Below are 56,288 nucleotides of genomic sequence, written 5' to 3'. Positions count from 1 at the left end.
GCGTCGCGGCGGTGTTCGTCCTGCACCGCGTCGTCCGCAGGTGGGCGGGCGAGACGACCGCGCTCCTGGCCGCGCTCATCCTGGCGTTGTCCCCGGTCACGACGGCGATCAACCGTGACGACATGCCCGACACGCTGCTGATCCTGATGCTGCTCCTGGCCGCCTATTGCGTCACGCGCGCCGCCGAAGAGGGCCGGGCGCGCTGGCTGCTGGCCGCCGGAGCCTTCGTGGGACTGGGTTTCCTCGCCAAGATGATCGTCGCGTGGGCCGTGCTTCCCGCACTGGCACTGGCCTATCTGCCCGCGCCGGTGCACCGCTGGCGCAAGCTCGGGCACCTCGCGCTCGGCGGTGTCACGACGCTCGCCGTCTCGCTGTGGTGGCCGCTGCTGGTGAGCCTGTGGCCGGGGGAGAAACCGTTCGTAGGCAGCACGACCGGCGGCTCGATCTGGCAACTCATCTTCGGCTACAACGGTTTCGGCCGGCTCGTCGGTGCCGACACCGGCCCGCAGAGCGCGTTCGGCGCGGCGATCGGCACCAACCTGGGTGGCCCGCCGGGGCCGTTGCGGTTGTTCGATCCGGTCGTCGGCGGCCAGATCGCGTGGTTCCTGCCGCTCGCGATCGGTTCCGCGATCTTCGCCGCGGTCCGCTATCGGCGCGGCATGCCAGGACAACGTAGCGGCTGGCTGTTGTGGGGCGGCTGGCTCGCCGTCTACGCGCTCGTCTTCTCTTTCACCGGCGGGATTTTCCACGCCTACTACACGGCGGCACTCGCACCCGCGGTCGCGGCGCTTTCCGCCGCCGGACTCGTCGCCGCCTGGCGGGAGCACCGCGCCTGGCTGCTCGGGGCGATCGCGGGCACCACCGCGCTTTCGTTCGTCCTGCTCGACCGCACCCCACAATGGTTGCCCTGGCTCAAGTTCGCGGTACTCGCACTCGGCGCGGTCGCGATGATCGCCGCTGTGCCACGCCGCCGTACCGTCGCGTTCGCCGGGTTCGCCGCGATCCTCGCCGGCCCCGCGGCCTACTCGATCTTCGCCGCGGCCACACCTTCCGACGTGCTCCTCGCCGCCGACCCGGTCGCCGGTCCCTCCACTTCGGACGGTTCAGCGGTCGCGAAGACGGTGCTGGGCGGTGCCGGAACCGCCTACGTCGCGTTCATGGACGCTGCCGGCCGGCTCACCGCCGGCCAGCGCGAAACCCTCAGCTACGCCGTCGCCCACGACGCCACGGCCCCGATCCAGCTCGCGATCGAGGGCGGCAGCTACGGCGCCGACCCGTTTCTGGTGCACACCGATGCCCGGGTCGCGCCGCTGGGCGGCTACCTCGGGCTCGATCCGGCGCCGACCGCGGCCCAGTTCGCGGGCTGGGTCCGCGACGGCCGCGTCCGGTTCGTCCTGCTGCCCGCGGTGTTCCTGCGCATGGGCGGCGGCGGCCGGTCGGGGATGATCGGGCAGGGGCCGCAACCGGCCATCGTCGAGCGGCTGGCGTGGATCACCCGCCACTGCTCGCACGTCCCGGCGGCGTGGATCGGCGCCGCCGCGGCGAGCGCGGGGGTGCTGTTCGACTGCCGGTGAAAAACGCCCCCACCGGTTCGGGGACTTTCGACCCTCTCCGCGGCTACCCGCTCTCCGGCAAAAATTGTGCGATGTCCCGCGGCACGAGAGGGGCAAGACCGTGACCGTGCAGAACGCCACACCGGCTCTGCTGGACCACTTCACTCCACATGTCGACTTCGGGCTCCGCGAGCAACTGCTGACGGGCACCAGACCCGGCGGCATCGGCGCGAAGCTGGACGAACTGCCCGCGGCGTTCCGCGCGCCGCTCGAAGTGCCCTCGCCGCTGCGCCCGCGCGAGTTCGCGCCGGGGTTCGACGAGATCCTCGCGCACGCGCCGTGGACCGTACTGGGCCGCCGGCCCGGCCGGGAGCTGGTGCTCGGCGCGGCGGGCCGGTTCTGGACCGCCTTCTCCGCCTGGGAGTCGATCGCCGCGCGGGAGTTCCCGGCGTTCTCGCGACCGCGGCGCGGTACGATCGCGATCGCTTTCGTCCACCAGCCCTACGACGAGGAGCAGGCCCTGCTGACCTTCGAGGCACGCGCGACCACGACCGACCCGGTCGGCTACCGCTGGGCCGGCTGGTACTGGCAGGCCGTCGAACCCACCGCGCGATCCGTGATCCGCCGGCTGCTGCGCTGGGTGGCGAGCTGATCCAGCAGGAGACCCGGCCGCGCCCCGCACCGCCGGGGGCCCGGCGCCGCCCGGGTGGCAGGTGGGCTGCGGAACTCGTCCTCGGCGCCTGCTTCGCGGCCGTGTTCAGCCTGCTGCTGCAGGTCGTGGCGGCGCGGCTGCACGTCACACCCGGCACTTTCGTCCCATTGGCGTTGATGGCGTTCGCGAGCACGGTGATCGTGGTCGTCGTGTTCGCGGTGCTGGCCTTCCGGCGCGGCGCGCGGTGGCCGTCGTGGCTCAAGATCGTCGGCGCGTGGACAGCGCTGTCGGGGCTCGCGACACTGATGATCGCGCTCCCGCTGCAGGGCACGCGCTACTACCTCTACGGCGCGTCCGTCGACAACCCGTTCCGCCTGCAGTTCATGGAGCGCATGACCGCGAGCCCGGGGCTGACGGACATGAACTATCACGGCCTGCCGAGCTACTACCCCGCGGGCTGGTTCTGGCTCGGCGGGCATTTCGCGAACGCGGTCCACCTCGAAGGCTGGGCCGCGTACAAGCAGTACTCGATCATGTGGCTCGCGATCGCCGCCGTGGTGGCGTTCACGCTCTGGAGCCTCGTGACGCGCCGGCGGCTGGCGCTGCTGGCGACCATCGCGACGATCTTCGCCGGGTTCATCTCGCAAGGTGTCGAGGAACCGTACTCGTGGGTTTCGGCGGCCTGGCTGCCGCCGATCGCCGTGTTCACCTGGACGATCCTGCGCCGTCGCGAGCCGGTCCGGTTCTGGCCGCTCGCGCTCGTCGGCGGTTACCTCGGCTTCGCCGCGATGACGTACACGCTGTACTTCTTCTTCGGTGTGCTCGTGGTCGTGGCGCTCGCGGTGGTGGTAGGCGTGCTCGACCGCACGTTCGCCGCGCTGGTGCGGCGGATCGCGGTGATCGCCGTCGTGTCGCTGCCGCTCATGCTGGTCACCTGGGGTCCGTTCCTGCTCGCGGGCGGCCTCGGCAAGCCCACTACCGCTGCCCACCACCTGCCGGCGAACTCGTCCTCGTTCCCGACGCCGTTCGTCCCGGGCAGCGTGTTCGGGCTGCTGTGCCTCGCCGGTCTGGTGTGGATCCTCGTGCGTTCGCGGCGGGACGCGATGGCGGCCGCGCTGGTCGTGCTCACCGCGGTGGTCTACGTCTGGTTCGCGCTGTCCACGCTCGCGCTCGCGGTGCATTCGACACTGCTCGCGTTCCGGGTGATCATTCCGCTGGACGTCACGCTCGCGACGGCCGGGGTGTTCGCCGCGGTCGAACTGGTGCGGTGGCTGCCCCGCAAGGTGCCGGCGGTGGCGCTGGTCGTCGCCTGCGCGACGGCTGTCGCGCTCGCGCAGATCAGCGTGACCGACGGAGTGAAGGACGGGCTCCGGCAAGCCGAGGCCGATGCCTACCCGACCGGGGTGAACGCGCGCGGCCAGCACGATCCGGACGACGACCGGGGCTGGGCCGATCAGCTGATCGCCACGATCAACCAACTGTCTGGACGGCGGCCGGCCGACGACATCGTCCTGTCCGCCAACGGTTATCTGCTTTCGTACCAGCCTTACTGGGGTTTCCAGCACACCAGCGCGCAGTACGCGAACCCGCTGGCCGACTACCGCGAGCGCAACGCCGAGATCCGCCACTGGGCGGCTTCTTCGAGCCCCCAGGAACTGCTCGCGCGGCTCGACGCGAACCCGCATACGCCGCCGAACGTGTTCGTCCTCCGCAATCACGACTCGACGCTGGTCATGGGCGTGGTGAGCGACGTCTTCCCCCGTACGCCCGACATCCGCGTCGACGACGTCACGTTCGACCCGAAGCTGTTCGGCTCGCCGGAGTTCACCCAGCGCGTCGTCGGGCCCTTCACGGTCATCGTGCGGCGATGAGGTACGACGTCGCCGTCGTCGGTCTGGGGCGTTCGGGTCCTGCTCGCTGTGGCGGCTGGCCTCTCGCGGGCTGAGCGTGATCGGTCTGGATCAGTTTCCGGCCGGGCAGCCGGTGACCACAGTGGACATCGACGAGCTGCGGTCGCGGTTTCCCCAGCACGCCGGCGTTCCCGACCACTACACCGGCTTGTGGGACCCGGGCGCCGGGGTGATCCGGCCCGAGGCCTCGGTGCTCGCCGCGCTCGACGCGGCCCGGCGCGCGGGCGCGGTCGTGGCGGACGGGGCGCGGGTCACGGCCGTCGAGGAGGGTTCCGCCGGAGTGCTGATCCACACGCTCGACCGAGGGTGGCGGCCGAAGACTGGGCAACTGCCGCCGCGCTGCCGGAGCAGGTGATACCCGGTCTGCGCCCGGAGCCGGTGAAGGCGCAGCCGTGCATGGTCACCGACACTCCGGATCACCAGTTCGTGCTGGGCCGCCGCCACCGCACCGTCGTGGCGGGCGGCTGTTCCGGGCACGGATTCAAGCACGCGAGCGCGATCGGGGAAGCCGTCGCCCGGACAGTCACGGGGGAGGGCTCGTTCGCGGAACTGGATTTCCTGGCCGCGGACCGGTTCACCGGCTGAGACCGCGTTGCATCACTAAGTGAACACCGTCGATCTCCTGGTGTGACAAGGGCAACGCGGCTTCACCGGCCTGAGCCGGGTCTTGTCAGCATCGTGAGCTGGTGGCTAATCTCAATTTGGAACGATCAAATTCACGAGAGGTGGCGCTGCTGTCTTGGACACCACGGTCGAGATCTTCGACGGCCCCGTCCCGCTGACGGAGAACCGGCCGCCCTTTCTCCACGACGCGGTCGTCACGCTGTGCGCGCCGAGCTTCGTGCTCTCGCGCGCGGGCGGGCAACTCGACGGTGGCGCGGACGGCTTCTATCACGGTGACAGCAGGGCGTTGTCCCGGCTGTCCGCGGTCGTGGAAGGCGCCGAACTGGCGCCCCTCGGCGCGGAGGTGATGGGCGCGGACCGGGCCGAGTTCCGGGCTGCCCTCCGCGGTCTCGGCGAGGTGACAACGGACACCGCGGTCGCCCTGCGACGCCGCCGCACGGTCTCGTCGGGGCGGCTGGAAGAGACGTTCGAGATCAGCAACGCGGGCACCCGGCACGTCCGTTTCCGGTTCTCGGTGGACGCGGGCACCGACCTGGCCTCGATGGAGCGGGTGAGAACCGGGCACGGCGAGGACGAGATGCCGGCGGAAGCCGCGGCGGGCGGGACGGCCTGGTCCCGCAACGGGTTCGCGGTACGCCTGGTCAGCGAGCCCGCGGCGGAAACCGTGGACGCGGCAGCCGGGCGGTTCTCGTACCAGGTCCGGTTGGCCCCCGGTCAGTCCTGGAGCGTCCTTCTGGTGTGCACGGCCGCACACGACGACGGCGATCAGTTCCCGGCCGCGCCCGCGGACCAGAAACCCTGGCGTACTCCCGTACTGCGTAGCGCGGACCGCCGGTTCGACTGCTGGCTGGCGCAGTCGGTCGCCGACCTCGACCGGCTGCGCCTGACGGACCCGCGCTCCGACGACCGGGGTCGCGCCGACCAGTTCCTGGCGGCCGGTGTCCCCTGGTACCTCACGCTCTTCGGCCGCGACGCGATCTGGGCAGCCCGCATGCTGTTGCCGCTGGGCACGGAACTGGCGGCCGGCACGCTGCGCACGCTCGCCCGGCGCCAAGGCGAAGTGGTCGATTCGACCGCCGAGGAGCAGCCGGGCAAGATCCTGCACGAAGTGCGGCGCGGCGCGCGGGAATACACCAGCACCCTCGCACTGCCGGCCGTGTACTACGGCACGGTGGACGCCACGCCCCTATGGATCACGCTGCTGCACGACGCGTGGCGCTGGGGTATGGCCGCCGACCAGGTCGAACAACTGCTGCCGCACGCGAACTCGGCGCTCGCCTGGATGCGCGACCACGGCGACACGGGCGACGGCTTCCTCCGTTACGTCGACCGGACCGGCCGCGGCCTCGCCAATCAGGGCTGGAAGGACTCCGTGGACGCCATCCGCCACCGGGACGGCCGCCTCGCCGACCCGCCGATCGCGCTGTGCGAGGTCCAGGCGTACGCGTACGAAGCGGCGCGGGGCGGGGCGGCTTTGCTGCGGGCATTCGGCCGGCCGGGAGCCGACGAGTGGGAGGAATGGGCCGACCGGCTGCGCACCAGCTTCCGGGCGCGGTTCTGGGTCGAGGACTCGTCGGGCGCGTACCCGGCGGTGGCACTGGACCGCGACGGCCGGCCCGTGGACTCGGTGACCTCGGGTTTCGGCCATCTGCTCGGCACGGGTCTGCTCGATCAGGAGGAGAGCGCCTTGCTGGCGGCCCGGCTGTCCGCGCCGGATCTCGACTCGGGCCACGGTCTGCGGACGCTGAGCAGCGATACCGCGGGCTTCAATCCCTACGGCTACCACATCGGTTCGATCTGGCCGCACGACACGGCGATCGCCGTGCACGGGCTCGTCCGCGCCGGGTTCCCCGATGCGGCAGCGGGCCTGGCGGCGGGCCTGCTCGACACTTCCGAGGCCTTCGACGCCCGGCTGCCCGAACTGTTCGCGGGCCACGGCACCACGGCGGGCAGGCGGCCCCCGCCCTACCCCACGTCCTGCCGGCCACAGGCGTGGGCGGCGACGGCGTCGATCCTGGTGCTCCAGGCGGCGCTGGGCCTCGAAGCGGACGTGCCCGGGGGCAAGGTGACGCTCGCGCCCACCTTCGCGCGCGAGTACGGCCCACTGACCGTAAGCGGGCTCCAGGTCGCCGGCGAAGAGCTGACGGTCACCATCGGGGCGGACGGCGTCACGAGCGCGGTCGCACCGGACGGCATAACCGTGATCGGCGCGGCCTCGCCGCGGACGAGTAGGCTCGACCAGCACGAATAGGGTCGAGCAGGAGCGCTGGGAGGAGCGGCCGTGACGAGGCCGGACCGCCGAATCACGCTGATCGACGTCGCGCGCGCGGCCGGGGTGTCCCGCCAGACGGTGTCCAATGCCATCAACGCGCCGGATCTGCTGCGTCCCGACACGCTGACCCATGTGCGTGCGGTGATCAGCCGGCTCGGTTACCAGCCCGACCGCGGCGCGAGGTCGTTGCGCACCAGGCAGTCCAGGCTGATCGGCTACTGCGTGCCGCCGCCGGACCCGGACCGGCTCGGCTGGGTGCTGGACGAGTTCCTGCACTCGGTGGCCGACGCGGCCCGGGGCGCGGATTACCACCTCGTCGTGTTCACCCCGGAAAGCGCGAGCGGGGAACTGGACACCTACGCCACGATGCTCCAGACAGGGTGCGCGGACGGCTTTCTGCTCACCGACATCGCCCGCCACGACCGACGTCCCGGCTGGCTGCAACGGCGCGGCGTGCCGTTCGTCTCGTACGGCAGGCTGTCGCCACGGGTCGGCAAGGCGTGGGTGGACGTGGACGGCGCCTCGGGTGTGGCGAAGGCCGTGGACCATCTGACCGGGCTGGGGCACCGGCGGATCGCGTTCCTCGGCTGGCCGGAGGGGCACCGGCTCGGCGACGACCGGGCCGGCGGCTGGCGCTCGGCGATGGCCGCGCACGGACTCGACGCCGGCGACCGCGAGTACACAGAGGACACGATCAGCGCGGCCGCCCGTGCCGCGGACCGGCTGCTGGATCTGCCGGACCGGCCCACCGCGGTGATCGCCGCGAGCGACAGCATGGCCGTCGGCACCTATCACGCGGCGCGGAACCGTGGCCTGGCCCCGGGCCGTGACCTGTCGGTCGTCGGTTTCGACGACACACCGAGCGCGGCGCTGGTGACCCCGGCGCTGACCACCGTGTCCCAGCCGTTGCGGGACGCGGCCCGGCTCCTCGTGGAGATGCTGGTGGCCCGCCTCGCCGGGGAGCCGCTGAAGCGGCGCGCGGTGCTGCTGGACCCCGTCCTGGTGGTCCGGGACAGCACCGTTTCCCCGCCCGGGTAAGGGGAACGGCCTATTTGACTCCGCCGGCGGTCAGGCCTGCGATGATGCGGCGCTGGAACAGCAGCACCATGACGACGAGCGGCACGGTCACGATGACGCCCGCGGCCATCTGCGTGCCGAACGGCTGGTCGAATCCGTACGCGCCGGTGAACCGGGAAATCGCGACCGTGGCGGTCTGCATGCTCCGGTCGTTCACCATGGACAGCGCGATGATGAACTCGTTCCAGGCCGCGATGAACGCGATGATCGCGGTAGTGAAGATACCGGGCGCGGCCAGCGGGACGATGACCTTCCAGAAGGCCTGTCCCCTGGTGCAGCCGTCGACCATGGCCGCCTGTTCCAGTTCCTTCGGCATCTGCCGGAAGAACGTGCTCAGGTTCCACACCGCCAGTGGCAGCACGAAGGAGAGGCTGGGCAGGATCATCGCCTGATACGTGTTGATCCAGCCGATGTTCGTGAACAGCTTGAGCAGCGGCACGATCAGCGAGATCCCGGGGAACATCGACGTCGCGATGATCACCGCGGCGGCCGCGGTCTTGAACCGGAACTCCAGCCTCGCCAGCGTGTAGGCGGCGAGGGTGCCGACCAGCAGGGTCAGCCCGGTCGTGGTCCCCGCGACCACGATGCTGTTCAGCAGCGACCGTCCAAAACCGACGTCCGGTTTGAACACCGCGGTGAAGTTGGCCACCGACCACGGATGCGGCAGCGGGGACAGGGAGAACTGATCGGTGGGACGGCGGAACGCGGACACCGCCATCCAGTAGAACGGTGCCAGGCAATAGACGACGATGACGGCCACACCGACATAGCGCAGCCGCCCGGCCCGCCGGACGGCGCTCATGCCGGCACCGCCTTTCCTCGCGCGGGCACGACCTTCCTCTTTTCCCGAGCCCGGACGGCGCGGGCCTCGCCGATCACGTCCGCGCCGAGCAGTTTGACGAACACGAACGCGACCACCACGACGTAAAGGAACAGCAGCGTCGCGTAGGCCGCGGCCGGTCCGAAGTGGAGGTTCGTGGCCTCGTCCCAAGCAAGCATGGACAGTGTCTCCGTGGAGTGCATCTGGTCGCCGATGAGCACGAAGGGCAGGTCGAACATGCGCAGCACGTCGAGGATGCGGAACAGGACGGCGACCAGCAACGCGGGTTTCACCAGCGGCAGCGTGATCCGCCAGAACTGCCGCCACGCTCCGGCGCCGTCCACCCGGGCCGCCTCGTACAGTTCGGTGGGGATGATCTGCAGCCCGGCCAGCACCAGCAGCCCGACGAACGGCGCGGTCTTCCAGGTGTCCGCGATGATCACCGCGAACTTGGCCTGCCAGCCTTCGGTGTCCCACAGCACCTGCTTGCCGACGATGGCGTTCACGACGCCGTCGCCCTGGAACATCCAGCGCCACAAGAGGGCCGACACCGCGGTGGGCACGGCCCAGGGCACCAGCACGCTGGCCCGGACCAGCCCGCGGCCACGCAGCGTGTGGTGCATGACCAGGGCCATCGCCATCCCGATGACCACCTCGATGGAGACGGTGACCACCGTGAAGAACGTCGTGTTGGCGAACGCGCCCCAGAACCGGTCGGCGTTGGCGCCGGCGAAGATCTCGGTGAAGTTGCGCAGGCCCACGAACTTGTCGCCGGAGATGACGAAGCCGTTCGCATCCAGTCCCTGGCCTTGCTGGTACAGCGAGTCACCCAGGGCGGCGAACAACGGATAGGCGATCACCAGTGCCAGCACGGCGAAGGTGGGGGAAAGCAGTAAAGCAGCGAGCCGGCCGGCTTCGCGCCGGCCGGTACTGCGGGCACGCGTGGGCGGCCGCGCCGGCAGGGCCGCGGTCTTCGTGGTCGTCAACGACTGTCTCCTCGGGGATCAGCGGACCGGCCGGGCACCACGGGGGCGTGCCCGGCCGGGAAACCGCTTACTTCTGCTGGGTGAGCTGCTGGAGTTTCTGCTGCAGCTCGCTCAGCGCCTGATCCGTGGACTTCTGCCCGGTCAAGGCGGCGTACACGGATTCCTGGATCGCCGAGGAAACGTCGCCGTAGCTGACCGCCTGCGGCCGCGGCTTCGCGGTCTCGATCGACTGCTGGAGCGTCGGCAGGTAGGGGAACTTCTTGGTCAGCGTCTGGTCGTTGTACAGCGCGGTCAGGGTCGGCGCCTCGGACGTGGCGAGGAGATTCGACCTCTCCGCATCGGCCGAAGTCAGGTACTTGATGAAATCGAGCGCCGTGGCCTTGTTCTTGGTGAACGCGGAGATCGCGAGGTTGTACCCGCCGAGGGTGGACACACCCTGGCCGGTGATACCGGGCAGCGGCGCGACGTCGAACTTGCCGGCGACCTGCGACGAACCCGCCTTGTTGCCCAGCGCCCAGCCGTACGGCCATTGCCGCTGGAAGACCAGCTTCCCGGCCTCGAACGCGCGGCGGCTGTCCTCCTCCTTGTAGGTGATCGCGTCCTTGGGAATCGAACCGCTCTTGAACGCCTGCACCAGGGTGTTCAGCGCGGTCTTCGCCTGCGGCGTGTCCACTGTGGGGTTGCCGTTGTCGTCGAAGACGCTGCCACCGGCCGAGTCGACGGCCTCGGAGAAGTTGACCGTCAGCCCCTCGTACTTGGCGTACTGCCCGGCGTAGCAGCCCATCCCGGCCGCCTGCGGCAGCGCCATCACCTTCTGGCAGTCGGCGAACATGTCCGCGAAGGTCTTCGGCGGCTGCTGAACACCGGCCTGCTGCAGCAGATCCTTCCGGTAGAAGAGCAGGCCGCCGTTGGACTTGAACGGCATCGCGTACAGGTTGCCCCGGTACTTTCCGGTCGCCACCGCGGACGGCAGGTAGTTCGGCAGGTTGAGCTGGTCCTGCGGTAGCTGGTCGATCCACCGGTGCGCGGCGAATTCCGCCGTCCAGGTCACGTCCATGTCCAGCACGCTGAACGCGTCCGATTTGATCTGCGCGTTCTGCACCATCTGCTGGAGCTGGTCATCGGCCGACTCCGGAAGCTCGACCACGCGCACGTTCTCGGTGGGATGCTGCGTGTTCCAGGTGTTGACGAGCTTGTCCAGGTTGCCCGAGGTGTCCTTGCCGGTGGCGAAGGTGATCGGACCGCGGCCGGTGAGCGCTCCGGTGGTGGCCGTACCGCTGCCGCTGCTCGCACCACCGCCGCATGCGGAGAGGAGGAGCGCGGTTGTCAGGGCGACCGCTCCACACGCCAGAGTTCCGCGACGGATCATCTATGTACTCCCTCCGGCCGCCCGGCTGGGCGGCCTCTTTCCGACTGCCATCTACCGCACTGTTCCCGCGCCGACTGGACCCGCCATGAACGGCCTGGGAGAGGGAGCCATCGAGGCCGCGCATTGTCGCCTGACCAAAGCCCTCCGCCTCCTTGCGAATGGGTGACCCGGGGGTCATGGGCCGAATATGAACGTTCAAAACCGATCAGGGCTATGAACGTTCCAACCGAGCGGGCATAGGTTCCGCCGCGCGATGGTCGTTGTCAAGTCCCCAGCACATCCCCGGCGACCAGAATTCGGATTTATGGCACAGTTACGACGTTTTCCCGACAATCCGATTAGGACTTATACTGGCGTTGATGATTTTTCGTGCGTATCAGTGAAAAGCCGCTATTCGGACGCAGCGGGAGTGCCGGGATCGTGCCGACCGACCCGCGCGTGCCCGATCCGCGGCCGGCGCTCAGTCTCGGCAACGGCGAGATGATCTTCCGGGGCCTGATGGCGACCGACTACGGCCGGTTCACGGCGGCCACCGGGGGCTGCTCCACGCGCGGGCAGGCTTGGTTCACCGGACCCGCTGCTGCAGCCAGGCGATGGCCTGGAACGGCAGGGCCACGAACAGCGCGCCGCCGACGAGATTCCCGACCGTGGTGACACACAGGTTCGCCGCCAGCGCTCCCCAGGTGACGGCGCCCGGATCGGTGTCGTGGAAGACCGACAGCAGGAGCGGCAGCCCGAGGAAACCCACGTTGGCGATCACGTGTTGCGTCCCGGCGATGACGAATCCGAAGGGACCGTAGAAGGCGAAGCCCATGCGCGCGACATCGCTGCGCGCCTTGAAATACAGGCACATCGAGGTCTGCAGGAACCAGGTGCACAGCACCGCGAGCAGCACCGCCGTCCAGAACGGCTGGGTGGCCTTCGCCGCGCCGACAGCGGCGGCGTGTGCGGCGAAGGCGCCGAGGTACGGGCCTCCGGCCGCGGCGCAGACCGCGGTGAACACGAGCGCTCCCACGACGTTGCCGAGGAAACCGAGCACGAGCAGCCTCAGGTAGCTGCCCGCGCTCATCCGGCGTTGCAGTACCGCGAGCGCCCCGGCGGCCATGTCCGCGGTGATCAGCGACATGCCTGAGACGAGGATGAGCACGAAGGACATCCCGAAGGCCAGCCCCATCAGCAGGGCGGCGACGCCAGGTGTACGCACCCCGGTGCTCACGACCAGCGACAGCAGCACACCGAAGGCGACCATCGCGCCGGCCACCAGCGACCGCACGAAGAACGCGCCGGGCTGGGCGGCCTTCTCGATCGCCACGTCGGCGATCCGGCGCACCATGTCGCCGACGCTGAACGGCTCGAACGGATCGGACAGGATCTCCTCCGGCAGGGGCGGAGACAGGACGGACTGGGACATCGTCGAGGTCCTTCCGGGAATGGGATCAGGTGTCGATAGCGGCGGTGGCGGTCGTCCAGTCGTACATCCGCCCGGAGTGGTACAGCAGCGGTTTCCGGTCGCTGCGCCGCACTTCGCGGACCCGGATCAGCAGAATCACGTGATCACCGGCGTCGTAGATGCGGTCCACGGTGCCGCCGGCCCAGGCCGCGGTCCGGTCGAGGACCGGCGCGCCCCCGGCCTCGAACCCGAACGCGACACCGGCGAACCGGTCCTCGTGCCGGCCCGCGAAACGCCGGGCGAGGCCGGCCTGATCGCAGGCGAGCACGTTCACCACGACCGGCCGCCCGATCCGGTAGGCGGGCAGGCACCCGGCGGACCGGGACACGCATTGGAGCAGCAGCGGCGGGTCGATCGACACCGAGGCGAACGAGCTGATGGTCATCCCCACCGGGTGTTCGCCCGCGCAGGTGGTCAACACCGTGACTCCGGACGGGAAAGCGCCCATCACGTGCCGCATCGAAGCGTCGTCGACAGGATCGCCGATGGTGTGTTGCGCGGCCAGGACGGAGATTCCACTCATCGGCCGAGGTCCTTCCTGATGGCGTGGATCGCGGTCAGGACGCTCCGGACGTGCTCGTCGCTGAGCTTCTCCGCGTCGTACGCCTGTCCGAGCAGCACGCGCAGGTCGTGCATCTGCTCCAGATAGACCTGGCACGGCGGGCAGTCCCGCAGGTGACGGCGCACGATCGCGCCCCACTGGTGCGGATCGGAGTCGACGAGGTCGTCGACCATCAGCACGAAATCGGCGCAGTCCAGCGGCGGGGCCGCGGCCAGGTCGTGATCTTGCTCAATCATCGGATGTAGCGCCTCTCCAATTCGGCGCGGAGGTTTCCGCGAGCGCGGTAGAGCAGAGCCCGCTGGGCCTGGCCGGAGATCGCGAGCACCTCGGCGACCTCGTCGGCGGACATGCCGATGAGATCGCGAAGGATCACCAGCCGGCGCTGCCGCGGCGGCAGCGCCTCCAGCGCGGCGTGCAGGTGCTCGGTCAGCTCGCGCGCGATCGTTCCGTCCTCGGGCAGGAACCGTTTGGACGGCGGGTCGCGCCAGTGCCCGGCCTCCGGATGCCCCGCGGGATGGATCCGGCCGGCCAACGGGTCGGTGTCGTCGTCCGGCAGCAGCTCGTGCGCGCGGATCCGGGACTCTCGCTGCCGGTGCCGGGACGCGGTGCGCTTGACGATGCCGAACAGCCAGGTCGCCACCGACGAGCGGCCCTCGAACGAATCGCCGGCCTGCAGGACCTGCACCCACGCTTCCTGCGCCGCCTCCTCGGCCGCGGCCGGGGAGGCGACCAGCGTGCGGGCGAAGCTGACCATCTGCGGGTGGAAGTCGCGTACCAGGTCGGCCAGCGGGACGCCGCCGACCTGATGCGCGGTCTCCGTTCCGGGAGCCGGCCCCGTCCCCGCCCGGCCGCTGGTCACGGGCACGCCGCGAGCTCCCAGCGCAGCTGGGCCTCGGACGGTGACTGGACGGGGATGAACGCCGCCTCCCGGTAGCGGCGGCTGGCCGGGGTGTTGCTGGCGTAGCCCTTGCCGCCCGCCGTCCGGATCTCCAGCGCGGTGCTGGCCGTGGCCAGTTCGGCCGCGGTGAGGCGCAGCGACAGCAGCGTCTTCTTGGTGGGCGGTTCGTTCCCGCCGACCGCCGCCGCCAGGCTCGCCAGTGTCGTCTCGGCGAGCGCGAGTTTCCCGGCCACCACGTCCACCTCGGCGCTGAACACCGAGTTGATCCCGGTGAGCCCGGTGCGGGCCTGCTCGATGCCGGTCCGGGCCAGGCCAAGGCACATCGCCGACTGCAGCACCAGGAACGTGGGGCGGACCGCGGCGAGGAATCCGTCGAAATCCGCGGACAGCACCTGCTCGGCCGGGACACGCACCTCGTCGAGCCGCAGGTACGACGAGGCCGTGCTGCCCATCGCGAGCAGGTCGAAGTGATCGCCCACGGTCACGCCCGGAGCGTTCAGCGGCAACGCGACCACCAGCTTCTCGCCGCCGCCGGTGCGGACGGCGGTGACCATCATCGAATCCGGGTGCAGGTTGCTCGCCCACCGGATCGGCCCGGAAACCACATACCCGCCGCCGGCCTCCGCCGCGGTCAGTTCGAGGCTGCCGCATCCGGCGGCGTCCTTGAACGCGGTGGCCATCGCGGAAACGCCGAGCGATTCGCCGTCCAGCAGGGGCCGCACCGTCTCGGTGGCGAACGGGGTGCCGGCGGTGCGCAGGAACTCCACCACCATCCGATCTGCCCACAGCGAAAACCCGGTGCTCATACAGACTCCGGAGATCTCGCGGACGATCTCCGCCATCTCGGGCAGCCGCCCGTCGGCATTGGCCGGGGCGCCGAGGCCGAGCAGGCCCGCCGCCCCCAGCGCCCGGAAGCCGCGCCGCGAACTCGCGGTGCCGCGGTCGAGGTCGCCGGCGTGGGCGCCGAGGTCGGCCAGCAGGCCGGCGTCGATCCCCGGGGAACTGATGGTCTGTGTCATCTCAGCCCTCCTGCGCCGCGTGCTTCCACGCGTAGTCGAGGAACTTCCCGTCGAAGACGACGACCACGCGGTCGCCGCCGGGGTCGGTGCGCCGCTGCACGCTCACCTGGAAATTGATGGCGCTCATGATTCCGTCGCCGAACTCCTCGTGGATCAATTCCTTGATCGCGGATCCGTAGACCTCGAGCGCTTCGTGGAATCGGTAGATCGTCGGGTCGGAGCGGACGGATTCCCCATTTCCACGATAGGGTTCCATCTGCAGTACGACAACGGCCTCGGCGTCCAGTTCGAGCAGTTCGGCGATAACGGCCACTTCGGATTCCGGCACCGGGTGCTGGCCCAGCAGCGCGGCCACCGTCCACACCGGATCGCGGTGGATCGCCTCGGCCAGCTGCTGCCAGCTGATCCCCTTGCGGGCGCGGGTGAACCGGATCTGCTCGGCGACGTCCTGTTTGGTCAGTGGCTTGTGCATTCCGCGGCTCCCCGGGTCAGCTGCCGACGACCAGCGACGACTCCACCGCGGCCGGCCGCCGGAAGGTGTTGACCACGGGCGACCATTTGATCGCGTTGTCGTGGATCTCCCGAAGCGTCGCGTCGTCGGCGTCGCCCGCGAGAGTCACCGTGCAGCGCACGTCGGTGAAACCCGGCACCTTGTCGTCCGGGACGTCGCCGACACCCCACACCGCGGAGATGTCGATGTCACCCTCCATTTGGACCTCGATCTTGGTGAGCGTGACGCCGCGGTGGGTGGCGTTGGCCAGCATGCCGACCGAGATGCAGGACCCCAGCGCCGCCAGCGCGGTCTCCGACGGGTTCGGCGCGGCGTCGTCGCCCAGCAACGCCGGCGGTTCGCCGACCAGCATCGGCGCCAGGTCACGCACGTAGGTCATGTTGCGGAATCCGGTCTCGCACACCGTCGTGGCCTTGAGAACCTTCTTGCCCGCGCTCGGGTCGTCCTTGGCGGTACAGGAGAGCCTGTCCAGGCCCGCGGCGTCGATTTTCAGCGCGTTCTCGACGGTGGTCATGAACTCCTCGATTCCAGAAGCAGTCGCCGGATAGTGACGTGGCCTTAGTGCACATCGATAGGCGACCGTGACGCCCTTTCGCGAAGAATCTCGCTGGGCCCGCGATGTTTTACCTGCCCGACACATAGCGCCGTGCGAAGTTCGCGGAACGTAACGATTCCCCGGCGCCGGACGAAATCTCCTGCTGTTTGCCAATGCCAGCATCTCAGCCTGGCAGCGCTAGGATCGAAGGATGCGCCTGACGAAGTGGCTTGGCGGTGTTGGGGGTGCGGTGTGGATCGGCTCCTGGTACCTGATGTACCTGGAGATCACACGTTGGCACCACGTCAAGCCGTCACTGGCGTTCAATTCGGACATAGCCCCCGACGCCCATCCTGGGCAGGCGTTGCTCCTGCTGTATGCCGCCTGCGTCGCGGCGCCGTTGGTGGTTCTCGCCACCTCGGTGAACGGCATCGTCCACGTCCGGCGACGTCACCGGTAGGCGCCAGCACTTCGAACCGCCGGGGCGCACCGGGCGCCAAAGGCTTAGGGTCCGCGGTGGATGACCTTGTGGGTGTTGAGGCTGGGGTACCACTGCCAGACCTTGTGATCTGTTGACCGTTGTGATCTCATCCCGAGCCATCGAAGTCGGTGATCTCGGGAGTGAGCATGGATGTGGAACCGCGATCCGGACGGAACCGTGCGCCAACTCGCCGGCCGGCACCCCGCCACGTATCTCGGCATGCCCGGTTTTCGCATTTCGGTTGGCCGCGTTTCACCAGAGCTCGAACATGACGTGCCTGTGCGGTGTCGAGACTGACCGGTATCGGGTGTGGTCAGCTACAGCAATCGTGGCGCGGCTGTGCCGATTCGCTATCAGGGCGTGTTGCCAGTCAGCGCCACGGCTCTTCGGGGATGCCGGTTCTCCGGTTGTGGTGGTCCAGCAGCTTGGACAGCAGCTCGGTGAGGCGCTGTCGTTCCTCGGGTGAGAGCGGCGCCAGCAGTTCGTCCTGGGTTTCGGCCAGCCGCTTCTCCAGTCGCCGTAGCTGCCGCTTGCCTGCGGTGGTCAGCGAGATGATGTTGCGCCGCCGATCGGAGGGGTCCTGGGCGCGCTCGACCAGTTCGCGCTCGGCGAGCTCGTTGATCGCAGCGACCATGTCGCTGAGGTGGATGCCGCTACGGCGGCCCAGCGCGGCCTGGCTGGCCGGTCCGAACTCGTCCAACGTCGCCAGCAGGCGGTAGTGGTAGCCGCGGGCGCCGACGGACGAGAACCCGTCGGTCACCAGGCGGTGCGCGTGGCCTGCGGTCTGGGTGAGCAGCCAGCTGGGCAGGCCCTCCCACCTGGCGGGCGCCTGCGCGGCCGGGTTCTCCATGTGGCAAGCCTAACAAATCGTTGGGTACACTAACGATCGTGCTATCGTTTGTACGATAAACGTTTAGACGCCGAATGAACAACGTTGGAGCCGAGGCCATGATCACGCCGTTCCACATCGACATCCCCCAGGCCGACCTCGACGACCTGGCCGACCGGCTCTCCCGCACCCGGTGGCCCAACGAGGTCGCCGACGCGGGGTGGGACTACGGCTTCCCGCTGGCGCGCCTGGCGGAACTGGCCGAGTACTGGCGCGCCGGCTACGACTGGCGCGCGCACGAGGCCAGGCTCAACGAGTTACCGCACTTCACCACCGAGATCGAGGGCCAGAACATCCACTTCGTCCACGTCCGGTCTGCGAATCCGGACGCGCTCGCGCTGATCCTCACCCACGGCTGGCCCGGCTCGTTCCTGGAGTTCCTCGACATGATCGAGCCGCTGTCGCGCGAGTTCCACCTGGTGATCCCGTCCATCCCGGGGTACGGCTTCTCCGGGCAGACCCACGAGCGCGGTTGGGATGCCGTGCGGATCGCGCGGGCCTGGGCCGAGCTGATGCGCCGCCTCGGGTACGAGCGCTACGGCGCGCAGGGCGGCGACTTCGGCGCGGGCATCTCACTGGCACTCGGCGCGGTGGCTCCCGAGCAGGTCGTCGGGGTGCACGTCAACTACCTGCCGACCCGGCCGGACCCGGACGCCGGCATCGAACTGTCCGAAACGGACGAAGCCCGGCTGGACAAGGTCAGGCAGCTGGTGGCGAATCGTCCGCCATACCAGGCGCTGCAGGCCCTCACCCCGCAGACCATCGGCTACGCGCTGACCGACTCGCCGGTCGGCCAGCTGGTCTGGATCGCCGAACGCTTCGCACAGTGGACCGACCCGCGCACCCAGATCAGCGACGATCGGATGCTCACCGACATCTCGCTGTACTGGCTGACCGCCACCGCGGCCTCCTCGGCGCGGCTGCACCACGACGCTCCCCGCGGGCCGGGCGTGCCATGCCCGGTACCGGTTGGCGTGGCGGTGCTCCCGCACGACATCACACAGCCGGTACGACCACTGGCCGAGCGGATCTACGACATCAGGCACTGGTCGGAGTTCGAACGCGGCGGCCACTTCGCCGCGATGGAGGTACCCGAGCTACTCGCCGAGGACGTCCGAGACTTCTTCCTGACCCACATCAAGCACGGCGACCGGGCCGCCACCAGCTAATTGCGTAACTGCCGTAGCCGGACAACTCGACTTGACCCCACCGCTCCTGAATATGCCGGCGACGCTGGTGCCGCTGTCGGGGTCGTGTTCGCCGCAACTACCGGTCTTCGAGTCCGTCGGCTGCCGGGAGCATCGCGAACGTCTGCACGTGGTCGATGGCTGCGCGCAGGGCGTCTTTCAGCGGGGCGATGTCGCGGGCGATCTGGGCGAGGAGCATGCCGCCCTGGAAGGCGGAGAGCAGGAGATAGGCCAGCCGGGTGGGATCGGCCTCGGCGCTGATGCGGCCGAGCGTCTGCATCCGTTCGAGTCCGTCTCGGAAGATGTCTCTCCACTGCTCGAACGCGGTCGCGAGTTCCGTGCGAACGTCGAGGTCGGTCTTGATGATCTCGCTGGCGAGCGAGCCGAGGCTGCAGCCTTCCTGGTAGGAGTGCTCGTAGGCGATGTAGAAGCCCGCCCATTCCCGCAACGCGTCGAGGCTGTCGAAGTGGCTGAATCGCTCACTGCGATGGAACGTGAGGACACGCTCCGCCTGCCACGCGATGACCGCGAGGACAAGGCTCTCCTTGGTCGGGAAGTAGTGGTTGAGCTGTGAGCCGCTGATGCCTGCTGCGCGACGGAGCTGCTCGTTGTTCGTCGCGTGGACGCCCTTGGTGTAGATGAGCTCCGCGGCGTGCTCGAGGATGCGGGCCCGGGTCGCCTGCCCCTTGCCCGTGAGCTTCTGCGGCACCCGAGCGTCCGTGGTGGCTTCCATGCGCCACACGATACCCCAGATTGGGCTTGACAGCCCACTTCGGTCGGTGTTCACTGTGTTAGTGGGCTAGACAGCCCAAAAAACCTCGCCAGGGCGCGAGCACGAGACATACGGAGGCACCCATGAAGGCAATCGTCGCGACGGATCAGGCAGCGGAAGCAGCCGGGATCACACTCGCGGAGCGACCCGAGCCGACGCCGGCGATCAACGACGTCGTCGTTGATGTCCATGCGTCGGGCTTCGTCCCCGCAGAATGGGAGTGGCCCTCGACGTGGGTCGATCGCTCCGGTCACGATCGAGCCCCGGCGATCATCGGCCACGAGTTCGCCGGAGTGGTCTCCGCCCTCGGCTACGGCACGACGGGACTCTCGCTGGGGCAGCGAGTGTTCGGGATCACGGACTGGCACCGCGATGGAACCCTGGCCGGGTACACGGCCGTGGAGGCCCGCAACCTTGCGCCGCTGCCGGGGAGCGTCGACTTCACGGTGGGTGCGAGCCTGCCGATCTCCGGCCTGACCGCGTGGCAGGGCCTGTTCCAGCACGGCGGGCTTCACGCGGGGCAGAGCGTCCTCGCGCACGGCGCCGCCGGCGCGGTCGGGTCCGTGGTGACGCAGCTCGCCCGGGAGTTCGGCGCCTACGTCATCGGCACCGGGCGAGCGGCGGACCGCCAAGCGGCCCTCGACTTCGGCGCGCACGAGTTCCTCGACCTCGACCACGAGGATCTCGACGACATCGGCAGGGTCGACCTCGTCTTCGACGTCATCGGCGGTGACATCCAACGGCGCTCGGCGAGCATCATCCGGCCTGGCGGAACGCTGGTGTCGGTGGTCGGGCCCGCCGAGGCGCGCCCCACCGACGGCCTCGCGATCGACTTCGTCGTCGAGTCCGTGCCAAGCCAGTTGGCGCAGATCGTCGACCGCGTGCGGGACGGGCGCCTTCGCACACACATCGGAACCATCACCACCCTCGACCACGCCGTCCCCGCGCTCAACCCAACCGAGCGACGCAAAGGCAAGACCGTCGTCCGCGTGCGCCCCTGACCGCACTGAAACAGACCAATAGTGCCGTCATGCCACCGGCTCCCGCTTCCCGGCCAGGTGGAGCGAAGTTGGGCGGGTTCGGCCGCCGACGCGTCCACCCCGAGCCACCGGTGACGAGGAAGCGACGCGCGCGTGGGCGCGGATCCGCACGCCAGGTCCAGCACAACGCCCACGGTGGTGCGCAGCGGCCGCACCAGCCACGCGTACGGCTGCTCTCCGCGCCGATCCAGTGCCTTCCCGAGGACGAGTTCGGTGATCCCGCCCGGGCAGGTAGCCCGCGCTGGCCACGATGAACGGGCTCGCATCCTTCACGCGGCACCCGGGGAGCTAACCGCAGGATCCACCCCGCCACGACAGGACGTGTCAGCCAGCTGAAAAACCCCGCGTCAGGATTCGATACTCCACCGCTTGGTGGGTTCGTCGGCGGCGGCCGCGCGGCGGGGCCGATCCCGCTCCAGCAGCAGGGTGGCCAGCCGCTGGCTGGCCATGAGCAGGTCGGCACGGGCGGCGTCACGGTCTCCCCTGCGGCCGTACGCCAGCGCGCTGCGAATCTCGATGAGCACCGCCGGATCGATACCGGACAGCATCGGCTCAGCGTCCACGGCGGTGTCGGCCAGGCCCGCGAACATGGCGGCGACCTGTGGGTCGTGGCCGTCCACGGTCAACACAGTGACGAGGATGCGCAGCTGGGTCAGCAGACCGGTCAACGGCGCGCGTGGCGGCACGGCATCGCCTGCCATCGGCTGCTCCTCGTCTCGCGTCACAATGACGGGACGCGGCCCCCATCCAGGCGTGACGGCACATCCACGCTCGGCCCGCACAGGGAAAGGGACGCTACCGGGGCCGACGCGTTGCCGACGCATCCGGACGCGAGCGGTACCGAGCCGTCGGCCGCTTCCCCCTTCCCTATCCGGCGACCGCGAGCAGGCTCGTCGCGTCGCGCACGTGAATGGCGGCGTAGCGGACCTCGATCAGGGCCTGCCGCTCGAACTCCTTGAGGATCTTGTTCAGCGACGGGCGCTGCACCCCCAGCATCGCGGCCAGGGTGCGCTGTGGCAGTGGCACATCCCCGTCGACGGCCTCGTCCAGCAGGAGCCGGGCGACCTGCTCGGTCAGCGACCGGCCGAGCAGGCCGATGATGCGCTGCTGGCTGGCCGCCAAGCGCTGCGCGACGCTGGACAGCCAGCGTCGCGCGATCGGCGGGTGCTCGGCCAGCAGCGCCTCGAAGTCCGCCGCACCCAGCATGAGCGCGGTCACCTCGTCCAGGGCGCGGGCGGTGTAGGGCAGCGGCATGCCTAGCAGATGCTGGATATCGGCGTCGACATCGCCGGGCTGCAGCACATGCACCACCGCGCGCCGCCGGCCGGACCCGACCGAAAGTTCCACGCGCCCGCGCTGCACGATCCACACGCCGTCGGCGGTGTCCCCACCGTGGAACAGGACCTCGCCCCGCTGGTACACCCTGCTCCGCAGCGTCGCGGCCAGGGCACGCACGTCGTCGGGGCCCAGCGGGGCGGACTCGCCGCGCCCGACACAGCGGGCCACCCACGCGGCCTGCCGGATCGCCAGCTCTCCGGGCGAGGCCGCGCCCAGCAACCGCATCGTCTGCTCCATCGCCGCCGGCAGCTTCGACGGCAACTTGGGAACTGCCATGCCTCATCTTCTCAGCGGCACGGCGGTTGCGCTTCCGGATCATGACCGACTGTCAGCGAGGTGACAGAGATTGTGATCGTGTCATCGTGCCGACACTTCGCGTGCCCACACGACGCGTCCGTGGTGGCATGGACGGTAAAGAACACGAGGAGGCGCGATGTTGCGTGCGGTGTGGAACGGGATCGTGCTGGCCGAAGCGCCCCGCACGGTCCGGATCGAAGGCAACCACTACTTCCCGCCGGACGCGGTGAACAACAACTACTTCGCCACGAGCCGGACGAAGACGCTCTGCCCCTGGAAAGGCCTGGCCAGCTACTACAACCTCGTCTCCGACCGGGGCAACCTGGTGGACGTGGCGTGGTACTACCCGCATCCCAGCCCGCTGGCGCGGCGGATCCGCAACCACGTCGCGTTCTACCCGGACGTGCGCATCGAGGGCGAACCCGAGCCGCGTCCGGCAGGTGGACGTGGTGTGTGGCGGCGGCTGTTCGGGCGGGCAGGAGCGGCATGAGCGGGGACGTCACGGTCTACTGGCGGCCCGGCTGCCCGTACTGCGCCCGGCTGTTCGGCGATCTGGACCGCCTCGGGCTGCCGATCCGTAAGGTCAACATCTGGGAGGAGCCCGGGGCGGCCGCGCGGGTGCGTGCGGTGGCGGGCGGCAACGAGACCGTGCCGACCGTGGTGGTCGGGGAGGCCGCGATGGTCAATCCCCGCGCGATCGACGTGGTCGAGGCCGTCCGCCGGGACGCGCCACGGCTGCTGGGCGATGTCGACCCGGCCCGCTTGAACCGGGCCGCGGTGGGACCGTGGTGGTCCGGCTTGCCGGTGACGGTGGCCGCCACGGTCGCCTGGATCATGCTCGCCGCGAGTAATCCCACGACCACCTACCACTTCGCGCCGCTGGTGGTGGCCGCGGCGTGGCCGGCGGGCCGGCGGCTGCGGGCCGCGCGAGCGCTACCCCGGGCTGCCGCGCTGGCCGCGACGGTGGGCGGTGTCCTGATGGCGGTCGCCGCGACCGTCGTGCTGCGGGCGCGTGGAGCTCTGGCCGGCCCCGCCCTGTTCGGACTCTCGACCGTGAGCGAAGCCCTCGCGAGCGCTGTCGTGGGTGGCCTGATCGGTGCCGCGCTGGCGCTGATCGGTCGCCGGCCATGATCAGGAGAATGGCAGGGTGACGGGGGCTTGCGACCTGGCGATCGTCGGGGGCGGCACCGCCGGGCTGATCGCGGCCAAGACGGCGGCCAGCCTGGGAGCCCGGGTGGTGCTCGTGGAGCGGGACCGCACCGGCGGAGACTGCCTGTGGACCGGCTGCGTGCCCAGCAAGTCGTTGATCGCCGCGGCACAGACGGCGCACCGGATACGGACCGCCAGCCGGTTCGGCATCGAGCCGGCCGAGCCCAAAGTGGACTTCGCAGCCGTCATGGCACACGTGCGGCGGGCGATCACGCGGATCGAACCGGCCGACTCCCCAGCCACGCTGACCGCGGCCGGCGTCGAAGTCCGCCGGGGCCACGCGGTGTTCACCGGGCCGCGCGAACTCCGCATCGACGGCGAGCCGCTGCGGTTCCGGCATGCGGTGCTCGCCACCGGCTCGGCTCCCGCGGTCCCGCACGTGCGGGGGCTGGCCGAGGTCGAGCCGCTGACCAGCGAAACCGTGTGGGAGCTGGCCGAGTTGCCCGGCCGGTTGGCCGTGCTGGGTGGCGGGCCGATCGGCTGCGAGCTAGGGCAGGCCTTCGCCCGCCTGGGCAGCGACGTGACGATCCTCGAGGCCACCGGGCGGCTCATCCCGCGCGAAGAGCCGCAGGCCGGCATCGCGCTCGCCGCGACGCTGGCCCTCGAAGGGGTGCCGGTGCTGACGTCCACCACGGTCACCGGCGTTCTCCAGCACGACGGCGCCATCCGGCTCGAATTGGACGGGCCTCGCGGCGTCGGCCCGCTGGAGGTGGATCGGGTGCTGGTCGCGACCGGGCGGCAGCCCCGCAGCACCGGGCTCGGGCTCGACGCCGCGGGGGTCCGCGTGGACGAGCGAGGCTCTGTCGTGGTGGACGCGAAGCTGCGCACCAGCAACCGGGCGATCTACGCGGCCGGGGACGTCACCGGAGCGCTGCCGTTCACCCACGTCGCCGGGATGCACGGCAGCATCGCCGCCACCAACGCCCTGCTCGCCCCGGTACGCCGGATCGATCACGACGGAATCCCGTGGGTCACGTTCACCGATCCCGAGATCGCCCACGTCGGCCTCACCGAAACCGACGCCCGCAGGCGGCATCGGGACGTGCGCGTGCGCCTGCTGGAGCACGAGCACGTGGACCGCGCCGTCACCGAGAACGCCACCGACGGATTCACGCACATCGTGCTCGACGGCCAAGACCGCGTACTCGGCGCCACCATCGTCGCCCCGCGTGCCGGGGAGATGATCGCCGAGCTCGCCGGTCTCGTCGCGCGCCAGGGGCGGCTACGCGACCTGGCGTCGGTGGTCCATCCCTACCCCGCATGGTCGGACGGGGTGTGGAACGCCGCGCTCGCCGAAGCCGACGACGCGCTGGGCTCTCCAGCCATGCGCCGCCTCACCGGTGCCCTGCTGCGCCTGCGCCGCGCCCGGTGAGCCGCCGCGAGCTGGCGACACTCTGGCCGACACCGGGGTTTGGTCGCCTGCCGACGGTCGGGCGTGCTGGGTCTCGGCGCCTACCAGCGACGGTGGCGCCACCCGAAGCGCCAGACGATCAACGCGGTGGGCGCGAACACGGCGAGCAGCGTGCCCGTCACGATCAGCCCCAGCGATATCCACTGCGCTCCCACGGTCATCAGCGCCAGGCCGCCGAGCAGCGCCGCCACGACGCAGGGCACCAGCACCGTGAGACGGGCCTGCAGCGGGCGCCGGACAGCCGTGAGCCGCCGGGCCAGGCGCGGATCCTCGGCGGCCAGCCCGTGTTCGATCTCCGTCAGCCGCCGTTGTTCCTCGTCGCGCAGTCCCATCGCCAGCACCGCCTGACCGCAACGTTACGCCGCTGACCGACCGGTTACACCGGTTTCTCGGCGACCAAAAGGGCGTAGCCGAGGATCCCGCTGGCGACCGCGTTCTTCGCGACGGTGATGTAGCGCAGCACGGCGTCGACGTCCACCCCGGCCTCCGTAAGCCGCTCCGGCGCGGTCATCCGCAGTAACCGCAGCCGCGCCTCGATCTCGTCGATCATGCGCGCGATCGCGTCGTCGTGGAGTTCGGTGTGGACGGTGCGCAGCCCGGCACGCTCGAGGGTCGCCGTGTACTCGGTGAGCGGGCGGGCGTCGGCGATGCACGCCACCCACGCAGCCAGCGTGGTCAACTCGGGCGGCAACGCGCCGCGCGCTACGGTGACATCGGTGATGCCGACCCGCCCGCCGGGCTTGAGCACACGCGCGAACTCCGCTGCCGCACAAGCCTTGTCCGGGAAGGTGCACAACGCGCACTCGCACACGGCGGCGTCGAACACACCGTCCGGCAGCGGGATCCGCTCGGCGTCACCGATGTGGAAGGACACCTTGGCCGCCAGCCCAGCGTCCGCTACCGCACCCCTGGCACGCTCCACTGTGGACTCGCCGAGGTCAATGCCGTCCACAGTGACGTCATAGTCGACCGCCAGCAGGCGCGCCGTCGCGCCGGGCCCGGCCGCGACGTCGAGCACCCGGTCGCCGCTGCGCAGCCGCAGGCGCTCGGCCAGCGTGCGGGTCAGCGACAGTCCACCAGGGTGATAGGACTCGCCCAGCAGCAACGCGACCGCGTCCTGCCCGTAGGAGGCGGCACAGCAAGCCTTGATTTCCGCCGGAGTGCTCACCGCTGCACCGCCCGGCGACCCACATTGGTGGCGTCCGGGGCGACCGCCGGCCGATGCCCATGACCGTTACCCGCCGCGCCGGGCGTAGCCGTCACCTTCGAGCCGTACGGCGAATCGACCAGCAATGGCTGGAGTTCGGCCGAGTTCGGCACGACGTCAGCGACCTTCACCCCGGACATCCGCTCACGCACCTGTTCCCGGTAGCCGACGGAGTTGTAGGCACAGAACGGGATCAACCGCCCGTCCGGGGTGATCTCCTCCACGCAGCACTTCATCAACTGCTTCACGTTGAGGGTGTAGGGGTCCTGGAAGTCCTGTACCACGATCATGAACGCCCGGTCTGTCAGGTTGGCGAGCGCTTCGGGCAGGTTCACTCCGCATGCGTCCGCGCAGTCCAGCGCCTCAGCTGCCGCACGCAGCCTGTCTTCGGTGGTCGCGGTCCCCATGAACGCCGAGGCGCTCCACAACTTCTCCAGCGCCTCACGGATCGCGTAGTCCGGCACCACCCGGTTGGACACGTAGTCCAGGTAGTCCTCCACCCGCAGCAGGCGAGGGATCGGCACCACCCCGAAATCCTCGCCGCCGGGGGTGCCTTCGGTGAGCAGGTAGGTGATCGAGCGGCAGGTCGGGAAACAGCACGGCACCGGGAAGAAGTCATCCTTACCGAACCACTCCGGGCGCTGGGCGGCGATCAGCTCGATGACGTCGGAGTTGGTCAGCCGGGTCAGCGGGTCGAACTCCACGTGCCGCCCGGAATGCGTGACCGGCTGGAACGACACCGACCGCACCGCCGGATGCGCCAGCCCGAACTCGATGATGTCGCCAAGTTCGTGCTCGTTCAGCCCCCGCTCGACCGCCGCGACCAGCGTGACGGTCAGCCCCGCCTCGGCGCAGTTGTCCAGCGCCTGCCGCTTGCGTTCCCGCAGGTCCTTGCCCCGGATCTCCAGATGGGTCCGCTCGGCGAAGCCGTCGAACTGCAGGTAAATGTTGATCGACTTGCCGTCCCGGCCGTTGCGTCCCCCAAGTGCGGCCACGAAGCGTTTGTCAGTGGCAAGCCGGATGCCATTGGTGTTCAGGTTGACGTTGCGGATCGGCTTGGCCTGGGCGAGATCGATGAAGTCCAGGATGTGCTTGTGAATAGTGGGTTCCCCGCCGGAGAACATCACCACCTCCGCCTCGCCCTCCGACTCGACGAACACATCCAGCATCCGCTCGCACTGCTCCAGCGTGATCGCATACCCATCCGGTTGATGGCCGGAGTCGGCGAAGCAGATCGGGCAATCCAGGTTGCAGTTCGTGTTCACCTCGACGATCCCCAGACACGCGTGCTGCTTATGCTCCGGACACAACCCACAGTCCGAAGGACACCCGTCGCGCACCTCGGTCTGGAACGTCAGCGGGACCGTGCCCGGCTTGTTGAACCGCGCCGAGGACAGGTACGCCTGCGCATCGCCGTACACCAGCGCCTCGAACTCCCCATGTTCCCTGCATCGCTTACGCAGGAACACCTTGTTGTCGCGGATGTTGACCTGAGCATCCACCACGACCTTGCACACCGGGCAGACGCTCTTGGTGTACTCGACGAACACCTCGTCCCGATCCCGCTTCTGCATCGTCACCGGCCGCTCCCGCATTTCCCGTCCCTGATCAGCTGCACCTACCCCACCAGTGATCGCCGCCGTCCGCAGCCCGAGTGTCAGCAGCCCGACACTGTGCGATCACCGCGCTACGTCGTTCACGTGGCGTACTCCCCTTGCCCTGGGGCAGATGCGGCGGGACAGTAGATAGTGGCGATGGCCTCTACCCGGTGAATCGGGAGGTGGCGCGCGATGTTCCCACCGATGCCGACCGTAGCCCGGCCGCGGGTTGTCGTGCTGTCCGTGGACGGCGACATCTGGTGCGACGTATGCGGCGCGCTGTGCGCGACCACGATCGCCTATCTCATCGAAGAACCCGACGGTGTCGCCCATGGGGTGCACCGGCTTACCTACTGTGACGCTTGCGAAGTGAGGGATGTGCCGTGAGCGACGAAGCCACGATATCCGATCTACTGCACGAGAACCGGACCTTCCCTCCTCCGCCGGACGTGGCCCGGGAGGCGAACGTCAGTGGTGACGCGTTCGCGGCCGCGGACGCCGACCGGCTGGGGTTCTGGGCGCAGGCAGCCGAGCGGTTGTCCTGGGAGACCCGGTGGGAGCGGGTGCTGGACTGGGATCCGCCGTTCGCGCACTGGTTCCCCGGTGGGCGATTGAATGTGGCGTACAACTGCGTGGACCGGCACGTCGAGGTCGGGCACGGAGACCGGGTGGCGCTGCGCTGGGAGGGCGAACCCGGTGACGCCCGCACCCTCACGTATCTGGGGCTGCGCAACGAGGTCTGCCAGGCCGCCAACGCCCTGCTGGAACTCGGTGTGCGGGCTGGAGATCGGGTGGCGATCTATCTGCCGATGATCCCGGAGATGATGGTCGCGATGCTGGCCTGCGCCCGCATCGGTGCCCCGCACACGGTGGTGTTCGGCGGGTTCTCCGCCGAGGCCCTGCGTACCCGGATCCGGGACTGCGACGCCCACGTGGTGATCACCGCCGACGGTGGTTACCGGCGCGGCGCCGCCAGCGCGCTGAAAGCGAACGTCGACGCCGCCGTGCGCGACTGCCCCGACGTGCGACACGTCGTCGTGGTGCGCCGCACCGGCCAGGAGATCGCCTGGAACACCGAGCTGGACGTGTGGTGGCACGATCTGGTCGACCGGCAGAGCAGCGAACACACGCCGGACTTCTTCGAGTCCGGCCATCCCCTCTACATCCTCTACACCTCCGGCACCACCGGGAAACCGAAGGGCATCCTGCACACCACCGGTGGCTACCTGACCTATGTGGCGTGGACACACTGGGCGGTGTTCGACCTCAAACCCGAGACCGACATCTACTGGTGCAGCGCGGATGTCGGGTGGGTGACCGGGCATTCCTACATTGTGTACGGGCCGCTGGCCAACGGTGCCACCTCGGTCATGTACGAGGGCACCCCGGACACGCCGCACCAGGGCCGCTGGTGGGAGCTGGTGGAGAAATACCGGGTGTCGATCCTCTACACCGCGCCGACCGCGATCCGCACGGCTATGAAATGGGGCGCCGACATTCCGCGCCGGTTCGACCTGTCCAGCCTGCGGGTGCTGGGCACGGTGGGCGAGCCGATCAACCCGGAGGCGTGGATGTGGTATCGCGAGCACATCGGCGGTCAGCGGTGCCCCATCGTGGATACCTGGTGGCAGACCGAAACCGGCGGCATCCTCATCACCCCGCTGCCCGGAGTGCACACCACCAAGCCCGGCTCGGCGATCCGGCCGCTCCCGGGGATTTCCGCGGAGATCTACAACGACGACGGGCACCTGCTGCCGCGAAAGGACGCCGCCGGGTATCTCGTGCTGACCGAACCGTGGCCAGGGATGATGCGCACCATCTGGGGCGACGACGAGCGCTACCGCGAGACCTACTGGTCCCGCTTCCCCGGTGTGTATTTCGCCGGCGACGGCGCAAAATGGGACACCGACGGTGATATCTGGCTGCTCGGCCGGGTCGACGACGTCATGAACGTGTCCGGGCACCGGATCTCCACCATCGAGGTCGAGTCCGCCCTCGTGTCGCACCCCGGCGTGGCGGAGGCCGCCGTGGTCGGCTCCCCGGACCCGACCACCGGGCAGGCCATCGTCGCGTTCGTCATCCCGCGGGGCCGCCCCGAGACCGACGGGCAGACCTTCGCCCGGGAGTTGCGCGAGCACGTGACCCGCGAGATCGGGCCCATCGCGAAGCCGAAGCAACTCCTCGTCGTCGCGGAGTTGCCGAAGACCCGCTCCGGCAAGATCATGCGCCGCCTGCTACGCGACGTCGCGTCGAACCGGGAACTCGGTGACGTCACCACGCTGACCGACAGCTCGGTCATGGATCTGATCAAGGAGAAACTGCCCAACGCGCCCCGCGAAGACTGACCATGTCCAAGGTCAGCGACGCCGAGGTGTTGCTCCTCTTCGGACTCGGGCACGGCTGTCGCGGCTGCTGCCAGTGCTGGGCGCGACCAGGCTCCCGGTGCGCCCGGTTCGGGATTCCGGTTGTGAGGTCAGGGTTTGTGGCGCCAGCGGAAACGCCACACGATCAGCACGGCTGGTATCACGACGACGAGCAGCACGCCCACCGCCAGCAGCGTCGATGATCTCAGCTGGGCTCCGAGAAGGAGTAGCAGCAGGCCGGCGGCGAAGGAAGCGAGCATGCCGCCGAGGACGGCGACGAAGCCACCGGAGGCCGTGGCCCGGCCGGTGGCGAGCAGGCGCGCCAGGGCGGGGTCGTCGTTTGTCAGGTGGTGCTGGATCTCGGCGAGTCGCCGCGCCTCAGGTGATTCCATGGTGGTTACCGGCCCACGGTGCCGTCGGTGAGGGTGAATCCGGTGATGAATTCGGGGTGGATGCGCAGGACTTGGTCCATGTGCTGGTCGGCCCACGGGGTGAGGAGTTGTTCGTAGCGGGCGATGGCGTCGGGGTCGGTGACTTTGCGGGCGATGCCGGTGACCACGACGCTCCAGCCGATGTGGGTGTCGGGGTCGATGTCGTCGGCTTCGTAGGCGACGACGGCGTTGATGCTGGAGGTCAGGGCGGCGCCGGTGTGGCTGCGGATGATGACGTCACCGTCGTCGAGGATGTGGTTGACCGGGCGGATCGCGGGCAGTGCGTCGGCGGTGAACACGATCCGGCCGAGCTCGACGGAGCCGAGCAGGCGGAGCGCTTCGGCGCGGCCGAGTTCGGTCATCTGCCGGGTGTGCTGACCGGTGTTCATGACGTGGTGGGTATCCCCTCTGCGGCGGCGAACCGGTAGGGCATTTCGGTGGTGTCCAGCCGGCTGGCGGCGTGTGCCGGGGTGAGCCGGGGGATGTCGTGCACGGTGCGTTTGCGGCGCACGATCGTGCACCGCGCCGGCGGGACGGACACCATGGGCTGGCTGCTGGGGCGGTAGGGGTCCGGCCGCGGCTGCGCCGGGTGGGCCAGTCTCGTGATGCGGTCGCGCAGCAGGCTGGCCGCTTCGCGGAAGAACGCCGCCACCGCCTGGGCGCGGATCGGCCGCCCGTCCACGGTCAGGTTGGCCTGCGCGAGCGCACCGTCGAGTACCACGCCCGAGGTCTGGACCACGAGGTCACGACCAGCCATCGGCCTGCCCCTCCACGACTCCGCAAACACTTGCAGAGTTTCGCAACTCATGCTTCATGTAGGTGATTGTCACCCACATAGTGCCTCCACGAAAGGGCAGAAGGTCACATTCGATCACTGGGGGTGTCAGATTCCGTGCACGGTGAGGTCGTCGACGTCGTAGCGGAGGTCGTTGTGCACCGCGATCACACCGAATGTGCACGCGGCCACGGACGCGGCACGGTCGGTCATACTGCGCAGGTACAGCGTGCCGTCGAGCGTGACGACACCGTCGGTGACGTGCACGGTGACCTCCGCCGGGACGCGGTTGCCCAGGTCGGCGCGGATGGCGGAATCGGGGCGCAGGAAGGTGCCCAGCGCGTCTCGGTGGGTGAACACGCCACCCAGGCGACCCTCGCTGTCGACGACACACACTTGGGCGAGGTGATGGTCGGCGAGGTGGCGCAGCGCCGCATGCACGGATGTGCCGGCGGGGATAGTGGGTGCCGGGGTGGTCATCAGCTCGGCGGCGGTGAGGCCGCCGGCTTTGCGCCACCGGCCCCAGCAGCGCACGCCGCCCAGCAGAGGCGGTAGGTCGGTGCCGCCGTGGAACTCCAGTTTTATGGCGGCATCCGCGGCGGTTACCACACCCACCGGCCGGCCCATGGTGTCGATGACGGGTAGTGCGGGGAGATCGTGGGCGACGAGGATGGTCACGACTTCCCGGAACGGGGTGTCGGGTCCCGCGGTGAACACCTGGCGGGTCATCACGTCGGCGACTGGGTGGTTGCACATACCGGCCTCGTTTTCTGACTTGCTAAGGTTAGCAACTGTTGAACGGTGCGCCCAGATGTGCGCGGGAGGAGTGCGGGTGAGCAGGCCGCTGTATCAGTTGAAGGCGGAGTTCTTCAAGACGTTGGCTCATCCTGCTCGGATCCGGGTGCTGGAGCTGCTGTCCGAGCGCGAGCACGCGGTGGCGGAGATGCTGCCGGAGGTGGGCATCGAGCCGGCGAACCTGTCGCAGCAGCTGGCGGTGCTGCGCCGCGCGGGCCTGGTGACCACCCGCAAGGAGGGCTCGAGCGTGTTCTACTCGCTGACCAGTCCCCATGTCGCGGAGCTGCTGGCGGTGGCACGCAAGATCCTGACCGGGGTGCTGTCCGGGCAGGTCGAACTGCTCGATGACCTGCGCACCCCGGCACCTGCCGCCCGCGGCCGAGGAAACTCTCGGCGCCGCTAGAACGCGCTGCGACGCACTCACGACGCGGTGCCCGGCCCGAAAGTCGTTGTCGCCGTTGGGATTGTGCCGGCCGCAGTGGCGCTGACCGCCGGGTCCGGTGCTGGCGCGGCAGCATCGTCCACCGCGCCGAACTGGCCACCGACGGCACCCTCACCCGGATCAAGCTCGCGCTGGCCGACACGATCGTCCCCGACTTCAAGCTCTCCCACGCCGCCAACGACCTGTGAATAGTTGCAGACTTTGTCAAGTGCCAACGTGGTAGATTTCCTACATTCGCACACGTGGGAGACGGGAGGGCACGGTGAGTGAGTTCGCCAGCGAGCTGCACCGCGGGATCCTGGAGGCCCAGCAAGCCGCCCAGGGCGCCTTGGACACCGGGCACCCGTACGAGGCCTACCTGTACCGGGCGCGCCTGGCCGACCTGCTCGAGATGGCGGGCCGGCACGGCGTCGACACCAGCGCCCTCGTCGATGCCGGGGTCCGGGAGGAACTGGCCGAGGACGAGGCCGCGCTGCGGGAATGAGCTGCCTCCCCGGGCAGGCAGCCGGGTTGGCCGTGGTGGGCGATGGCAGCGCCGGCCATGGCGCCGAAACACCCGACCCTGGCGAGGTTCTCACCGCACTCACCGCCGATGTCCGGCTGCTGCGCGACCATGGTCTGGTCACCGCCTTCCCGGTCGCGGTGAGTGTGCGCGACGCGAACCAGCTCAGCTCCGCTCTGCGAGCGCTTCCGCCGGGCACCACCGCGATCTTCCTCGCCCGCACCGCAGCCGATCGGCTCAGCGCGCCCAGCAGGAGCTCGCCAACACCAGCCTCACCCCGGTCGTGACCGAGCAAGACACCACCGCCATAGCGTTGACGGCGGCGCTGCTCACCACCCTGCGACGCAGCGGGATCCCGCCGGACTCCACCCGCGTTGTCGTTGCCGGGACCGAGAAACTGCCGACGCTGGTGCCGCTGCTGATGGCCACCGGGATCGGCGACATCACCTCCTGGAACGACACGGACGCCCTCGCGTTCCCGCTGGCGGTCGTGACCCGCGATGCCACCGCCGTGATCGACGTGGCCAGGCCCACCTCGACCCGTACGTTCACGCCCGACCTGCCGATCCTGGTGCCCGATGGCATCGGGCATCTCCTCGCCCTGCCGGGCCTGCTGCGGGCGCTGCGGGAGAACCTCGGCTCGGGGTTCGGCGCCGCGCCACTGCACCGGCTGGACGTGCACCACGCCTGCGTGCAGGCGCTGGCCGCGCTCACCCCCATCGACCGGGCCCTACCCGAACCGGCCGACCCGGACCTCACCACGACGGTCGCCCGGGCCGCGACCCGCATCCTGCGCCTGCCCCGGTAAGGACCGCGACCGGCGTCAGGGATCCACGCCAACTCACCCACGACCATGCCACCGACCAGCGACGCCGGCAGCTCCGCCGGACCGACGTGGTACCAGGCCGGGCTCCGCAGGTGACGAGGACTTTGGTCCCCACCCGGAAGTGACATCCAGCCGTATCGAGTATCACAATTCGGTGCCTTCACTACGAAATGACGGCGATGCCGTCATAAACCCCACCGCAGTGGTTCGCCCGCGCTCGGCGGCACGTCGGGGTCCCGAGCCCGCGCGATCTGCCAGCACAATCCACCGTCTGTTCGCGATGAGGGGGCCGACATGAACAGTGTCGCGCTGACACACCGCGAGTGCGTCCGGCTCCTCCGGTCGCCCGAACGCGGCCGGTACGGAACCGTCACGATCGACGACCTGGCGCCGATTCCACTCCTCTGCCTCATGCTCGACGACGGAGACCTGCTGATCCCCACTGGGGACGACCGCTCACTGATCCGGGCAGCAGCAGGGCGTCCCGTATCGGTCGAGTTCGCCCACCGCGACCGGGACAACAAGCAGTGCTGGACCGTACGCGGGATCGGGCTGGCCCGCCCGATGAGTGCGCTCGACCGCCCACGCCCGCTACCGCGCAGCACCGTGCTCGCCACGCCCGGCGCATTCCGCAACGGCATCCGCGTCGTGATCGCCCACCTCACTGGAAGCCAGACGGCCACCGACGCCGCGATCCCACAACCACGAAATGCCGGCATCGCCTGACTGGATACCGATGTGCGCGCCAGGCAACGGTCCCATCACCGGTCGCGTCCGGCACCACGATCACCGAGCACGGCAAGAACACGGTTCGCAAAGTTGGTCAACCACGGCCATCGGAGCGGGGGGACTAGGCCCGACCGCCAACAAATACCGTAACCAGTGGCACGTAAGAAAGAAACTCCATCGGCGCCGCGCCCCATGACTACGCAACGATCCGGCGCGTCGCATCCCGCCGCTCTGTGACCGGGATCGCACTTGATAGCAATTGCAGGTTTTGTTAACTGCTAACATGCTACCTTTCCCATGTTTGCAGAGATTGTGGACAGGGAGAAGGAGAGCCCGTGACCGCGCTGGCCCCAGAGCCGATCGACGTACGACCGCATCTCATCCGCGAACGGGACAAGGGGTCGGTCCTGCTGCGGTTGTTCCGGACGACCGATCACAAGCAGATCGGCATCATGTACCTGGTCACGTCGTTCGCCTTCTTCATGGTCGGCGGCGCGATGGCGATGCTGATCCGTACCGAGCTCGCCCGGCCCGGGATGCAGTTCCTGTCCAACGAGCAGTACAACCAGCTGTTCACCATGCACGGCACGGTGATGCTGCTGCTGTACGCGACCCCGAGCGTGTTCGGGTTCGCGAACTTCATCCTGCCGCTGCAGATCGGCTCCCCGGACGTGGCGTTCCCCCGGCTGAACGCGTTCTCCTACTGGCTGTTCCTGTTCGGCAGCCTGATGGTGCTCGCGGGGTTCCTGACTCCGGGTGGTGCCGCGGACTTCGGCTGGTTCGCCTACACACCGCTCTCGGACGCGATCCACTCGCCCGGTGTCGGGGCGGATCTGTGGCTGACCGGGCTCGCCGTGGGTGGTCTGGGCACGATCCTGGGTGCGGTCAACATGATCACCACGGTGCTGTCCCTGCGGGCGCCGGGGATGACGATGTTCCGGATGCCGATCTTCACCTGGAACATCCTGGTCACCAGCATCCTGGTGCTGATCGCGTTTCCCATCCTCACCGCCGCCATCCTGGGGTTGATCGCGGACCGGAAACTCGGTGCCCACCTGTTCGACCCCGCCAACGGCGGCGTGATCCTGTGGCAGCACCTGTTCTGGTTCTTCGGCCATCCCGAGGTGTACATCCTCGCGCTGCCGTTCTTCGGCATCGCCTCGGAGATCTTCCCGGTCTTCTCCCGCAAACCCGTGTTCGGCTACAAGGGCCTGGTTTACGCGACACTGGGGATCGCCGCGACCTCGGTGGCGGTCTGGGCGCACCACATGTACGCGACCGGCTCGGTGCTGCTGCCGTTCTTCTCGTTCATGACCTTCCTCGTCGCGGTGCCGACCGGGGTGAAGTTCTTCAACTGGATCGGCACCCTGTGGAAGGGGCACATCACCTTCGAGACCCCGATGCTGTTCTCCCTCGGGTTCATAGTCACGTTCCTCTTCGGCGGGCTGACCGGGGTGCTGCTCGCCGCACCGCCGATCGACTTCCACGTGTCGGACTCGTATTTCGTGGTGGCGCACTTCCACTACGTGCTCTACGGCACGATCGTGTTCGCCACCTTCGCCGGGATCTACTTCTGGTTCCCCAAGATCACCGGCCGGATGATGGACGAGAAGCTGGGCAAGCTCCACTTCTGGACCACGTTCATCGGCTTCCACACCACGTTCCTGGTGCAGCACTGGCTCGGCGCCGAAGGCATGCCCCGCCGCTACGCCGACTACCTGCCCACCGACGGGTTCACCACACTCAACACGATCTCCACGATCGGCGCCTACATCCTCGGCGCCTCCACGCTGCCGTTCATCTACAACATCTTCAAGAGCTACCGCTACGGCGAAATCGTCACGGTCGACGACCCGTGGGGCTACGGCAACTCGCTCGAATGGGCCACCACCTGCCCACCGCCGCGGCACAACTTCACCGAACTGCCCCGGATCCGGTCCGAACGCCCGGCGTTCGAGCTGCACTACCCGCACATGGTCCAACGCCTCCAGGACGAAGGGGAGATCACGTTCTTCGGTAAGCCCAAGGCACACAAGGACGCATGAGTCCGGCTGGCTCCCGGCCCTGGTCCGCTCACCTCGGGGTGCCGATCACCCCGCAGACCGCGCACACCTTCGCGAACGGCGAATGTGGAGCGCCACCACGACGACCTTGAGATCCCCGTCGTCGCACCGAATTCCGGGCGAGTGAAACTCGCCGACTACCGGGCGAACGGGAGAGTGAACAAGGTCCCGAACACCGGCATGCTCTGCCGTGACGCGTTCTACGCCGCCACCTATCGCTCGGCGTTGAGCTGGTGTGGCTGACGGTGTGGTAACCGGCAGATGAACTGTTTCTCACGCCAGGCGACGCTTCGGCAAACCAGCAGCTCGCGGGTGCGATCGGCCGTGGGCCAGTCTTCCGGTCGCCGTGACCGCCGCCCGATAGTTCTACATCTGATGTAGTAGATTTCGGGAGTGCGAGGACGCGCCCGGCCACGGTTCGGGCGGCCTAGCACGACGCCGGCACAGGAGCGAGAGTGAGCAGATGTCTGTCTTGACCTATCCGGAAATGATCGTGGTCGGCCTCCTGCAGGGCGTCAGCGAGCTGTTCCCCGTGTCGAGCCTGGGGCACAGCGTGCTGGTCCCAGGGTTGATCGGCGGGAGTTGGGCGCGCGATCTGGACATGTCGGCGAAGGGCTCGCCGTATCTGGACTCACTGGTGGCCATGCACGTCGCGACGGCCGCCGCGCTGGTGATCTTCTTCTGGCGGGACTGGGTGCGCATCATCGGCGCGTTGTTCGGCTCCATCCGCCACCGCCGCATCTCGACCCCGGATGAGCGGTTGGCGTGGCTCCTGGTGGTGGCCACGATCCCGGTCGGGATCGCCGGGCTGGCGCTGGACAAGGTGATGCGCGAATACCTCGGCAAGCCTGTACCCGCCGCGGTATTCCTCTTACTCAACGGGATTGTGCTGTTCACTGTCGAACGCCTCCAGCGCACCCGCCGCGCGACCGCGGCGGCCCGCACACCCGGGCCGGGCGCCGCGTCTCGCCGGGACATCGGCGAGCAGCCCACGATGGTCATGCCGGCGGTTGCCGCACGCGGACCAGCGCGAGACGTGGCGAACCAGCCCACCACCCGCATGCGCGCCGTGTCCGCCGACGAGGCCAGCGACGCCCGGCTGGCCCGGCTGGGCTGGTGGGAGGCCATCGCGATCGGCGCCTGCCAGATCCTCGCACTGCTGCCCGGCATCAGCCGATCCGGCGCCACTATGGCCGGCGGCCTGCTGCGAGGTCTGCGGCACGACGACGCGGCGCGGTTCGCGTTCCTGCTGGCCACCCCAGTCATCGCCGCCGCCGGAATGCTGAAAGTTCCCGAACTGGCGCGCCCCGAGATGCACGGCGCGATCGGTCCCACCCTCGTGGGCAGCCTGGTCGCCGGGGTCGGAGCGTACTTCTCGGTGCGGTTTCTGGTCCGCTACTTCCAAACCCGCACCCTGACCCCGTTCGCGATCTACTGCGTGATCGCCGGACTGGGCTGCCTGGCCTACTTCACTCTCACCTGATCCCGCTGTGGGTCCCGCGGTTCCGAGGCCGGGATGACAGCGCTGCCGTCGCCGGTAGCCGGACCGAGCCGGGCGATGTTGCGGTGGTTGAGCACCTGGGCGCACCCGGTGCTGACGATCCCGACGGAGGCGGCATGCTGCCGCGTCGTCCAGTGATGATTTTGGATCGCTTGTTGTCACGCATCCGTTTCACCCGCTGCGGGGGCAGCGGCTGGGGGTTCTTTACGTCAAGCGCAGGGCCGGGGACACGGTTTTCGTGTGTTCGGCCGTGGTCTCTGGGCTGATCACGTTGTCGCGGGGCTGGGCCGATCGGGGTGAGTCGTCGTATCTCATGTCCTCTGCGTCTGGTCGGGTGCGCCGAGCCGGAAAACCGGATGCAGGCGTACCTCGGCCGCGATGTCCTCGTCCGGCGACTCCGCCCTCACGTCGAAGTAGGGCTGAATCACGGGCACCTCGCGCAGGTATTGCCGCAGCACGGGAACGCTGCCCTGCGGGCTCAGCTCGGTGACGTGCAGGGTTTCCGTCCGGCGGCCTGCCTGCCGGTACGGCGGCCCGGGACGGTGAGCACGTGCCGGTACGACTTGCCCAGCCCGAGGCGGGGCATGGCCGCGAAGGCGCGGTTGACCAGGCGCGCGCCGGAGTTGGTTCGATACGTTCTGGCGATCGGTTCTCCTCAGGTCCGCGCGCGGACGGTGGTGGCCTGGGCACGGGTGGCCGGCCAGCCGAGCAGCAGCATCAGCAGCCCGACAACGGGTGCCACGATGCTCCACCATGCGGCGACGGCCAGCGGCACGGCCCCGAGGACGAGCAGGGCCGAGGCGATGACCCGGGATCTGCGTGCGGCGAGTAGGGCGGCGAGCACGAGCACCGCGCCGGTGAGTCCCAGCACGCAGTCGAGGCCGTATCCGGCGAACCCGATCCACGCGTAGAGCAGGGCCAGGATCGCGGTCAGCGCGGTGGTCCACCAGGTCCACAATGTATGGTTCATGGCGTGACCTCCTTGTGGGTCAACGAAGTTGGGCGTCCTCGGCGGGGCGGCGAGGGCTGGGCAGCGGGTCGGCGGTGGGGTAGCCGGTCCGGAACGCCATCACCGGGTGCCAGCCGGATGGCAGCCTGCCGGCCATGGCGTTGGTGAATCGCGGGGGCAGGCTGGGCACGGAAGTCTCCCGGTCCATGCGTTCGAGTACCTGGTTCAGCGCTCGTTTGAGATATCCGCTCGCCGCAGCAACGTTACCCGCTACGCGCAAGGCCCTGCTGATCCCGAACCACAAGCTGAGGACGCCCGCGTCCACGACACCGCGGCCGACGTTGTGACCGGCAACGATGTGGGCATGCTCATCAGGACCAGGGCACGCAGCGTCTCGTGGTTTGCCGTTTCATTATGCAGCCATTCGGCCACATAGTGAGTCATGTGCCGGAGGAGCTGCGCAGCACGTCCTGGATCGAGACGATGCAGTCTATCTCGTAAGGTCTGTTGCACGATCTCGTTCATGTGCACTGAGATACTCGACGCTGATAGCCCGCTGTCCACGAGCCATTCCAGATCCTGGTCGCGGCGGACGAGCGAGAGCCGGCTCAATGATCGGAGAATCTCGTGGTGCACCGCGTGTGATCCCACGGACCGACCCGGACGCGAGGTTACGTCAGCGGCAGCGTCGATCAGCAACTGCAGCGGAATGTGGTGCTCACCCAGGTGAGCCACCAGATAGATCATGGTGTCAACGATGATCGAGGGCACGGAACCCGCGTCGCCACGCGGGGCGTCGTTCATGCGTTCCGCGGCGAGCTCGATGGCACCGACCAGGCTGCCGTGATATCCGTGGGGACCGCGGTCGGAGTCGGCCAGGGACCGCTGCCGGATCTGGATCTCGGCCGTGTAGTGATCGATCCCGCCCAGTCCGGTGCCGACACTGGACAGGTAGGCCGCGGCCAGTTCCAGCGCCAGCGGCCAATCACGCATAAACTCGGCGAGATGGTTCAGCTGTTCCCGTTCATCGTCGGCCGGCTGGTAGACATTAGGAAGAAGGCGGCGGCGCAGGAGGTCGACCGACTGTGCTCGGCTCATACGTGGAACTTCGACTGTCGAGATGCCGCTGCCGTGCCAGGCTCCCTGTTCGATCGTCGTGACCAGCACGCGTCCCCAGCCGCGGCGTGGAATCCATGATTGGACGGCCTTGGCGTCGACCGCGTTGTCGAACACCATCAACCAGGATCCTGGACACGCACTGAGAAGCCGATGGACACGCTGACGCAGAGCCTCGGCCGAGCGCCCCGTGGCGGCCTGCCGGGCGGGCGGCCCTATCCACTGCCGTAGTGCGTCTTCGATCACGATGAAGGATCTCTGCAGGCTTGCCGTATCCTGCGCTGCCACCCAGAACACGCGATCGAACTCGTAGGCACGGTCGGCGGCCCATCCTGCGGCGAGCGAGGTTTTGCCGATGCCGGACAATCCGAACAGGACGCAGCAGGCAATCCCGTGGTTCTCGGCGTGTCCGGCGAAGGCATCGGTGATGGATTCGGCGAGGTCTTCTCGTACCACGTCGGGAACGACCGGGGCGAGGCCGGCGTGCACATCCCAATCGCGTTCGCTGACCGCTTCGGCGACTGTACGGTCATCGGCGCCAATCTCATCGCGCAGCTCGTCGAGCGACACCATGAGGTCGTCGCGCCCGGTGGCGCGTTCCGCGATGAGGTCGAGAACGTTGCGGAAAACGAGCCCGGTGGACCTCCGACCCGCGCCCTTGCGGTATCGATGTCGCAATTCGCGGATACGGCGCCGAAGCTTGTCCTGATAGGACCCGATGTCGTCCGTGGACAGCACGAGCCGAGTGCGCATCAGCCGGGCACGCCGTTGGGAGTCTGCCTCGGCAAGCTGCGAGCCGCAGTCAGGCACCCCGGAACACAATTCCGAGAGAGCGCTCGTGAACTGGTCGGGTCCCGTGGCCGGCGTGGCCAGCAACTCAGCCAGTTGTCGCACAGCTGGTGCCGGTCGGCGACTTGTCACCAACAGGTACGTCTCGGCGTCGCGTCGCGTGAGGCGCCACAGCTCTCGCCACATCTCTGGCAGATGGCATTTCGAGGCGGTACCGCTCTTCACCTGGGCATCCACGATGGGCACGTCACCAGCGAGCAGCGAAAAATCCAGCTCTTCGCACACGCGTCCGGTCAGCGGATCAAGTCTGGCTTCGACCGAGATCCGCGTAATGCGACCCTCACCGGACTCCAGTTCTCGCAACGCGTAGTCCAGGGCACACAGATTCTGAAACCGAATTCCGCGCGCATTACGGCTGCCTCCGCCATTCGCCACCACAGACCCGGTCCTCGATCACAGTTTTCAAGAAATCTAGCGGTGAGAGAGCGTAGACGACTCGGTCCGCCCGTCGCCGAGCGCCATCACTGTAGCTACGGCGTCGTCCGCGCTGGGCCGCTCACCAGCGCAATCACCGCCGGACAGCTGGCGTCCTCGCCGTCACCGGCAAGCGCCTCGCCCAGGCCACCCGCCGCTCGCCGATGGAACTTGCAGTGCTCGCGCGGCGTCCAAGAGTGATCGGGGGCTTGCTGACAGTGCGAGTCTGCCGGACGATGAGTGGGCACTGTGCGTGTTCGAGGGGGTGGTTTCCATGGTGGATGGTCGGGGGTTTCATGTCGATGTCGACAAGGTGGCGGAGGCAGGAAGGGGGATCAGTCGCAGCGTCAAGGATCAGCAGAGTTTCCAGCTCCGCGGCCTATGCGGCGATGCCGGACTGTATGGCCATCAGGGTGTGCACGACGCGCTGATGGACTTCTGCGTGCGCTGGTCCGACGGCCTGGACATGCTCACCGACGACGCCGACAAGATCGGCAGCGCCCTCACCCGTGCCGCGAACGCCTACCGCGGCGTCGATGATGCGACTGCCCGGACTCTGGGTGGCGATCCCGGCGAGGGGGCGGTCAAGGGTGGCTGAGCTCGGCGAGACCCAGGACCCGGCAGCCTTGATTCCGGGCAAGCCGGAGGCGATCGAAGAGAACGCACGCGTGCTGCAGGCGCGAGCTGGGGAAGCTGGTGACGCCGCCGACGGGTTGAAAGCGATCGACACCGGCGCCTGGCAAGGGCCCGCCGCGTCAGCGTTTCATGACAAGTTCTCCTACGAACCGGGAAAATGGTACGCGGCGGCCGATTCGTTGCAGGCCGCCAGCGGGGCGCTCACCGACTACGCCAGCACGCTGCGGTGGGCGCAGGCCCAGGCGACCGAAGCGATCTCCCTCTGGAACCAGGGCCAAGCCGGCACCCAACAGGCCAAGACCGCACACGACCAGGCAGTCAACCAGGCCACCGCGAACAACCAGGCCCCGCCGGCGTTCACCGACCCGGGCGAGACGCAGCGACAAGCCGCTCGCGACACGCTGCACCGCGCCCGCACCCAGCTTGCCGACAGCGGGAACGTCACCGCCCAGACGCTGCGTGACCGCGCTAGCCAGGCACCGCAGGAATCCAGTTGGCTGGACGACCTCGGGCACACCCTCGCACAGGCCGGCGCCGATGTCGTGAACGGGATGGCCTCCTTCGGTAACGCCATGCTGAACCACCCGTTGGATGTCCTCGCCGCCGCAGGGGGTGCGGGCCTTACGGTGATCAGCGCGGCCGGCGAGGCCTTCGGCGGGCTTTTGGACGCCACCGGCGTGGGTGCGGTCGCCGGCGTGCCGCTCAACGTCGTCTCCGCCGCCGGCATCGCCACCGGAGCCTCGATCACCGGCGCCGCCGTCGCGAACATGGCAACCCACGCCGCCGGCGACGACCACGTCGAACCCATCAAGGTCAACAGCACCAGCGACAGCGCGGGAGCTTCCGCCGCGGACTCGTCCCCGCCAGCGGGAGCACAAGAAGGCTGGTCGTCACGATCCACCAACAACGGGCAAGGAACCGTGTGGCAAAAACCGGGATCCTCCGGCGACGCGAATTCTGTCCGTGTCATGGAGCCCGGCGCCGATCCGCGATACCCGAACGGCTACGTCAAGTTCACCAACGAATACAATCAACCTGTCCGACTCGATGGCAAACCGGGATCCCGGGCAGACACCCACATCCCACGCAACGCAGACGGCTCATACCCGACCCCGGAGGGATGGTAACCATGGATCTTCGCCTGAAAGGGAAGACACTACTCTCCGAGACGGTCGAGTACAGCGCGGTCCTGCACTTCTCCGACGGCTATATGGCACGCATCGAATCACCATTCGGCCTCGATATCTCTGGAAAGCACTACGAGCTTTCACCCGAAACCGATCCACAAGAGTCGTTCCAGCCGATGAAGGGATTGCTCCAGCAGACCGTGACGACCGCCGACGTCGACAATTCAGGCGTACTGAGCCTGGTATTCAGCAACGGAGCCACGATCCGAGTGGAGCCAGACAACGACTACGAAGCGTGGACAGTAGCAGGCCCCGACGGCTTCCTCATCGTCTCGATGCCCGGCGGAGAACTCGCTGTGTGGGAGCCAAAGACCGACTCACCCTGAACAGGCACCAAATACCCTGGCGGGGTATCAAGCTGCCCGGCGGACGTCTTCAAGTCCACAGAGGGCGGTGAGCATGTCAGCGCTGAGGCAGTCGTCCGGAGGTAGCGCGTGCACGTATTCGCGCAGAGTGGGCCGGATTGATGGTGCGGAATGGGGTGGGGCGTAGATCTCCGCGACCGTGCCGCACCTCAGAGGCCGAGGCGATTCTGGCTGTCGTAGCCTCCCGCGAGCAGCTACCCGTCTCGTCTAGTCATTCCGCGGTCGCTGAATCAGCAGGCGACCTCACGGTCCGCGATCACGGTGATCATCGAGAACCTGATCAGCAGCAGGGTTTGAAACGCGGCGGGCTCCACATATACACACAAGCCCGCTCGGACACCGGATACTTAGGTTTCGATGTTGGTGGCGATGCTGGCCTGGATGGCCGCGTAGAGGTCGATGTCTTCGGAGTAAGAGTCGACACTGACCACGATGGCGTAGGGGATTTCGAGGTTCTTGGTGCTCTCGCGCTGCTCCCACCAGCCCAGGATCGGGAAGACGGCGAGGAGCCGGTCTCCGGCGAGTTCGCTGGCGTTGAGTTCGACGTAGTCATGCTGCAGCGTGCCCCGCCCCCGCGCCTGAGAACCGATCGTCCAGGTGTAGCCGCTGCTGGGACCGGCCTCACTCGTCCCGCTGCGGGCGAGTTTGTTGATCCGGCGCCGCAGCTGCAACTCGTTTTCGGTGGGTCCTTGCATCTCCCACCGCAGCCGGCCACCGGCGTACTGCCGGCCAGCCATCGCCTCGGTGGGTTCGATGAAGTAGGCCAGGGTGATCGCGAGCCGGACCGGGGAGTCGGCGTGGTCGCTGATGATGTGGTCCGGCAAGGGAATCCGTAGCATCTGCGCCTGCCGGCCGCCGGGCGCGAGGTGTCCTTCGTAGACGAACACGGGCCGGTTGCTGTCGGCACCGCTCGCGGCCCGCAGGTCGGGAACGCTGTAGCCCACGGCCCGCAGCCGGTCCTTGCGGTCGGTGAACTGTTTCCACATGACGGGTGTCCACTGTGCACTATGGACATACAAGGCCCGCAGCGCTGCGGGTCCCAGGTCCGGGTGTTTCCTGGCCAGGACAGCGAGATCGGCCGCCGCCGATGCCGCGGCGGGACTGGTGGCCCACGTCTGGGTACTCAGCTCCCCGCGGGTATGCCGGTGACTGGTCGTCCACAGCGACAGGTGCTCACCACCCGCGTTGGGCAAACCACCACCGGGCGCGGTGTTTCCGGCCTCCTTCACGATGTCGGGCTTGATCGGACGCCCTGCGACCCCGACATCGGTGCTGGCATACGGGCTGAGCCCACCCACAGGGGCCAACGCCTCCGGGTACGGGCCCTTCCCGTTAGCCGCGGCGCCACCCAGGGCGGTGAAGCCGCCGACGGTGAGGGCGTTCCAGGCTTGCGCGGGCTGGCAGATCGGTTGCCCGAGGTTCGCCACGGGGTCGTCCTCGCGCTCCGTGGCGAGCATGTTGTCAGGAAGGTTGCCCGCGGCGACGACCATCAACCGCCCCCTGCCGCTGTTCCAGGCAAGTTGGTCCACCCCGATCGACCACGCCGTGCGTAGCCCGCTGTCGTTGTCCGCGCCCACGCTGAGGCTGTGCACCACTCTCGCCTCGTCGGCGAGGTCTTCGGCCTCGGTCACGGCCGCCTCGGTGCGTTCCGCCCAGAACTCGGGCTCGTCGTCAGCAGGCCCACCACCGGGAGTCGGGATCAGCCGCATGCCGACCAGCCGGTTCTGTGGCCGCAGCACACCCTGCGCGACACCCTGCAGATAGTCCGGATAGACCGCAATCCCGGCCATCTCCGTGCCGTGCCCGTGCCGGTCGGCCGCATCCGGTTCCCCAGGCACGACGCTGCCCGTGCCCAGCAGCGCCGGCCGCAGGTACGGGTGGTGCGCGCTGGTGCCGGTGTCATACACCGCCACCACGGCCGCGTCTTCCGGCGGTGGCTCCACGCCCACCGGCGGTGCGGCCTTGGCCTCGCCCTGCAACAGGGTCTCGACCAACCGGACCCGTGGCGCGAAGTGCACCTCGTACACCTCCGGCATCAAACCCGGAAGCTCTGCGAGCACGTCGCCGGTCAACCGCGCCAAGAAGATGTCCCGTTCCACACCCTCGTACTGTCGCGGCATGCCACGAAACCCGCCCAGGTCGGCCAGCCAGTGAATGTCCTCGCGCACCCGGGCACGATCCTCGCCGTCGTCGAGGCGCCCGCCGCGGGTCCACAACTCAACCCAGTACGACTGACCGGGGTCGATGTCGTCCTCGCTGAACTCACGCAGGCTCAGATCCGCCAGTGTCGGGACCCGCAGATCCTCGATCCGCGCAACGAGCGCCGCATGCTTCGGGGCGCCAGACTTGGTGTCCTCATCGCGGTAGCGCTCGACCTTCTTACGCAACGCCCGCGCGTCAGTATGGACGTGCAGCAGGGCCTGCCCTTGGTCCACCGCGACCACGATCGCGTCCGAGTTCTTGTCCCCGAGGCTGTGGGCTTGATCGGCGAAACCAGTCGTACCGGTTGCGGCGATCAACTGGCCTTCGCTGTGGGGCGCGCGGTCCTCCTGCGGTCGCCGCGCCTGCTGGACCGCGTCCAGCTCGCGCAACAGCCGCGCGGCGTGTTGTTCCCGCGTGCGTGGCGGCAGCGTCTTCTTACTTGATCCCCCGGGCGCTTGGAATCGTTCCTCGACAGCGCGCGTCACGCGGATCAGGGGCAGCCCCGTCCGGATCATGCACGCCCCGTCTTCAGACTGGCCCCCCGCACACGCAGACGCACCTCGGCATCGATCTCGTTTAGCGAGGGGAATTCGCGGTCATCAAGAATGGCCGCCTTCCGTGCGTTGTCCACCGCCGCCTGTACCTCCGCGAACGACAGTCCTTCACTCTGCTTCGCCAGTTTCTTTACCTCGTCGCCGCCGACCGGCACGGTTCGCAGCAGTCGGCGCAGCAACAGCGCCCGGGCCTCCACCGTCGGGGCGGGGAACTCGAGGACGTCGTCGAATCGCCGCAGCAGCGCCGAATCCAATGTTTCCCCCAAGTTCGTGGCGGCCACGATCAGGCTGTCGCTGTCACAGGCGTCCAGCAACTGCAGGAACGTCCCCACCACACGCTTGGCCTCGCCGACATCGAACTCATCACTGCGGTGCTTGCCCAGCGCGTCGAACTCGTCGAACAGGTACACCGCCCGCACCCGGCCGATGTGGTCGAAAATGTCGGTCAACGTCGCCGCGGTTTCCCCCAGATACCGGTTGAACAGCACCTCCAACCGCACCCGCGCCAACGGCAGCTTCAACTCGCCCGCCAGCGCGTGCGCGGCCATCGTCTTGCCACACCCCGGCGGGCCGTGCAGCAACAACCGCCGACGCGCCATCAAGCCATGCTCAGCCAGTCGCCCCGCCTGGCGCTGTTCGTCCAGCACCCGCTGCACACTGCCCCGCAGCTCATCCGGCAGCACCAGATCCGCCAACTGCACATCGCTATAGCGGACATCCAGTACATCCGCCAGATCACGCGGAGCCCGCGCCAACGGAACGGGGCCGCCCACCGACTGCCGCGACGAACGCTCAGGCTCCGCTGTCTTCGCCTCAGCCAGCAACGCCCGCAACCGGGCGGCCTGACGGGTATGACCGGCACGGGACTCCGCAGCAATCAACTGAGACAACAGGTTCCGCCACCGACGCTCATCACCCAACGTATGCGCACGAACCATCTCCGTGATCAACTCAGCCTGCGCCATGCCCCGCACCTCCTTCCAGACCGTTCAAACAATATCGGAAAACATGCTCCCAGCCCTGCACAACGCCCCCGGGGACGGCGCCACCACGCAGCAACCCATCCACTGAGCGACGGCTCGCCCAGTCATCACCTCCGTGGACGTATGCGTTGTGGCTGGGGACCGTCTGTGTTGGGCGAGCATGCCGCTGCCACGCAACCTCGCGCGCCGTCCGCCGTGATGTCGCCTCGCGACACGAGGATCTTGATGGACACCGCTCGCACGGGTGACACGATCACGTGCGGAGGTAGGCGAGCGCGTCGATGATGCCCGTCATGAAACGGTGGGCGTCTCTGAACAACCGGCAGCTCGCGGTCCTGCGCCGGCTTGAGGCTGGCCAGGACCTCAGCGACCCGCAGAACGGTCGTGCTCGCCAGTCGGCCAACGCCTTGCGCGATCGTGGACTGATCACCATTACCAAGCACGGTGGCCGATAGCAGGCCGAGATGACCGTGGCAGGGCAGTGCTACCTGGAACACGGGATGCACCCTGATCACCCGCGCTCACGCGAAACGGCCACGACTGTCAAGGCCACGCCGCGCCTGTGACCTCCACAGCAACCAACACGCCGCGGGCGCGCCCGCCGGGTACGTCGATCTCGCGACAGGCAGGAACAAACGACACCCAGCCTTCAGCAGCCAACGAGCTTGCCGCGGTCCTGGAGCATCAGGCTTAGGTTCTGACAGCCTGTAGCAGGCAAGTTACGGAATGAAGTCAACCTGGGATGAAAAGGCGGGGAGCGGCCCTTGAAGGGCGGCTCCCCGTGCCTAAGATCTTTGGGTACTACTCTGCAAGGATAGCACCTCGTGTCGGGTGCTACACCAGCGTTGTCCTCAGTTAGCTTGGCCACTGACCCTTACGGGAGCCACGTGCTCGCTCGGGTTCTCGACTTCGTTCGGGAAACGACCCCGTGGCCTCGGCGCCTCTGGGAAGCAAGCAACGTCCTCGCGCTCGAGGAAGCGATCGAGTGTGGGGATTGGACGCGGATGCGCGTGCTCTCACCGGGCGCCGTGTCGTGGTACATGCATGAACTCGAACGCCAACTCGGCCCCGACCGCGGCCTCGGCGACAGCAAGCTGCGTCGAGAAATCACTAGTCTGCTGCGGTCAAAACTGCCGACCGACGGGCGAGAGCGGCGCCGCCTGATCCAGTTGCTTCCGTCGGTCAAGCACGGCTACCTGCGGCGTTGGGCCACGAGCGTCGATTCGGCCAACCCGCCGTCCCCCGAACGGCTTGCCCGCACGCTGACGACTTATCTGCTCGACTGCGGCCACAGCTCTGGCTATCTCAACCGCTGGGCGGCGCAGCTACGGAAGGCCTCAGCCGCGACGTTGGGCGACCTGCTCGAGGGTGCCTGTGGGTTGGCTGAGCAAGTGGACCAGGAATTCGAAGTCTTGATCCCGTTCGTCTCCGTGCCTGACCACGAGGACCTCGCTTCTCATCTCCCTGAATGGCTCAGTCCACCGCAGGCTGCCCGCTGGTTCGCCGAGCACGGTTTCGCCCAGCCGCCGCGGCACAACGGAGCGTTCATTTACCGATTTACCCGTAAGGATCCCGTCGCCGCCGCCCGTGCGGCGGGCGGCATCGTGCGCCGTCTTGAAGCCCGTCGTGTCTATGCCCGAGGCCCGGCCTACAACATCCGAAATCGGCTGCAGCCGGTCGGGAAAGTGTGGATCAAGGGAGAGCCGGAGCCATTGCCACTGGCACCGCCGAACCGGGGGGTAAGCGTGTTGTCGCTGGTGAGTGAGAAGACGATGTACTCGGTCAACCGCAGTGACCGGCTCGACGAGGCCCTCGAACTGGCAGCGCCCCTGCATGACGGCTCGGCTTCAACGGCGGCGGCGGGTGGCTGGGCGGCCGTGGAGTCCCTGCTCTACCACCCCGGTGACGAGCTGGATGTGTCCGAAGGACGTGCCGTGGTGGCCGACCGTCTCGCCGCCATTGTCGCCTGCTCCTGGCCACGCGCCGAGCTTACGACGTTGTCCTACCGGCATCGCCCACCGACGCCGGATCGGCTCAGCCAACGCCTCGACGAATGCAACACCAACATGCAACGAAGCCAAGTGGTCGCCGACGCGCTCACCGACGGAACCAGCACACCGCTGGTGCTTACGTCGCCTCATGAGCACGCTGCCGCCAAACGCATGAAATCGCTGATTGACGACCCGATCGGCCAGCTCACGGAAGTGAACCGGGTGTTGAGCGGTGTCTTTCGACGTCTGTACCGACAGCGCAACATCGTCGTACACGGCGGCAGCACGGAAGCGATCGCCCTCGACGCCGCCCTACGCACCTCGGCGCCACTCATCGGCGCGGCCTTAGACCGGCTCGTTCACGCCCAGCTGATCGACAACGAAGGACCCCTCACACTGGCCGCTCGCGCAGAGAACTCACTGACCCTCGTCGGCGATCCACTCGGTCCCGGCATCACCAGGCTGCTCGGCTGATCAGAACGATCACGTGCGCCTGAGAGAAATGGAACGTGCCTGCTCACCTCAGGCTCGGACAGTCTCAACCTGCTATACGGACGCGGCGTGGCAAGCTTTTCAAGGCGCGGTTTCAGCAACCTGCCTCAGGAAACCCGACCTCATCGGCGTCTTCACTCAGATCGATATCCGTGGGCGTGCGACACACGCTGCTGATGAACGTAGTCGTCGCGGACGGCAATCGCTCTACGAACCGCGGCAGCCCAGCGCGCGCCAGCAGAAACCACTCCCGAGTTATGCCGGAAAATGATTACCTTCCGACGATTTCGTGAGATCTTAGTGTCTCGTGCACGTACATCGAGGCGCGCATCGTCGCGCTGCGCCAAATGGGTGGTTGGCCATCGTTTACGATCGACCACCCTGCCATTAGCGGTAGTGGTGGCTATATGGATCAAGGGCAGACCCGCATCGAGCCACTTGCTTCGGATGACCAGGCAGGTTACGAGGCAGTCGTTCAACTCGGAGACCGGTTCGACGACCGCCTCGGACAACTGCCATATGCCGCTTTCGAAGAGGCCCGCGACGACGCGCGGATCCTGGTCGCGCGGGACGCGGACACCGACACGATCATTGGCTACGCGCTGTACCGTCTACCGCGCAACGAAGTGTCGTTGACGCACCTGTGTGTGGAGCCCGACGCACGTGGAATGGGGATCGCTGGCGCTTTGGTCAAGACGATCACCGAGCGCCACAGCCAGCGCCTCGGCATCCGGGCCAAGTGCCGCGACGACTACGGGCTCGCCGACACCTGGCAACACTTGGGCTTCACCGCACGGGCGAAAACCACGGGCAGAGGCCGCGACCGCACCCCGATGACGGTGTGGTGGAAAGACCACGGTCACCCCGACCTGTTCACCGAGTACGAACTACCCGTCGAGCTGCGAGCCGCGATCGACCTGAACATCGTGCTCGACCTGGCCAGCCCGGCCACGCGCAAGCCCCGGTCCGAGTTCCTGGTCGCGGACCACCTCGCGGGACGCCTGCAACTCGTCGTCAGCTCCGGCATGATCGCCGAAATCAAAGCAGGAGATCCCGCTCGGCGGCGGACGTTACAGGAGGCAATTAACCCGTACCCGGTGGTCAACGCAGATCCGCAACGAGCAACTGACCTGGAGCAGGCCATCCTGGCCGAGGTACAGAAGACCAGCCCACAGTTCCCGGTGACTGATCAAGACCACCGCGATGTCGGACAGGTAGCCCATGCCGCCGCAGCCGGCCTCAGTGTGTTCCTTACCTGGGACGAGAGCCTCATCAAGCAACTGGGACCCGTCGTCGAAACGCTGACGGGTATCAAACTGATGAAACCCGTTTACGTGGTCCTCCATCTCGACGAGCTTGCCAACGCCGAAGCATTCCGGCTGGACAGCCTTGCCGGCAGCGGCTTCACCCACGCCAGAGCCGGCACCCGCATCATCCTCTACGCCAGCACACCGATCCGCTCAGTCCTGGGCACCGCGACACTCCACTCCGTCGACACCGACACCCCCGCGCGCCTGTCGCGACGCCACCGCGGCCAACTCGGACTCACCCGGCGCGAATTCGACGACTACCTCGCCGGTGTCACCGCCGCAGCCTGCCTTACCATCGCCGATGCCCAGCCCCTGCCGGTTCCCTACGAACTCGCCTGGCTACGCGACCAGGCCGAATTCCAGCCGCCACAGAGCTACCGTTATCTCGCCCTCGGCGACCCCGAACCCCTCCACACGCTGGCCGCCACGCAGCTCAAGTAGCCCGACCGGACTGCCACCAGCCCAAGGTGTCGTGTGCCGAGCGTGCCGTTGTCGGGCAGGCCCCCGTAGCGCGCTGTGGCGGACCCCATCGGTCCACATCGGAGGGTCGCAATGCTCCGCGAAAGCGATCTACCCCGGCAACGACCAAGCCGGGACTGTCGATCACCATCAACCCCGCCCCGCGAGCGGAGGCCCCGCCGACAACCCACGTGAGCACACCTGGTCAATGCGAATGCCGCACACGGGCCGCACACGCACCCCGGGGCCGACGACGCACCCTTCGTGTCCCAAAGGTTCGTCGACACCCGCCGCGGGCAGTGCCCGCCATCCGGCGCGTCGCGGAGATTCGGTGCACGGCCCCGCTGTCCAAGTCCGTTCGGCAGCAAAGGGATGGCGCGTTCAGGAGTCGCGCTGAACAACCATGGTCCTTGCCCCGGTGTGCTGGCCCAGTCGTCGACGACAGCGCTCTCGAGGTTAACCGACCAACTGCCCGTGCTCTCCCGGTCCCGCACAGCTGCAGGTCATCGAGCCCCCGAGACCAGCGAAACAGTCGATATCGGATTGCGACGAGGACACCGCCGTCCCCGCTGGAGTCGGATGTCTTCAAGATCATCGGTAGCCGAGCGGGACAGCGGCCGCCCGTTCGTCCTGGCCGGACGGAGGAAAATGGCCTCGAGGACGGACCGGAGCAGCGCCGCCCGGCTGCGTCCGGCTGGCAGTCCGGGCGCCGTCAGCGTGAGACCGGCCACCGGCGGCCGGGCAGCAACGTTCGCGGGGACCGTCTCGTGACCGGACACGCTGGAGCTAACGATGAGTAACCGAGAAGTTTACAAGCGTTGCGGCTGCAGGGCCCCGGACGGGCGCCGGCTCGGGATCTCGTGCCCCCGGCTGGCAGACCGGGGACACGGAAGCTGGTATTTCGCGCTCGAACTCCCCCGCGGCCACGACGGGCGCCGGAACCGCCTCCGCCGGGGTGGCTACCGGTCGCGCCAGGCCGCGCAGGCGGCACGCGCCTACCTGCTGGGCGGCGACCTGGACACCGGCCGCCGGCTGGTCACGCTTGGGCAATGGCTGGACATCTGGCTGGACATGCGCACGCTCAGTGTGTCCACCCGCCGCCTCTACACCCAGCACATCCGCGACTATCTGCGGCCGCATCTGGGCAACGTGCCACTGCCGGAGCTGACGACCGGCCGGATCCAGGCCATGTTCGCCTCCCTGCAGCGCACCTCGGCCCTGCGCGGCCGACCGCTGTCCCCCGCAACCCTGCAACGGATCCGCGCTTGCCTGCGCACCGCCCTGAACGGGGCCATCCGCCACGGACTGCTGGAGCGCAATCCCGCGCGCTGGGTGGAGCTGCCCTCCGGGCAGCGGCCGCGCGCGGTGGTGTGGACACCGGCGCGGGTGGCGCAGTGGCAGGCCACCGGGCAGCGGCCGCCGGTGGCGGTGTGGACCCCCGGGCAGACCGCAGCGTTCCTCCGCCACGCCCACGGCCACCGGCTGTACCCGCTGTACCTGCTGGTGGCCCTGCTCGGGCTCCGGCGCGGGGAGGCCGCCGGACTCCGCTGGTGCGACCTCGACCTGGGCGCCCGGGTCCTGGAGGTCTCGCATCAGGTCCAGGAGCACAACGGACGCACCGTGATCTGCCCGCCCAAAACCGACCACAGCATCCGCACGCTCGCCCTGGACCACGTCACGGCGGCCGAACTGCGGCGCCTCCACGCGGCGTGCCACCGAGCCGGCCAGGGCGAGCCGACCGGCTTCCTGTTCGCCCACCCCGACGGCCGGCCACTGAGCCCGGGCTACCTCACCCACACCTTCCGGCGGCTGACCGCCCAGGCCGGCCTGCCGCCGATCCGGCTGCACGACCTCCGGCACGGCGCGGCCAGCCTGTCCCTGGCCGCGGGCAACGACCTCAAAGCAGTGCAGGACATGCTCGGCCACGCCAGCATCGTGCTCACCGCCGACACCTACACCACCGTCCTGCCCAGCCTCGCCCGGCAGGCCGCCGAGAACACCCTGCGCCTCGTCCTGCAGGCGGCCCGCCAGGATGCCCACGCCATCCGCCAAAGGAGCCACCAGGCGGCGCGGCGCCACCGCGGCCCCGCCCGACGATCACCGGGCACCCACAGACCACGGTGCTGACCGGGCACCCGTGCCCACCGGGCCCGACGCGCGCACCGCAGGCAGGCCCGAAGCCCGCAGGCATGAGCGGGTGAGACCGCCACAGGAAGCGCCGATCAGTGGGTTTCCGCCGGTCTGGGGCCGTCGGGTGCCGACAGCGCCGCCCGGCCCGCGGCGTCATCAAGGGACTCCCCGGTTCCCACCGCGGCCCCACCCAAGATCAACGCCCACCGGCAAGATCTCTCAGACCAGAGAATGTGCTGATGGGCGTCGATTCAGAAGAGAGCCGACTAGGGGACTCGAACCCCTGACCTGCTGTTTACAAGACAGCTGCTCTACCAGCTGAGCTAAGTCGGCATGTCAAGCGTGGCCATCATACTTCGGGCCAGTTGGGCGAGCGGCCCAGGAGCATCAAGATCGCGAGCGCCCGCTCAAGCTGCCGTCGGAGAAGGACACGTCCGCACCAACGGCCAGGTCCCAGCTGTGCACCACGCAGTCGACGAGATGGAACCCCATCGCCTGCTGCGCGCATCCGTGAAGGCCAGCAGCGCCTCGCTCGAACCCGCCGACCGCGAAGGCTTCCTCCGCGCGCTCCGGCTCCTCGTTGGGTAGCGGGAATCGCCGTTTCGTGGATGATCGGCGGGGGTGGCGCAAACCACTGTTACCGCCGTGCAACGGAAGCCCTGCACGCGGCGATGGTCACCGGGGAATCCCAGTAAGGAGGTGGCGGCCCTGTGAAAGGCAACCAGCGCGCCCGGGGCCCGGTGACCCGGCGGCGCGGCTGGCACATCCTCGAAGCGCCCCGGGACCCGAACGTCGATCGGGAGAACCGGCGCAAGCGCTCGACCGAGCCGCGGCGGCGCGCGTGGCACATCCTCGAAGCACCCACCGGTGAGCAACCCGCCCCCGAACCGGGCGCCGACTACGGGCCGGCGCTGCCCGACGACGCGACCGTCAACTTCGTCCTCGACCTCACCCTGCGCATCGGCGAGGTCCAGATGGCCAGCGGCGCGGGCGCGTCCGACGTCACCGCGACCATCCTCGCCCTGACCTCGGCGCTGGGCATGCCGCACTGCGAGGTGGACGTCATCTTCACGTCCATCACCGTCACCTGCCACCGCGGCACCGACATGGCCCCGGTGAGCGCGGTGCGCGTGGTCCGCTCCCGCAGCCTCGACTACACCCGCCTGTCCGAAACCGAACTCCTCGTCCGGCAGATCACCCGTGGCCGGACGAGCGCGGAAGAGGCGTACGCGGCCCTGCACCGCATCACCGGCGCGCCGCACCCGTACCCACGTTGGGTCGCGACGCTCGCCTGGGGCGGGATGGCCTTCTTCATCACGCTGCTCATCGGCGGCACCCTCGACCTCGCGGTCGGCGCGCTCGTCATCTCCTCCCTCGTGGACCGGCTCGGCCGCCTGCTCAACAAGTACGCCCTGCCGTTCTTCTTCCAGCAGGCCGTCGGCGGTCTCGTCGCCACCGGGCTGGCGACCCTCACCGTCAAGACAGGCCTGGTGCCGACCTCGTTCTCCACGCTCGTCGCCTCCGCGGCGATCACCGTGCTGCTGTCGGGCCTGTCCACCGTCTCCGCCGTGCAGGACGCCATCACCGGGTACAACGTCACCGCCGCGGGCCGCACGATGGAGACCGCCCTGATGAGTGCCGGGCTCATCACCGGCGTCGCGTTCGCGCTGAACCTGGCCAAGTCGTTCGGCTTCCCCCAGGTCGAACCCGAACTGCCCACGCAGACCGTGCTGACGCTGCCGGTGATGATCGTCGCGGGCGCGGGCACGGCCGCCTGCTTCGCGCTCGGCAGCTACTCCAAACTCCGCCCGCTGCTGGTCGCGGCCACGGCGGGCGCGATCGGCGCGGGCGTGTACGGCGGTCTCGTGCTCGCCACGTTCGACGTCATCACCGCGTCCGGGGTCGCGGCGACGCTCGTCGGGTTCTGCGGCGGCGTGCTTTCCCGGCGGCTGAAGGTGACCCCGCTCGTCGTCGCGGTGTCCGGTATCACGCCGCTGCTGCCCGGTCTTTCGACCTACCGTGGCCTGTATGAACTGGCGACGCAGGGCAACGGCAACGTCTCTACCCTGATGAAGGCGGTCACCATCGGGCTGGCCCTGGCCGCGGGCGTGGTGCTCGGCGAGTATCTGGCCCAGCCGGTACGCACCGGGCTGGGCAGACTCGAGCGGAGGCTGGCGGGTCCCCGGCTCGCCGGGCCGCTGCGGGCGTCGGACGGCCGGCTGGAGTAAGGCCGTTCCGCCACCGCGCGGTCGATCTTGCCCGGTGGCTGCGCGATAGTCTTCGTACCGCCGCGCCCGCAAGAGTGAGGGAGCAGCCAGCGTGGGTCAACAAGAGATCGGGAACGGCTCGGCGGATTTCGTCGTCGTCGCCAACAGGTTGCCCGTCGACCTCGACAGAGGCGCCGACGGCACCCAGCGCTGGACGGCGAGCCCCGGCGGCCTGGTGACCGCGCTGGAACCGTTCCTGCGCTCCCGCAAGGGCGCCTGGGTCGGCTGGCCGGGGGTTCCCGGGGTCGAGGTCGACCCGTTCAGCGACGAGGGCATGGTCCTCTACCCGG

General features: G+C 68.6%; 56 protein-coding genes, 1 tRNA gene and 2 pseudogenes (2 of these 59 cut by a window edge). 31 read left to right on the top strand and 28 right to left on the bottom strand.

Annotation, left to right across the window (positions count from 1 at the left end; genetic code table 11):
* From FG385_RS06425 to FG385_RS06400, 7 genes are all read left to right on the top strand, one after another.
* A protein-coding gene (locus FG385_RS06425; RefSeq protein WP_139095679.1) for a glycosyltransferase family 39 protein crosses the window boundary here: on the top strand, window positions 1-1,574 show its 3' portion. The gene continues 283 nt to the left of window position 1, outside the view; 1,574 of the gene's 1,857 nt are visible here — the last part of the coding sequence; the start codon falls outside the window, past its left edge; the stop codon is at window positions 1,572-1,574.
* A 100-nt stretch (window positions 1,575-1,674) separates the two neighbouring features.
* On the top strand, window positions 1,675-2,205 hold the full coding sequence (locus FG385_RS06420) for a hypothetical protein (protein WP_139095678.1): 531 nt from the start codon (window positions 1,675-1,677) through the stop codon (window positions 2,203-2,205).
* Entirely contained in the window at window positions 2,166-4,076 is a 1,911-nt protein-coding gene (locus tag FG385_RS06415) for an arabinofuranosyltransferase (protein WP_407645464.1), read from the top strand. Before FG385_RS06420 ends, FG385_RS06415 begins: the two co-directional genes overlap by 40 nt.
* Window positions 4,077-4,152: 76 nt before the next feature.
* Entirely contained in the window at window positions 4,153-4,470 is a 318-nt protein-coding gene (locus FG385_RS34305; RefSeq protein ID WP_200834353.1) for an FAD-dependent oxidoreductase, read from the top strand.
* A complete protein-coding gene (locus FG385_RS34300) occupies window positions 4,422-4,700 on the top strand; it encodes an FAD-dependent oxidoreductase (protein WP_200834327.1) in 279 nt (92 codons plus the stop codon). The genes FG385_RS34305 and FG385_RS34300 overlap by 49 nt, the downstream gene beginning before the upstream one ends.
* Window positions 4,701-4,854: 154 nt before the next feature.
* On the top strand, window positions 4,855-6,990 hold the full coding sequence (locus tag FG385_RS06405; protein WP_139095675.1) for a glycogen debranching N-terminal domain-containing protein: 2,136 nt from the start codon (window positions 4,855-4,857) through the stop codon (window positions 6,988-6,990).
* Between the two features lie 30 nt (window positions 6,991-7,020).
* Window positions 7,021-8,049: a LacI family DNA-binding transcriptional regulator gene (locus FG385_RS06400; RefSeq protein WP_200834326.1), complete on the top strand. Its 1,029-nt coding sequence runs from the start codon at window positions 7,021-7,023 to the stop codon at window positions 8,047-8,049.
* A gap of 10 nt (window positions 8,050-8,059) precedes the next feature.
* Here the strand turns inward: FG385_RS06400 and FG385_RS06395 are convergent, their stop codons facing one another.
* The 10 genes from FG385_RS06395 to FG385_RS06350 form a co-directional block, all read right to left on the bottom strand.
* Window positions 8,060-8,890 (bottom strand): carbohydrate ABC transporter permease, encoded by an 831-nt coding sequence (locus FG385_RS06395; RefSeq protein ID WP_139095673.1) that lies wholly within the window; start codon window positions 8,888-8,890, stop codon window positions 8,060-8,062.
* Complete coding sequence (locus tag FG385_RS06390; RefSeq protein WP_235022417.1) at window positions 8,887-9,894, bottom strand: carbohydrate ABC transporter permease; 1,008 nt, start codon at window positions 9,892-9,894, stop codon at window positions 8,887-8,889. Before FG385_RS06390 ends, FG385_RS06395 begins: the two co-directional genes overlap by 4 nt.
* A 67-nt stretch (window positions 9,895-9,961) precedes the next feature.
* On the bottom strand, window positions 9,962-11,263 hold the full coding sequence (locus FG385_RS06385; RefSeq protein ID WP_139095672.1) for an ABC transporter substrate-binding protein: 1,302 nt from the start codon (window positions 11,261-11,263) through the stop codon (window positions 9,962-9,964).
* A gap of 565 nt (window positions 11,264-11,828) precedes the next feature.
* A complete protein-coding gene (locus tag FG385_RS06380; protein WP_139095671.1) occupies window positions 11,829-12,674 on the bottom strand; it encodes a formate/nitrite transporter family protein in 846 nt (281 codons plus the stop codon).
* Window positions 12,675-12,699: 25 nt separating this feature from the next.
* Window positions 12,700-13,236: a flavin reductase family protein gene (locus tag FG385_RS06375; RefSeq protein WP_139095670.1), complete on the bottom strand. Its 537-nt coding sequence runs from the start codon at window positions 13,234-13,236 to the stop codon at window positions 12,700-12,702.
* A complete protein-coding gene (locus FG385_RS06370; protein WP_139095669.1) occupies window positions 13,233-13,511 on the bottom strand; it encodes a hypothetical protein in 279 nt (92 codons plus the stop codon). Before FG385_RS06370 ends, FG385_RS06375 begins: the two co-directional genes overlap by 4 nt.
* Window positions 13,508-14,140 carry an RNA polymerase sigma factor gene (locus tag FG385_RS06365; protein ID WP_200834325.1) on the bottom strand — a complete coding sequence of 211 codons (633 nt, stop codon included), beginning with the start codon at window positions 14,138-14,140 and terminating at the stop codon, window positions 13,508-13,510. Before FG385_RS06365 ends, FG385_RS06370 begins: the two co-directional genes overlap by 4 nt.
* Window positions 14,131-15,192, bottom strand: a complete 1,062-nt coding sequence (locus tag FG385_RS06360; protein ID WP_139095668.1) for an acyl-CoA dehydrogenase family protein — start codon at window positions 15,190-15,192, stop codon at window positions 14,131-14,133. The genes FG385_RS06365 and FG385_RS06360 overlap by 10 nt, the downstream gene beginning before the upstream one ends.
* Window position 15,193: 1 nt before the next feature.
* Window positions 15,194-15,664 (bottom strand): cyanase, encoded by a 471-nt coding sequence (gene cynS, locus FG385_RS06355; RefSeq protein WP_139095667.1) that lies wholly within the window; start codon window positions 15,662-15,664, stop codon window positions 15,194-15,196.
* 16 nt (window positions 15,665-15,680) lie between these two features.
* Window positions 15,681-16,217, bottom strand: a complete 537-nt coding sequence (locus FG385_RS06350) for an OsmC family protein (RefSeq protein WP_139095666.1) — start codon at window positions 16,215-16,217, stop codon at window positions 15,681-15,683.
* Window positions 16,218-16,449: 232 nt separating this feature from the next.
* On the opposite strand from FG385_RS06350, the gene FG385_RS06345 reads away from it, so the two are divergent.
* Window positions 16,450-16,698 (top strand): hypothetical protein, encoded by a 249-nt coding sequence (locus tag FG385_RS06345; protein WP_139095665.1) that lies wholly within the window; start codon window positions 16,450-16,452, stop codon window positions 16,696-16,698.
* 391 nt (window positions 16,699-17,089) lie between these two features.
* Here FG385_RS06345 and FG385_RS06340 read toward each other — a convergent pair whose 3' ends face one another.
* Window positions 17,090-17,569 carry a MarR family winged helix-turn-helix transcriptional regulator gene (locus FG385_RS06340; protein ID WP_139095664.1) on the bottom strand — a complete coding sequence of 160 codons (480 nt, stop codon included), beginning with the start codon at window positions 17,567-17,569 and terminating at the stop codon, window positions 17,090-17,092.
* A gap of 98 nt (window positions 17,570-17,667) precedes the next feature.
* Here FG385_RS06340 and FG385_RS06335 point away from each other — a divergent pair, with 98 nt between their 5' ends.
* The gene (locus tag FG385_RS06335) at window positions 17,668-18,777 is read left to right on the top strand and encodes an epoxide hydrolase family protein (RefSeq protein ID WP_139095886.1); all 1,110 of its coding nucleotides are present in this window, start codon (window positions 17,668-17,670) and stop codon (window positions 18,775-18,777) included.
* 97 nt (window positions 18,778-18,874) lie between these two features.
* Here the strand turns inward: FG385_RS06335 and FG385_RS06330 are convergent, their stop codons facing one another.
* Window positions 18,875-19,528, bottom strand: coding sequence for a TetR/AcrR family transcriptional regulator (locus FG385_RS06330; protein WP_139095663.1), 654 nt, complete (start codon window positions 19,526-19,528; stop codon window positions 18,875-18,877).
* A gap of 122 nt (window positions 19,529-19,650) precedes the next feature.
* On the opposite strand from FG385_RS06330, the gene FG385_RS06325 reads away from it, so the two are divergent.
* Window positions 19,651-20,568 (top strand): NADP-dependent oxidoreductase, encoded by a 918-nt coding sequence (locus FG385_RS06325; RefSeq protein ID WP_139095662.1) that lies wholly within the window; start codon window positions 19,651-19,653, stop codon window positions 20,566-20,568.
* Window positions 20,569-20,954: 386 nt separating this feature from the next.
* Here the strand turns inward: FG385_RS06325 and FG385_RS06320 are convergent, their stop codons facing one another.
* Both FG385_RS06320 and FG385_RS35275 read right to left on the bottom strand, forming a co-directional pair.
* Window positions 20,955-21,308 (bottom strand): hypothetical protein, encoded by a 354-nt coding sequence (locus FG385_RS06320; RefSeq protein ID WP_139095661.1) that lies wholly within the window; start codon window positions 21,306-21,308, stop codon window positions 20,955-20,957.
* Window positions 21,309-21,474: 166 nt separating this feature from the next.
* Window positions 21,475-22,221 (bottom strand): Crp/Fnr family transcriptional regulator, encoded by a 747-nt coding sequence (locus FG385_RS35275; RefSeq protein ID WP_139095660.1) that lies wholly within the window; start codon window positions 22,219-22,221, stop codon window positions 21,475-21,477.
* Between the two features lie 157 nt (window positions 22,222-22,378).
* Between FG385_RS35275 and FG385_RS06310 the strand changes: the two genes are divergently transcribed.
* From FG385_RS06310 to FG385_RS06300, 3 genes are read left to right on the top strand one after another with little or no spacing between them, the layout of a single operon-like run.
* On the top strand, window positions 22,379-22,732 hold the full coding sequence (locus tag FG385_RS06310; protein WP_139095659.1) for a DUF427 domain-containing protein: 354 nt from the start codon (window positions 22,379-22,381) through the stop codon (window positions 22,730-22,732).
* Window positions 22,729-23,373 (top strand): glutaredoxin domain-containing protein, encoded by a 645-nt coding sequence (locus FG385_RS06305; protein WP_139095658.1) that lies wholly within the window; start codon window positions 22,729-22,731, stop codon window positions 23,371-23,373. The genes FG385_RS06310 and FG385_RS06305 overlap by 4 nt, the downstream gene beginning before the upstream one ends.
* A gap of 16 nt (window positions 23,374-23,389) precedes the next feature.
* Complete coding sequence (locus FG385_RS06300; protein ID WP_139095657.1) at window positions 23,390-24,823, top strand: dihydrolipoyl dehydrogenase family protein; 1,434 nt, start codon at window positions 23,390-23,392, stop codon at window positions 24,821-24,823.
* 80 nt (window positions 24,824-24,903) lie between these two features.
* Here the strand turns inward: FG385_RS06300 and FG385_RS06295 are convergent, their stop codons facing one another.
* Genes FG385_RS06295 through FG385_RS06290 form a run of 3 tightly spaced genes read right to left on the bottom strand, consistent with a single transcriptional unit; the run spans window position 24,904 to window position 27,664 of the window.
* Entirely contained in the window at window positions 24,904-25,194 is a 291-nt protein-coding gene (locus FG385_RS06295) for a DUF3040 domain-containing protein (protein ID WP_139095885.1), read from the bottom strand.
* Window positions 25,195-25,238: 44 nt separating this feature from the next.
* A complete protein-coding gene (locus FG385_RS34295; RefSeq protein WP_200834324.1) occupies window positions 25,239-26,030 on the bottom strand; it encodes a class I SAM-dependent methyltransferase in 792 nt (263 codons plus the stop codon).
* Window positions 26,027-27,664, bottom strand: a complete 1,638-nt coding sequence (locus tag FG385_RS06290) for a radical SAM protein (RefSeq protein WP_235022416.1) — start codon at window positions 27,662-27,664, stop codon at window positions 26,027-26,029. The genes FG385_RS34295 and FG385_RS06290 overlap by 4 nt, the downstream gene beginning before the upstream one ends.
* Before the next feature lie 207 nt (window positions 27,665-27,871).
* Between FG385_RS06290 and FG385_RS06285 the strand changes: the two genes are divergently transcribed.
* Together FG385_RS06285 and acs are read left to right on the top strand one after the other, a co-directional pair.
* Entirely contained in the window at window positions 27,872-28,054 is a 183-nt protein-coding gene (locus FG385_RS06285) for a hypothetical protein (protein WP_139095656.1), read from the top strand.
* Window positions 28,051-30,012, top strand: a complete 1,962-nt coding sequence (gene acs / locus FG385_RS06280) for an acetate--CoA ligase (protein WP_139095655.1) — start codon at window positions 28,051-28,053, stop codon at window positions 30,010-30,012. Before FG385_RS06285 ends, acs begins: the two co-directional genes overlap by 4 nt.
* Window positions 30,013-30,140: 128 nt before the next feature.
* On the opposite strand, the gene FG385_RS06275 is transcribed toward acs, so the two are convergent.
* The 4 genes from FG385_RS06275 to FG385_RS06260 form a co-directional block, all read right to left on the bottom strand.
* Complete coding sequence (locus tag FG385_RS06275; protein WP_139095654.1) at window positions 30,141-30,422, bottom strand: DUF3040 domain-containing protein; 282 nt, start codon at window positions 30,420-30,422, stop codon at window positions 30,141-30,143.
* 5 nt (window positions 30,423-30,427) lie between these two features.
* A complete protein-coding gene (locus FG385_RS06270; protein WP_139095653.1) occupies window positions 30,428-30,850 on the bottom strand; it encodes a pyridoxamine 5'-phosphate oxidase family protein in 423 nt (140 codons plus the stop codon).
* A complete protein-coding gene (locus tag FG385_RS06265; protein WP_139095652.1) occupies window positions 30,847-31,218 on the bottom strand; it encodes a hypothetical protein in 372 nt (123 codons plus the stop codon). Before FG385_RS06265 ends, FG385_RS06270 begins: the two co-directional genes overlap by 4 nt.
* Before the next feature lie 126 nt (window positions 31,219-31,344).
* Entirely contained in the window at window positions 31,345-31,992 is a 648-nt protein-coding gene (locus tag FG385_RS06260; protein ID WP_139095651.1) for a CBS domain-containing protein, read from the bottom strand.
* Window positions 31,993-32,068: 76 nt separating this feature from the next.
* Between FG385_RS06260 and FG385_RS06255 the strand changes: the two genes are divergently transcribed.
* The 8 genes and pseudogenes from FG385_RS06255 to FG385_RS35570 form a co-directional block, all read left to right on the top strand.
* On the top strand, window positions 32,069-32,434 hold the full coding sequence (locus FG385_RS06255) for an ArsR/SmtB family transcription factor (RefSeq protein ID WP_139095650.1): 366 nt from the start codon (window positions 32,069-32,071) through the stop codon (window positions 32,432-32,434).
* Window positions 32,435-32,735: 301 nt separating this feature from the next.
* Window positions 32,736-32,957 (top strand): hypothetical protein, encoded by a 222-nt coding sequence (locus tag FG385_RS06250; protein WP_139095649.1) that lies wholly within the window; start codon window positions 32,736-32,738, stop codon window positions 32,955-32,957.
* Window positions 32,954-33,262, top strand: coding sequence for a hypothetical protein (locus tag FG385_RS34700; RefSeq protein WP_235022415.1), 309 nt, complete (start codon window positions 32,954-32,956; stop codon window positions 33,260-33,262). The genes FG385_RS06250 and FG385_RS34700 overlap by 4 nt, the downstream gene beginning before the upstream one ends.
* Complete coding sequence (locus FG385_RS34695) at window positions 33,259-33,783, top strand: hypothetical protein (protein ID WP_235022414.1); 525 nt, start codon at window positions 33,259-33,261, stop codon at window positions 33,781-33,783. The genes FG385_RS34700 and FG385_RS34695 overlap by 4 nt, the downstream gene beginning before the upstream one ends.
* A gap of 312 nt (window positions 33,784-34,095) precedes the next feature.
* Window positions 34,096-34,527: a hypothetical protein gene (locus FG385_RS06240; RefSeq protein ID WP_139095648.1), complete on the top strand. Its 432-nt coding sequence runs from the start codon at window positions 34,096-34,098 to the stop codon at window positions 34,525-34,527.
* 338 nt (window positions 34,528-34,865) lie between these two features.
* Window positions 34,866-36,572 (top strand): annotated as a pseudogene (gene ctaD / locus FG385_RS06235) (aa3-type cytochrome oxidase subunit I); the annotation flags it as partial.
* 484 nt (window positions 36,573-37,056) lie between these two features.
* On the top strand, window positions 37,057-38,076 hold the full coding sequence (locus FG385_RS06230) for an undecaprenyl-diphosphate phosphatase (RefSeq protein ID WP_139095646.1): 1,020 nt from the start codon (window positions 37,057-37,059) through the stop codon (window positions 38,074-38,076).
* A gap of 196 nt (window positions 38,077-38,272) precedes the next feature.
* Window positions 38,273-38,368: pseudogene (locus tag FG385_RS35570) on the top strand (hypothetical protein); the annotation flags it as partial.
* A gap of 37 nt (window positions 38,369-38,405) precedes the next feature.
* On the opposite strand, the gene FG385_RS34690 reads toward FG385_RS35570, so the two are convergent.
* From FG385_RS34690 to FG385_RS06220, 4 genes are all read right to left on the bottom strand, one after another.
* The gene (locus FG385_RS34690) at window positions 38,406-38,552 is read right to left on the bottom strand and encodes a hypothetical protein (protein WP_160148737.1); all 147 of its coding nucleotides are present in this window, start codon (window positions 38,550-38,552) and stop codon (window positions 38,406-38,408) included.
* Between the two features lie 197 nt (window positions 38,553-38,749).
* Window positions 38,750-39,064: a hypothetical protein gene (locus FG385_RS06225; RefSeq protein WP_139095645.1), complete on the bottom strand. Its 315-nt coding sequence runs from the start codon at window positions 39,062-39,064 to the stop codon at window positions 38,750-38,752.
* 19 nt (window positions 39,065-39,083) lie between these two features.
* Window positions 39,084-39,233 (bottom strand): hypothetical protein, encoded by a 150-nt coding sequence (locus tag FG385_RS33785; protein WP_160148736.1) that lies wholly within the window; start codon window positions 39,231-39,233, stop codon window positions 39,084-39,086.
* An 80-nt stretch (window positions 39,234-39,313) separates the two neighbouring features.
* Complete coding sequence (locus FG385_RS06220) at window positions 39,314-41,386, bottom strand: NB-ARC domain-containing protein (protein ID WP_139095644.1); 2,073 nt, start codon at window positions 41,384-41,386, stop codon at window positions 39,314-39,316.
* 289 nt (window positions 41,387-41,675) lie between these two features.
* On the opposite strand from FG385_RS06220, the gene FG385_RS06215 reads away from it, so the two are divergent.
* The 3 genes from FG385_RS06215 to FG385_RS06205 are packed head-to-tail and all read left to right on the top strand — an operon-like array spanning window position 41,676 to window position 43,571.
* Window positions 41,676-42,020 (top strand): hypothetical protein, encoded by a 345-nt coding sequence (locus FG385_RS06215; protein ID WP_235022413.1) that lies wholly within the window; start codon window positions 41,676-41,678, stop codon window positions 42,018-42,020.
* Window positions 42,013-43,185: a putative T7SS-secreted protein gene (locus tag FG385_RS34285; RefSeq protein WP_200834323.1), complete on the top strand. Its 1,173-nt coding sequence runs from the start codon at window positions 42,013-42,015 to the stop codon at window positions 43,183-43,185. The genes FG385_RS06215 and FG385_RS34285 overlap by 8 nt, the downstream gene beginning before the upstream one ends.
* A 2-nt stretch (window positions 43,186-43,187) precedes the next feature.
* Window positions 43,188-43,571 (top strand): DUF6188 family protein, encoded by a 384-nt coding sequence (locus tag FG385_RS06205; RefSeq protein ID WP_139095643.1) that lies wholly within the window; start codon window positions 43,188-43,190, stop codon window positions 43,569-43,571.
* Between the two features lie 386 nt (window positions 43,572-43,957).
* On the opposite strand, the gene FG385_RS06200 is transcribed toward FG385_RS06205, so the two are convergent.
* Together FG385_RS06200 and FG385_RS06195 are read right to left on the bottom strand one after the other, a co-directional pair.
* Window positions 43,958-46,327, bottom strand: coding sequence for a S8 family peptidase (locus tag FG385_RS06200; protein ID WP_139095642.1), 2,370 nt, complete (start codon window positions 46,325-46,327; stop codon window positions 43,958-43,960).
* A complete protein-coding gene (locus tag FG385_RS06195) occupies window positions 46,324-47,331 on the bottom strand; it encodes an AAA family ATPase (RefSeq protein ID WP_139095641.1) in 1,008 nt (335 codons plus the stop codon). Before FG385_RS06195 ends, FG385_RS06200 begins: the two co-directional genes overlap by 4 nt.
* Before the next feature lie 1,022 nt (window positions 47,332-48,353).
* Between FG385_RS06195 and FG385_RS06190 the strand changes: the two genes are divergently transcribed.
* The 3 genes from FG385_RS06190 (at window position 48,354) to FG385_RS06180 (ending at window position 53,728) form a co-directional block, all read left to right on the top strand.
* Window positions 48,354-49,814 (top strand): integrase, encoded by a 1,461-nt coding sequence (locus FG385_RS06190; protein ID WP_139095640.1) that lies wholly within the window; start codon window positions 48,354-48,356, stop codon window positions 49,812-49,814.
* Window positions 49,815-50,239: 425 nt separating this feature from the next.
* Entirely contained in the window at window positions 50,240-51,583 is a 1,344-nt protein-coding gene (locus FG385_RS06185; RefSeq protein WP_160148735.1) for a GNAT family N-acetyltransferase, read from the top strand.
* Between the two features lie 810 nt (window positions 51,584-52,393).
* Complete coding sequence (locus FG385_RS06180) at window positions 52,394-53,728, top strand: tyrosine-type recombinase/integrase (RefSeq protein WP_139095638.1); 1,335 nt, start codon at window positions 52,394-52,396, stop codon at window positions 53,726-53,728.
* Window positions 53,729-53,991: 263 nt separating this feature from the next.
* On the opposite strand, the gene FG385_RS06175 is transcribed toward FG385_RS06180, so the two are convergent.
* A tRNA-Thr gene (locus FG385_RS06175) sits at window positions 53,992-54,064 on the bottom strand.
* A gap of 377 nt (window positions 54,065-54,441) precedes the next feature.
* Between FG385_RS06175 and FG385_RS06170 the strand changes: the two genes are divergently transcribed.
* Both FG385_RS06170 and FG385_RS06165 read left to right on the top strand, forming a co-directional pair.
* Window positions 54,442-55,959, top strand: coding sequence for a threonine/serine exporter family protein (locus FG385_RS06170; RefSeq protein ID WP_139095637.1), 1,518 nt, complete (start codon window positions 54,442-54,444; stop codon window positions 55,957-55,959).
* 91 nt (window positions 55,960-56,050) lie between these two features.
* A protein-coding gene (locus FG385_RS06165) for an alpha,alpha-trehalose-phosphate synthase (UDP-forming) (protein WP_139095636.1) crosses the window boundary here: on the top strand, window positions 56,051-56,288 show its beginning. 1,205 nt of this gene lie beyond the right edge of the window; the window shows 238 of its 1,443 coding nt (coding positions 1-238); it begins with the start codon at window positions 56,051-56,053; its stop codon lies beyond the right edge, outside the window.

This window comes from Amycolatopsis alkalitolerans, from assembly GCF_006152065.1.
In the GTDB taxonomy this organism is placed as follows: Bacteria; Actinomycetota; Actinomycetes; order Mycobacteriales; family Pseudonocardiaceae; genus Amycolatopsis_E; species Amycolatopsis_E alkalitolerans.
This window is presented reverse-complemented; position numbering and strand designations above follow the sequence as displayed.

What these genes read in the sequence shown, in the direction of transcription:
- FG385_RS06290 (WP_235022416.1), bottom strand. Translation starts at nt 27,664, where the DNA reads ATGCGGGAGCGGCCGGTGACGATGCAGAAGCGGGATCGGGACGAGGTG.
- FG385_RS06395 (WP_139095673.1), bottom strand. Translation starts at nt 8,890, where the DNA reads ATGAGCGCCGTCCGGCGGGCCGGGCGGCTGCGCTATGTCGGTGTGGCC.
- FG385_RS06340 (WP_139095664.1), bottom strand. Translation starts at nt 17,569, where the DNA reads ATGGAGAACCCGGCCGCGCAGGCGCCCGCCAGGTGGGAGGGCCTGCCC.
- FG385_RS06335 (WP_139095886.1), top strand. Translation starts at nt 17,668, where the DNA reads ATGATCACGCCGTTCCACATCGACATCCCCCAGGCCGACCTCGACGAC.
- FG385_RS06230 (WP_139095646.1), top strand. Translation starts at nt 37,057, where the DNA reads ATGTCTGTCTTGACCTATCCGGAAATGATCGTGGTCGGCCTCCTGCAG.
- FG385_RS06370 (WP_139095669.1), bottom strand. Translation starts at nt 13,511, where the DNA reads ATGATTGAGCAAGATCACGACCTGGCCGCGGCCCCGCCGCTGGACTGC.
- FG385_RS06225 (WP_139095645.1), bottom strand. Translation starts at nt 39,064, where the DNA reads ATGAACCATACATTGTGGACCTGGTGGACCACCGCGCTGACCGCGATC.
- FG385_RS34700 (WP_235022415.1), top strand. Translation starts at nt 32,954, where the DNA reads ATGAGCTGCCTCCCCGGGCAGGCAGCCGGGTTGGCCGTGGTGGGCGAT.
- FG385_RS06195 (WP_139095641.1), bottom strand. Translation starts at nt 47,331, where the DNA reads ATGGCGCAGGCTGAGTTGATCACGGAGATGGTTCGTGCGCATACGTTG.
- FG385_RS06385 (WP_139095672.1), bottom strand. Translation starts at nt 11,263, where the DNA reads ATGATCCGTCGCGGAACTCTGGCGTGTGGAGCGGTCGCCCTGACAACC.
- FG385_RS06360 (WP_139095668.1), bottom strand. Translation starts at nt 15,192, where the DNA reads ATGACACAGACCATCAGTTCCCCGGGGATCGACGCCGGCCTGCTGGCC.
- FG385_RS06295 (WP_139095885.1), bottom strand. Translation starts at nt 25,194, where the DNA reads ATGGGACTGCGCGACGAGGAACAACGGCGGCTGACGGAGATCGAACAC.
- FG385_RS06205 (WP_139095643.1), top strand. Translation starts at nt 43,188, where the DNA reads ATGGATCTTCGCCTGAAAGGGAAGACACTACTCTCCGAGACGGTCGAG.
- FG385_RS06325 (WP_139095662.1), top strand. Translation starts at nt 19,651, where the DNA reads ATGAAGGCAATCGTCGCGACGGATCAGGCAGCGGAAGCAGCCGGGATC.
- FG385_RS06305 (WP_139095658.1), top strand. Translation starts at nt 22,729, where the DNA reads ATGAGCGGGGACGTCACGGTCTACTGGCGGCCCGGCTGCCCGTACTGC.
- FG385_RS06345 (WP_139095665.1), top strand. Translation starts at nt 16,450, where the DNA reads ATGCGCCTGACGAAGTGGCTTGGCGGTGTTGGGGGTGCGGTGTGGATC.
- FG385_RS06180 (WP_139095638.1), top strand. Translation starts at nt 52,394, where the DNA reads ATGAGTAACCGAGAAGTTTACAAGCGTTGCGGCTGCAGGGCCCCGGAC.
- FG385_RS06260 (WP_139095651.1), bottom strand. Translation starts at nt 31,992, where the DNA reads ATGTGCAACCACCCAGTCGCCGACGTGATGACCCGCCAGGTGTTCACC.
- FG385_RS06330 (WP_139095663.1), bottom strand. Translation starts at nt 19,528, where the DNA reads ATGGAAGCCACCACGGACGCTCGGGTGCCGCAGAAGCTCACGGGCAAG.
- cynS (WP_139095667.1), bottom strand. Translation starts at nt 15,664, where the DNA reads ATGCACAAGCCACTGACCAAACAGGACGTCGCCGAGCAGATCCGGTTC.
- FG385_RS06185 (WP_160148735.1), top strand. Translation starts at nt 50,240, where the DNA reads ATGGATCAAGGGCAGACCCGCATCGAGCCACTTGCTTCGGATGACCAG.
- FG385_RS06320 (WP_139095661.1), bottom strand. Translation starts at nt 21,308, where the DNA reads ATGGCAGGCGATGCCGTGCCGCCACGCGCGCCGTTGACCGGTCTGCTG.
- FG385_RS06350 (WP_139095666.1), bottom strand. Translation starts at nt 16,217, where the DNA reads ATGACCACCGTCGAGAACGCGCTGAAAATCGACGCCGCGGGCCTGGAC.
- FG385_RS06200 (WP_139095642.1), bottom strand. Translation starts at nt 46,327, where the DNA reads ATGATCCGGACGGGGCTGCCCCTGATCCGCGTGACGCGCGCTGTCGAG.
- FG385_RS06275 (WP_139095654.1), bottom strand. Translation starts at nt 30,422, where the DNA reads ATGGAATCACCTGAGGCGCGGCGACTCGCCGAGATCCAGCACCACCTG.
- FG385_RS06375 (WP_139095670.1), bottom strand. Translation starts at nt 13,236, where the DNA reads ATGAGTGGAATCTCCGTCCTGGCCGCGCAACACACCATCGGCGATCCT.
- FG385_RS35275 (WP_139095660.1), bottom strand. Translation starts at nt 22,221, where the DNA reads ATGGCAGTTCCCAAGTTGCCGTCGAAGCTGCCGGCGGCGATGGAGCAG.
- FG385_RS06310 (WP_139095659.1), top strand. Translation starts at nt 22,379, where the DNA reads ATGTTGCGTGCGGTGTGGAACGGGATCGTGCTGGCCGAAGCGCCCCGC.
- FG385_RS06265 (WP_139095652.1), bottom strand. Translation starts at nt 31,218, where the DNA reads ATGGCTGGTCGTGACCTCGTGGTCCAGACCTCGGGCGTGGTACTCGAC.
- FG385_RS06380 (WP_139095671.1), bottom strand. Translation starts at nt 12,674, where the DNA reads ATGTCCCAGTCCGTCCTGTCTCCGCCCCTGCCGGAGGAGATCCTGTCC.
- FG385_RS06240 (WP_139095648.1), top strand. Translation starts at nt 34,096, where the DNA reads ATGAACAGTGTCGCGCTGACACACCGCGAGTGCGTCCGGCTCCTCCGG.
- FG385_RS06270 (WP_139095653.1), bottom strand. Translation starts at nt 30,850, where the DNA reads ATGAACACCGGTCAGCACACCCGGCAGATGACCGAACTCGGCCGCGCC.
- FG385_RS06190 (WP_139095640.1), top strand. Translation starts at nt 48,354, where the DNA reads ATGCGCGTGCTCTCACCGGGCGCCGTGTCGTGGTACATGCATGAACTC.
- FG385_RS06285 (WP_139095656.1), top strand. Translation starts at nt 27,872, where the DNA reads ATGCCGACCGTAGCCCGGCCGCGGGTTGTCGTGCTGTCCGTGGACGGC.